Genomic DNA, 41829 nt, shown 5'->3' with positions numbered 1-41829 from the left:
GATGAGGGGAAGGCGGGTCATCACTTGCCTCTCGCATTGGTCGCCGGCCCGCTGGCCGCGCCGGCCGCCGCCCAGACCGCTCCGCCGGCCGCACTGGACCAGATCCAGCGCGCCGACGGCGCCCAGGTGGTGCCGGAGCGCTTCCTGCGCCGCTGGGACCCGGTCACCGTGTTCTTCGACCGCGACACCGGCCCGCGCGCCGGCGGGCCCGAGGACGACCCGGCGAAATACGCGACGCTGTCGCCGGACCAGCCCGGCGCCTGGCAGTGGCTGGGCCCCCGCGTGCTGCAGTTCCGCCCGGCCGAGCCGTGGGAGCCACTGCGCCGCGTCACCGTCACCTCCGCCGGCCACGCCACCGAGCTGATGCCGCTGCTGCCGACGCCGGTCGCCACCAGCCCGGCCGACCAGCCGGACGGCATCGCCGATCTCGACACCATCGGCCTGACCTTCGCCGACCCGGTCGACGTCCAGGCCCTGGCCCGGCTGCTGACCATCGAGCTGCGGCCCCTGCCCGGCTTCGCCCTACCCAACATCGGGGGCCAGGGCAGCCAGCAGCTGACGGCGCAGGACTTCACCATCAAGGCGCTGGAGCGGGCCGACCGCGCCGCCCAGCAGGGCTATGTCGTGGCCCTGCGCCAGCCGATTCCGGATGGGCGGATGGCGATCCTGCGGCTGCGCCTGTCCGACGCCGCCGGGCTGGACGACCCGATCTTCGAGCTGCGGCTGCGCAGCGCCGCGCCGTTCACGGTCACCGACACCGCCTGCGGCGGCAGCTTCCAGCAGGATCTGCAGGACGGCGTGCTGCGCTGCAGCCAGCCGCCGGCCTATGAGGGCGAGGAGGCGCGGCCGACCGGCGAGCGCCGGCTGCGCCTGCGCTTCTCGAACGAGCCGGAGGCGCTGGATCTGGTCCGCGCCCGCGACGTGTTCCGCCTCACCCCGGCGGTCGACGATTTGGCGCTGGAGCCCGACGGCCGCGACCTGACCCTGACCGGCCGGTTCCTGCCCGACACGGTCTACACCCTGCGGGTCGACCCCGGCAGCCTGAAGGATGTGCGCGGCCGCGCCCTGTCCGGCCCCGCCACCAACGCCCGCTTCGTGTTCCCGCCCGACCTGCCGGCCCTGGCCTGGGACGCCGGCCAGGGCATCAGCGAGCGGTTCGGCCCGCAGATGGTGCCGCTGCGCGGCCATGGCTATGACCGCGCCGACATCCGCATCCACCGCATCGACCCGCTGGGCCGCGACTTCTGGCCGTTCCCGGCCGAGGGCCTGACCACCCAGGACGACACCACGCCGCCGCTGGCCGGCAACGAGCCGTCGCCCTGGAAGGATGCGGCGGCGATCGACCGCGACGCGATGGCGGAGCGGATCGCTGCGCTGGGCTCGCCGGCGGTGTCCGAGCTGCTGCCGCTGCCGTCGCTGCGCGGCGGCATCTCGGCCAAGTTCGGCCTCGACCTCAAGCCGCTGCTGGCGAAGATCGCCGGCCCCAGCCAGCCCGGCACCTATCTGGTCGGGCTGCGGCCGGTCGACGGCGCCGACCGGCGCTGGCTGCGGCTGCAGGTCACCGACCTGACCCTGTCGACGGTGGAGGAGCCGCAGCGCATCCGCTTCGCCGTCACCTCGCTGAACAGCGCCAAGCCGGTCGACGGCGCCGAGATCCGGCTGGAGGGCGTGCGCGACGACCAGTTCGTCACCCTCGCCCGCGGCGTCACCGGGGCCGATGGCGGCTTCACCTGGGCGCCGAAGGGCGCCTATGCCGCCGAGCCGGAGATCCGGCGCATCGTCGTGGTCAAGGGCACCGACACGCTGGTGCTGGAGCCGGAGAACGGCCCGGCGCAATACGCGCAGGAGAACTGGACCAAGCCGGACGAATCCTGGCTGGCCTGGGGCTTCGGCGATGTCGCGGCGCGGCGCGAACGGCCGCAGATGCTGTGCCATGTCTTCACCGAGCGGCCGATCTACCGGCCGGAGGAGGCGGTGGAGATCCGCGGCTTCGTCCGCTCCTATCTCGGCGGCGGCCTGTCCTTCGCCAACGGCAAGGGCGAGGTCGTGGTCAACGGCCCGGACGACCAGGAATGGCGGATGCCGGTGACGCTGGACGGCAATGGCGGCTTCTACCAGCGCTTCGACGAGACCACCGAGGCGACCGGCGATTACAGCGTGCGCTTCGTCGACCCCGACGGCGACGAATGCGGCCAGGTGCCGTTCAAGAAGGAGGCCTACAAGCTTCCGACCTTCGAGGTGCTGCTGAACGGCCCGGATTCGGCGCCGCTGGACAGCCAGCTCCAGGTCTCGCTGCTGGCCCGCTACTTCGCCGGCGGCCTCCTGGCCGACCGCCCGATCAAGTGGCGGGTGACGCAGTTCCCGTACAGCTGGACCCCGCCGGGGCGCGAGGGCTTCCAGTTCTCCAGCGATTCCCGCTTCTCGGGCGAGCATGAGTTCCGCTCCACCCCGGTGCTGCAGCAGGACGGCAAGACCGATGCCGGCGGGTCGGCCCAGATCACGCTGGACCCGACGATCGAGCCGACCGCCCAGCCGCGCCGCTACGTGGTCGAGGCCACGGTCACCGGCGATGACGACATGCAGATCCGCAGCACCCAGCATGTGGTGGCGCTGCCGCCCTTCACCCTGGGGCTGAAGGTGCCGCGCTACCTGCCCAAGGCGGATGCGGTGGACCCGGAGATCCTGGCGGTCGACGCCGCCGGCAAGCCGCTGCCGGGCGTCGAGATGACGGTGAAGCTGATCCATCGCAACTGGAACTCGGTGCTGCAGGCCAGCGACTTCAGCCAGGGCTCGGCCAAATACGTCACCCAGGTGATCGACGAGACGCTGGAGGAGCGGAAGATCACCTCCACCGCCGACGTCCAGGCGCTGCACTTCGCCTTGCCGGAGGCCGGGGTCTACATCGTCTCGGTCGAAGCCGCCGACAAGATCGGCCGCAGCCAGTCGGTGAAGGTCGACCTGTTCGCCGCCGGCGACACGCCGGTGACCTGGTCGCGCCCGCCGGGGCAGAACGTCACCGTCACCGCCGACAGGCAAGCCTACGTCCCCGGCGAGACCGCGACGCTGGTGATCGAGAGCCCGTTCCAGACCGCCCGCGCCCTGGCCGTGGTGGAGGAGCCGGAGGGCCAGTTCCGCTATGACTGGGTCGACATCGCCAACGGCTTCGGCCGCTATGCCGTGCCGGCGCGCAAGGCGCAGATGCCGCGGCTGCCGGTGCATTTCCTGATCATGCGCGGGCGCCTGCCCGGCGAGGCCCAGGCCGCCACCGCGCCCTTCGACCAGGGCAAGCCGGTGACGCTGGCGACCACCGCCTGGGTCAAGGTCACGCAGGTCGAGAACCAGGTGGCGGTGACGCTGGACGCGCCGCCCAGCGCCCGCCCGGCGCAGGAGATCGAGGTGACGCTGCATCTGGCCGACCTGAAGGGCAAGCCGCTGGCCGGCGAGGCCACCTTCTGGATGGTCGACCAGGCGGTGCTGTCCCTGGCCCGGGAGCAGCCGCTGGACCCGCTGCCGAAGTTCATCGTCGCCCGCCTGTCGCAGATGGCGGCGCGCGACACCCGCAACATGGCCTTCGGCGTGATCCCGCTGGAGGAGGTGCCGGGCGGCGACGAGGCGACCGATGAATGGGGGGTGGAGAACATCTCCGTCCGCCGCAACTTCAACCCGGTGCCGATCTACCTGCCGCATGTCCAGGTCGGGCCCGACGGCACCGCCAAGGTCAAGGTCAAGCTGCCGGACACGCTGACCGTCTACAAGATGCGCGCCGTGGTCACCAGCGGGCCGGACCGCTTCGGATTCGGCACCGGCGAGGTCAAGGTGCGCCAGCCGATCGTGGCCCAGCCCGCTTTGCCCCGCTTCGTGCGGCCGGGCGACAGCTTCGACGCCGGGCTGGTCGGCCGCGTGGTCGAGGGCCCGGGCGGCTCCGGCCGCGCCGGCATCAGCGTCGACGGGCTGACCGTGCAGGGGTCGAAGGACCGCGCCTTCGCCTGGGACGGCAACCGGCCGGCGAGGATCAGCTTCCCGGTCTCGGTGCCCGACCCGGCGCCGGGCCAGGACACGGCGAAGCTGCGGCTGCTGCTGCAGCGCGACGCCGACAAGGCCGGCGACGCGGTCGAGATCGCGCTGCCGATCCGGCCGGACCGGCCGCCGCTGCGAGAACGCCGGATCGTCGAGCTGGCGCCGGGCGCCACGCAGGAGCTGCTGGCGGCGCCCGGCGACGTCCGCCCCGGCTCCTACACCGCGTCGGTGGCGATGGCGGCCGACCCCGCTTTGGTGCGGCTGGTCGCCGGGCTGAATGCCCTGGCCGACTATCCGTTCGGCTGCACCGAGCAGGTGATGGCGCTGGCCAGCGCCGAGCTCGCCCTCAAGCCCTACGCCCCGGTCCTCGCAGCCGCCGGGCTGCAGGACCGCATCTCGGCCGATGTGCAGAAGACGATCCAGAGCATCATCCGCACCACCGACGAGGACGGGCTGGTCGGGTTCTGGCCGAAGTCGCGCGGCTCGGTGATGCTGACCGCCGCTTCCTACAGCTTCGTGATCCAGGCGGAGCAGGCGGGCGAGACCGTCGACCCGGCGCTGAAGGACCGGCTGGCCCAGGTGCTGAAGCAGGCCCTGCGCTCGGACTATCCGCGCTTCCTCACCGGCGAGGAGGTGCGCGAGCGGGTCGCCGCCCTGTCGGCCCTGGCCGCGGGCGGCGCCGCCGACCCGGCCTATCTGGCGGAGCTGAGCCGCCGGGCCTCGCTGCTGCCGCTGGAATCGCTGGCGCAGATCACCGCGGTGGTCGCGGCGGCGCCGGACGCCGACCCGGCCCGGGTCGCCAGCCTGCTGGACCAGGTCAAGGCCAATGTCCGGCTGCTGTCGCGCAACGGCCAGCCGGTCTATGCCGGGCTGCAGGACCGGCCGGCCGACCCGATGGTGCTGCCGTCGGAGACCCGCACCTTGTCCGAGGTGCTGCTGGCGGTGGTCCGCGCCGCGCCGGAGGACCCGCTGCTGGGCCAGCTGCGCACCGGGCTGATCGGCCTGGGCGACGGCTCCGGCTGGGGCAGCACCAATGCCGATGCGGCTGCGCTGCGGGCCCTGGCGGCCGCGTGGGTCGTGCCGAGCGGGTCGGTGCCCGTTGCCGCGTCGCTGCCCGGCGGTGAGCAGACCGGGACGCTGGACCCGGACGCACCGGTGCTGCGCTGGAGCATCGACCAGGCCGGGCCGGTCGGCGTCACCAACCGGGGCGGCCAGACGGTGGTGGCGCTGGGCGACGCACGCTGGCTGCCGAAGGCGCCGGGATCGGCGGCGACGCCGGTGCAGGACGGCTTCGTCCTGACCCGGCAGCTGTACCGCGTGCCGGCCGACGGCCCGCTGGAGCGGCTGGACCCGGGCGGCGACGGCGCCATCCATGTCGCCGCCGGCGAGGTGGTCGAGGAGGTGGCGGAGCTGATCAACCCCGAGGCCCGCACCCAGGTCGCGATCCGCCTGCCGATCGCGGCCGGGTTCGAGCCCTTGAACCCGAACCTGGCGACGGCGCCGGCGGAGGCCGTGCCCTCGGCCGCGCCGTCGGTGCCGCCGAGCTATGCCAGCTATGGCGACGACGAGGTGCGGGTGTTCTACGACCGGCTGGACAAGGGCACGCTGACCCTGCGCTTCCGCCTGCGGGCGCAGGTGGCGGGCAGCTTCATCCAGCCGCCGGGCGAGGCCGAGATGATGTACCGGGCCGGGGTCTACGGCGCCAGCGCCGGCCAGCGCGTCGTCGTCAGCCCGTAGGCCGGGCAAGGATGGCTCAGTCCCGCGACACCCCCGAACCGCCCCGCCGCCGGTGGCGACGCCGGGCGGGTTGGGGCGCACTCGCGCTCGGCCTCGCCGTGTTCGGCCTGTTCGCGGTGCAGGTGGCGCAGCGGGCGCATCTGGAGGCGCCGGCGCCGACCCCGATCCTGTACGACCGGCAGGGCGCGTTCGTCGCCCAGATCGGCCATGAGGAGCGCGCGGCAGACGGCAGGCGCTTCGTCGATTACGGCTACTGGACGGTCGATCCGCTGCCCGACCGGGTCGTCCGCGCCACGCTGGCGCTGGAGGACCGGCGCTTCTGGGACCATCCGGGCGTCGATCCGCGCGCCGTGGCCCGGGCCTTGTGGCAGAACCTCGAGGGCGGCCGGGTGCGGTCCGGCGCCTCCACCATCGCCATGCAGATCGCCCGGATGCAGCAGCCGGCGGCGCGCAACCTGTGGTCCAAGGCGGTCGAGGCCGGCACCGCGCTGGTGCTGACCCAGCGCTACGACCGCCAGACGCTGCTGGCGCACTACCTGCGGCTGGTGCCCTACGGCAATGGCAGCCACGGCATCGCCCACGCCGCGCGCTGGTATTTCGACAAGCCGGTGGCGGATCTGAGCTGGGCCGAGATCGCCCTGCTCTCCGCCATCCCGCAGGCGCCCAGCCTGATGAATCCGCGCCGGCCCGACGGGCTGGCCCGGGCAAAGCAGCGCGGCCAGCGGGCGCTGGACGAGCTGGCCGGCCAGGGCGTGATCGGGCCGCAGGAGCTGGCGCTGGCCACCACCCAACTGGCCGAGCTGCGCCTGCCGCCGGTGCCGCGCCGGCCCGACGCCGTGCCCGCCATCCTGCGGCTGCGCCAGATGATCGCGCGGAACGGCGCCGAGGCCCTGCCCGCCAATGATCCGCGGCTGCGCACCACGCTGGATCTGGGGATCCAGCAGACGGTGACGGCGGCGGCGCGGCGCCAGCTGCGGGCGCTGGGCCCGATGGGGGCGCAGCAGGTGGCCGTGGTGGTCGCCCGGCGCGACAGCCGCGAGGTGCTGGCCGATGTCGGCTCCGCCCGCTATGGCGGCGCCAATGGCGGGTCGATCGACTTCAGCCGCGCCGTGCGGTCGCCCGGCAGCACGCTGAAGCCCTTCATCTACGCCCTGGCGATGCAACGCACCCTGCTGAGCCCGACCGACGTGATGACCGACATGCCCGAAGGCGCATCCGGCATCTCCAACGCCGACCGCACCTTCCTGGGTCCCGTGCTGCCGCGCCAGGCGCTGGCCAATTCGCGCAACATCCCGGCGACCAACCTGCTGCGCCGGGTCGGGCTGGACAGCGGCTTCCGCTTCTTCCGCGAGCTGGGGCTGCACGATCTGGACGTGCCGGCCGAGAATTTCGGCCTGTCGATGGCGATCGGGTCGCTGCCGACCAGCCTGGACCGGCTGGTGCAGGCCTATGGCGCGCTGGCCGATGACGGGACCTTGCGCGACCTGGTGTGGTACCGCGGCCAGCCGCTGGCGCCGCCGCGCCGGGTGCTGTCGGCCGACATCGCCCGGCTGGTGACGCTGTTCCTGTCCGACCCGATGGCGCGGCTGCCCAGCTTCCCGCGCTACGGCACCACCGAGTTCCCGTTCCCGGTGGCGCTGAAGACCGGGACCTCACAAGGATATCGCGACGCCTGGGTGGTGGCGTGGTCGCAGGACTACATGGTCGGGGTCTGGTTCGGCCGGCCGGATGCCGGGACCATGCGCCAGGTCGCCGGCGCCGGGTCGGCCGCGAAGCTGGCGCATGATGTGCTGATGGCGCTGCACGGCGCCCGGCCCGGCGACCTGCTGGACGCCAGCTTCCCGGTGCCGCGGGCCTACAAGCCGGTCGAGCTGTGCGTGCCGGCCGGCGGCCCGGCCCCCGATTTCTGCCGCCAGCGCGTGGTCGAATGGGTCAGGGCGGATGCCACGCCGCCGGCCGCGATCCCCGCCGTCGTCCGGGCGCCGGGGCCGGTGCCGGGGCAGGATGGGCCGGCGATCGGCACCCCCGAACCGCCGCGCCTGTCGATCACGATGCCGGAGCAGAACGCCCGGATCTGGCGCAACCCGGAGATGCCGCCGGCGCTCGACCGGCTGGCGCTGAAGGCTGCGGCGGCGCCCGGCGTCACCCAGGTGGTCTGGTATGTCGACGGCCTGCCGTTCCGCACCGCGCGGCCGGACGAGACGGTGTACTGGAAGCTGACGCCCGGGGCGCATCGCTTCCAGCTGCGCCTGCCGCTGCAGGACGGCGAGTCGCGGCCGGTGCGGATCGTCGTGGAATAGGCGGCGCGGCGGGTCGCTTCACGTTTCCGTCATGCCGGCCGGTCGACGCCGAACTCGAACAGGCAATGCTCGTGGCCCTGGGCGGCGCATTGCGTCTCCTCGCAGCCCACCGTGGCCGTCGCTCCGGCGTCGCCCAGCAGGTGGCGCAGCGCGCCGGTCATGAAGCCCTCGAACATGTAGCAGACCGGCCGCCCCGCCCCCGTCCCGTATTCCAGGGCGAAGACCGAGGCGGACAGGGCGATGCGGCCCTGCCCGCCGGCGGCGTCGAGATGCTCGACCTCGAACCGCCCCCAGCCGCGCTGCGACAGCCGCTGGAAGTAGCGCCGCACCGTCTGCTCCGGGTCCAGCCCCAGGCTGCGGGCCTGGACCGCGCACCAGTGCACGGCCGAGGCCTCGGTGGCCTGGCGCAGGATCGCGCGGTACGGCTCGATGCCCATCGCCGCCTCCACCGCCCGGTGGTTGTTCACCAGGAAATGGCGCGGCAGGTAGACCATGGGCAGGTCGTCGGTGCGCCAGATCCCGGTCTCGGGATCGACGTCGATCGGCACTTCGGGCGCCGCCATGGTCAGGCGGCGACCGCGCCCTGGGACCGGCTGAGCACGGCCGAGCTGTCCTTGTACAGCGCCCCGTCCTTCATGATCACCAGCAGGTTCTTCTCGTGCACCATCATGTCGAGGTCCTGCAGCGGGTCGCCGTCGACCAGCAGCAGGTCGGCGATGTAGCCGTCCTTGACCTCGCCCAGCTCGCCCTTCAGCCCCATCACCTCGCCGCCGATCCGGGTGCCGCAGACCAGCGCCTCGCTCGGGCTGTAGCCGAGCAGGTCGACGAAATGCTTCAGGTCGCGGCCGTTCTGGCCCTGCGGGGTCTGGGCGAAGCCGTAGTCGCCGCCGATCAGCACCCGCACGCCGCGCTTGCGCAGCTCCTGGTAGACGGCGCGGCTGGTGTCCAGCACCCGCTGCATGCCGATGTTCAGCGCGAATTCGCGGGTGAAGCCGAACGGCTCGCCCTCGTGCAGCGTGGCGTAGATGATGCCGATCGCCGGGCCGACGAAGATCCTGTCCTTCGCCGATTCCAGCATGTCGATCGCTTCCTCGTCGGCGGATTCGCAGTGATAGATCACGTCGACGCCGCAGCGCACCGCGCGCTTGACCGATTCCGCCGCGCGGGCGTGGCAGTTGATCTTCTTGCCGAAGTCGCGCGCCACCGCGACCGCCATGCGGACCTCGTCCTCGCGCATCACCGTGGCGCCGCCGCCGGCCTTCGGCCCGAGATCGTCGCCGGAGATGTTGATCTTGATGTTGTCGACGCCCTCGCGGCAGCACAGCCGTACGGCGCGGGCGATCTCCTCCGGCCCGTCGGCGATCATGCCGAAGCTCTCGTAATACATGTGCTGCTTGCGCTCGTCGCCGAGGCCGCCGGTCACCGTGATCTCCGGGCTGCCGGCGCGGATGCGGGGACCGGGCAGGCGGCCGGCCTCGATCTCGTTGCGGATGACGACATCCAGCCGCAGCTTCGAGGTGGCGGCGCTATAGGCGCTGGTGAAGCCGTGGTCCAGCAGCGTCTTGGCGTTGCGCATGGTCAGCAGCACATGCTCCTCGGGCGGGATGTTGCCGAGGTCGCTGTCGTTCACCGCGCCGCCGAAGGAGATGTGGGCGTGGCCCTCGACCAGCCCCGGCATCAGCGTCCGCCCCTGGCAGTCGATCGACTGGGCGCCGTCGGCGACCAGCTGGCCCGGGGTGCGGGTGACGCTGCGGATGCGGCTGCCCTCGACCAGGACGTCGCCCGGAAACGCGTCGGCGCCGCTGCCGTCCCAGACCATGGCGTTGCGGAAGATGACCCTGTTCATCGCGGCTCCCCTGTCTTCATGCCCAGTCTTGTGCATCGATGCGCGGCCGGCGGGTCCGGCTTTCTTGGGACGATGCCTTCCGTCCATATATCAGTCAACAGATAATATATTTTATTGACCCGTGCCGGATCGGCTTCGATAATCCAGGATGACGACGTCCAATCCGGAGGCGCCCCTCGAGGCGCCCCAAGCACAAGGCATCATGGCCCGAGACCCCACGCTCAATCGGACCCAAGGCGCCTATGAGGCCCTGCGTGCGGACCTGCTGTCCTGCCGCATCCTTCCGGGCAGCCGCCTGAAGATCCAGGAGCTGTGCGGGCGCCTCGCCGTCAGCCTGGGCGCGATCCGCGAGGCGCTGTCGCGCCTGACCTCGGAGGGGCTGGTGGTGGCCGAGCCGCAGCGCGGCTTCCGCGCCGCGCCGATCTCCGCCGCCGACCTGCAGGACCTGACCAATGCGCGGATCGAGCTGGAGACGCTGTGCCTGCGCCGCGCCATCCGCCTCGGCGACGTGCATTGGGAATCGAAGCTGGTGGCCGCCACCCATCGGCTGTCGCGCACGCCGGAGCGCGACCCCGGCGACCCAGAGCGGATCAACGACGACTGGGCGGAGGCGCATGCCGCCTTCCACCGTGCTTTGGTCGAGGGCTGCGACAGCGCCTGGCTGATGCGGCTGCGCGGCCAGCTCTACGACCAGAGCGAGCGCTATCGCCGGATCTCGGTGCCGCTGACCCGCAGCACCCGGAACATCGAGCAGGAGCACCAGCAGATCGTGACGGCGACGCTGGACCGCGACGCCGAGGCGGCCGCGTCGCTGCTCGGCGCCCATCTGCAGGCCACCGCCACCATCCTGCTCTCCGCCGCCGCCAGCGACGAGATGCGGATGGTGGAGGAGGTGGAGGGGTAGCGCCCTTCCCCTAAACCCCCATCCACTGCCTGCCGATCTCGGTGTAGAGGCCGACCGCGGCCTCGATCTTCGAGACCAGGCAGTACTCGTCGGTCTTGTGCGCCATGGTCGGCTCGCCGGGGCCGAGGATCACCACCGGCGCGCCGCCCATGGCCGGCGCCAGCACCGAGGCGTCGGTGAAGAAGGCGGCGCCCTTCGGGTCGATGCGCCGGCCGGCCGCGCGCTCGCACAGGTCGAACACGCCGCTGACCCATTCGTCCTGCGGGCTGCTGGCGACGGCGCCGACATCGACGATGCGCGACAGCTCCGCCCCCTCGCCCAGCACCGCCTCGACCTCGCGGCGGATGGCGTCGTTCGACTGGCCGGGGACGGTGCGGCTGTCGATCTGCACCTCGGCCCGGTCCGGCACCGAATTGACGTTCAGCCCGCCCTGGAAGGTGCCGACATTGATCGACGGCCCGCCGAGATGGACATGGTGCTGGGCGTCGAAGCTGTGGTCGGCCAGGCGCAGCACGCCCCGCGCGGCCTTGTAGATGGCGTTGTCGCCCTGCTCCGGCATCGAGCCATGGGCGGTGACGCCATGGAAGGCGGCCCGCAGCCACAGCGCGCCGCGATGGCCGATCATCGGCAGGTTGGCCGTCGGCTCGCCCACCAGCAGCGCGCCGGCCGCCGGCAAGGCGCCGGCAACGCCGGCCAAGTGGCGGGCGCCGTCGCACCCCGTCTCCTCCCCCGCCGTCAGCACCAGGGCCAGGCCGGCGCGGCGGCCCGGCAGCCGGGCGAGGTCGACCGCCGCCGCCACCATGGCGGCGACGCCGGCCTTCATGTCGCTGGAGCCGCGGCCGTACAGCCGGTCGCCGTCGATCTCGGCGGCGAAGGGATCGCGGGTCCAGGGCGCGGCGCCCAGCGGCACGGTGTCGAGATGGCCGGTGAAGCACAGCGGCGCGCCCTCGCCGTCCAGCGTGGCGACGACATTGGTCCGGCCCTCGCCCATCGGATGCACGGCGACGGCGAAGCCCGCCGCCTCCAGCACCCGCCCCGCCAGCTCGACGCAGGGCTGCTCGTCGCCCGGCGGGTTGATCGACCGCAGCCGGACCAGGTCGCGCGTCAGCGCGACGGCGGAAGGCGGTGTCGTCGCCATGCTCACTCCCGGAGGACCGGCCGAGGCCCTACTGCCGCAACCGCGTCCAGATCCGATCATAGGCCCGCGTCGCCTTCTCCGGACAGGCCGGGGCGAAGGTGATCTTGAGGTCCTTCGGCGGGTTGAACTCGGGCGATTCCCCGAGCTCGGCCGACAGCAGCTTGTTGGCGCCGACCACGGCGTTCTGGTAGCCGGAGAAGGCCGATTGCAGGGCGATGTTCTGCGGATCCATCAGGAAGTTCAGGAACGCCTTGGCGTTCTCGAGGTTCGGCGCGCCCTTGGGCACGGCGACATTGTCCATCCACCCGACCGCGCCCTCCTTCGGATAGACATAGGACACGGTCGATTTCTGGCGCCGCGTCGCCTCGGCCTTGCCAGACCATTGCTGGTGCATCGCCGTCTCGCCCGAGACCTGGCGCTCCACCGTGCCGTCGGAATTGTAGACCTTGACGAAGGGCTTCTGCGCCTCGAGCAGCGCGTCCAGCGCCTTCAAATCGGCCGGGTCGGTGTTGCATTGCGGCTTGCCGAGATAGACCAGCGCCAGCGACATCACCTCGCTGGGCGAACCGAACATGCCGATCTTGCCCTGCAGCTCCGCCGGCGGCTCGAACAGCAATTTGAGGCTGTCATGCGGGCCCTTGTACACCGCGGTGTCGACCGTGTAGGAGGTGGTGCCCCAGACCCAGGGCACGCTGTATTTGGCGTCCGGGTCCCAGGACCGCTTCTGCCATTCGGGGTCGAGATTCTTGAAGTTCGCCATGGCGGCGACGTCGACCGATTCGAACAGCCCCTGCTGCACGAAGATCGGCACGAAGTCGTTGCTGACCACGATCAAATCGTAGCCCGAGGCGCCGGAGGTCAGCTTGGCCAAGGCCGTCTCGTTCGAATCATAGGTGTCGATCGAGACCTTGATGCCGGTCTCCTTCTCGAACTTCGCGATCAGCTCCGGCGCGGTGTAGTCGGTCCAGTTGTAGAGGTGCAGCTCGCCCGCCGCCTGCGCCGCGGCCGGCAGGACCAGCGCCAGAGCGGTCAGCATCGATGCCCAGTTCTTCATCTTTGTTCTCCCTGTTTGATTGAAGTCCCTTGTCATCCCGCGCGCCGGTGCCGGCGGCCGAGCAGCAGCGCGGCGCCGACGAAGACCAGCGAAACGGCGAGCAGGATGGTGGAGATGGCATTGACCTCGGGCGTCACGCCGAGGCGCATCATGCCGTAGACATAGACCGGCAGCGTGGTGGAGCCGGCGCTGGAGACCATCATGCTGATCAGGAAGTCGTCGAGCGAGACGACGAAGGCCATGATCGCGCCGGAGGCGATAGCCGGGGCCAGCAGCGGCAGGGTGATGCGGCGGAACAGCTGCCATTCGCTGGCGTAGAGGTCGCGCGCCGCCTCCTCCAGCGCATGGCCCATCTCGCGCAGCCGGGCCTGCACCGGCAGGATGGCGAAGGGGATGCAGAACACGGTGTGGGCGATCATCAGGTTGACCAGCCCGTTGCGCATGCCGATGGCGGAGAAGAACACCAGCGTGGCGATGGCGACGATGATCTCCGGCACCACCAGCGGCAGGGCGATCATCAGGGTGACGGCGCCGCGGCCGGCGAAGCGCCTGCCGCGCTCCAGCGCCAGCGCGCCGGTGACGGCGATGGCGGTGGCCGCGATGGTGGCGACCACGGCGATCACCAGGCTGTTCAGCGCCGCGTTGCGGATGTCGTCGTTCTCCGCCACCCGGGCGAACCAGCGCAGGCTGAAGCCCTGCCAGACCGTGACCATGCTGCTGCTGTTGAAGGCATAGACCACCAGCACCAGCAGAGGCGCGTAGAGGAAGGCCACCATCAGCGCGACATAGGGTGCCAGCCCCGGCGTCCGGCGCCAGTCGAAGGGCCGGGCCCTGCTGCGCCGGGCGGGCAGCGTGGCGGCGACGGAAGAGACGGTCATGGCCGCAACTCCCGCATCCGGGTCCGGCGCGTCTGCAGCAGCAGCACAGCCAGGATCACGACGGTGATGGCGGTCGACAGCGCGGCGCCGAACGGCCAGTTGCGCGACGAGGTGAACTGCATCTGGATCAGGCTGCCGATCAGCAGGGTCTTGCCGCCGCCCAGCAGGTCGGGGGCGAGGAAGGAGCCCAGCGCCGGGGCGAAGACCAGGGTCGACCCGACCATGGCGCCCGGCCGGGCCAGCGGCCAGACGATGCGGCGGAACACCGCCATGCGGTCGGCATAGAGGTCGTAGGCGGCCTCGACCAGCCGCGGGTCCAGCCGCTCCAGCGTCGAATAGATCGGCAGCACCATGAAGGGCAGGAAGGTGTAGACGAGGCCCAGCAGGATGGCGCCGTCATTGTACAGGAGCGGCAGCGGCTGGCCGATCACGCCGAGGCCGCGCAGCGCCTGGTTGGCGACGCCCTCGTCGCGCAGGATCAGGATCCAGCAATAGGTGCGGATCAGCGTGTTGATCCAGAACGGCAGGGTGACGACGAACAGCAGCACCCGCCGCCGCGCCTCGCTCTGGCAGACCACGTACCAGGCGATCGGCAGGGCCAGCGCCAGGCAGATCGCCGTGGTGGCGACGGCCAGCCACAGCGACCGCAGGATGATGACGATATAGTCGGTCGAGAACACCAGGCTGTCGTCGAAATCGCGCTGGTACAGGAACTGAATGTAGCCCTCGAGGCTGAACGGCGGGGTGACCCCGCCATAGGCGCCCGCGGTCATGAAGGAATAGGCCACGGCGATCGCCATCGGGATCAGCATGAAGATGCCGATGACCAGGGCGGCCGGGGCGATCAGCAGCAGGGTGCGCGACAGCTTCATGCCCCGTCCCCGTCAATGCGCCAGGGCGCGTTCGGCCTCGGCCGGCCAGTCGAGATCGACCGCGTCGCCCGGCGCGAAGCCGCCATCAAGGTTGCGCAGCCGGGCGCGGATGCCGACCGCCCCGGGCAGCTCGATCTCGTACAGGGTGTCGAGGCCGAGGAAGGTCGTGGCGGCGATGCTGCCGCGCGCCCGGCCCGCCGCGTGGCCGTTGGCCCGGCCCAGCGTCACCCGCTCCGGCCGCACGGCGATGGTCAGGCCGGGGTCGCGGCCCAGCGCATCGCCGGGGATCAGGTTGGCCTCGCCGATGAAACCGGCGACGAAGCGGCAATTCGGCTCGTGATAGATCTCCGTCGGCCGGCCGATCTGCAGCAGGTGGCCCTCATGCATCACCGCGATCCGGTCGGACATCGCCAGCGCCTCCTCCTGGTCGTGGGTGACCAGGACGAAGGTGATGCCGGTCTCGCGCTGCAGCCGCTTCAGCTCGCCTTGCATCTCCTTGCGCAGCTTCAGGTCCAGCGCCGACAATGGCTCGTCCAGCAGCAGCACGCGCGGCTGCGGCGCCAAAGCGCGGGCCAGGGCGACGCGCTGCTGCTGGCCGCCCGACAGCTGCGACGGCCGGCGCCCGGCATAGCCGCCCAGCCGCACCATCTCCAGCGCCGCCGCGACCCGGGACGCGATCTCCGCCTCCGGCCGGCCCAGCATGCGCAGGCCGAAGGCGATGTTGTCGCCGATGGTCATGTGCGGGAACAGGGCGTAGCTCTGGAACACCGTGTTCACCGGCCGCTTCTGCGGCGGCAGGGCGGCGACGTCGGCGCCGTCGATCCGGATCGTGCCGGTGCTCGGCGCCTCGAAGCCGCCGATCAGCCGCAGCAGGGTGGTCTTGCCGCAGCCGGACGGGCCCAGCAGGGTGAAGAACTCGGTGCCGCCGATCGACAGGTCCACGGATTTCAGCGCGTGGACGGTGCCGATATCCTTGCCGGCGAAGCTCTTGGAGACGTCGTGCAGGTCGATCATTGTGCCTCCCGGTTCAGGCCAGGCTTTCGGCCCGGATCGGGTTGCGCAGCAGGCCGACGCGCTCTAGCTCGACCTCGCAGACATCGCCCGGCTTCATGAACAGCTGCGGCTTGCGCGCCATGCCGACCCCGGCGGGGGTGCCGCTGACGATGATGTCGCCGGGCTGCAGCGTCATTGCCTGGGTGACGAAGGCGATGATCGCGGGCACGTCGAAGATCATGTCGTCGGTCGACGCGCTCTGCACCACCTGGCCGTTCAGCCGGGTCTGCAGCCGCAGCCCCTTGCCGCCGGGCGGCAGCTCGTCCGCGGTGACGAAGGCCGGGCCGAAGGCGCCGGTGGCGTCGAAGTTCTTGCCCAGGGTCCATTGCGGGCCCTTGGACTGCCAGTCGCGCACCGAGCCCTCGTTGAACACCGAATAGCCGATGACGTGGTCCAGAGCCCGCTCGGCCGGGATGTGGCGGCCGGCCTTGCCGATCACCGCCACCATCTCGCCCTCATAGTCCAGCTGCTCCGACACCGTCGGGCGCAGGATCGGCGCGCCGTGCCCGACCAGGGTGGAGGCGACGCGCAGGAAGATGGTCGGCACCGGCGGCGGCTGGAAGCCGCTTTCGAGCGAATGGTCGACGTAGTTCAGGCCGACGCAGATGATCTTGCCAGGCGCCGGCAGTGGCGGCAGCACCGTCACCGCGCCCAGCTCGACAGGTCGGCCCTGGCGCAGCAGCCGGTCCGCCGCGGCGTGCAGCGCCCCCTGCCCCGCCACGACAAGCGGGGCCAGGGCGCCGGGGAAGCCGGGGTCGTCGGTGCGCAGCCCGCGATATCCGCCATCCGACGCCGCGACCGCCAGCCCGCCCACACCCTGCTCGTCATAGGCCACAAACCGCATTCCAGCCCCCTGTACGCCCGGCAGGCCTTCCGCGGCCGGCTCATGGCGAAACGGTAGGAGAGGAAAGTATAGTTGTCAAAATAATATATTTTTCTGCTGAAAATGAGATGCCGGGTCAGCCCGGCCGGCGGCGCGCGAGCAAGACGGCGCCTTCGACCGGCGGCGCCCGCAGGACATGCAAGGCGAGGCCCGGCAGGCGGTCGCCAAGGCCGGCGCGGAACGCGTCGAGCAGGCGCGGCTGGTTGACGATGACACTGCCGGCCACCACCACCGCCGACCCGGCCGCGCCGCGGCCATGCAACTGCACGACCAGATCGACCAGGTGCCGGGCGCCGTCGGCGATCACCGCTTGGGCCAGGGCCGAGCCGGCCTCGGCGGCGGCGAAGACGGCGCTGGCATGCGGCGCCCAGTTCTCGACCGTCGGGTCGTCATTGACGCGCCGGGCCAGGCGCTCGGCATCGGCGACGCCGAAGGCGGCGAGCAGGCCGCCCAGCAGCCCGTCATCGGGCCGGCCCTGGTCATGGCCGCGCAGCGCCGCCCGCGCCGCCTCGCGCACCAGCCCGGCGGCGCTGCCCTCGTCGCCGATGATCGAGCCCCAGCCGCCGGCGATCAGGAACACCCCGGCGGCGTCGGTGCCGACGCCGACCGCGCCGGTGCCGGCGATGATGCCGATGCCCTCGGCCAGCCCGGCCGCGGGCACGATCAGCGCGGCGTCGTTGACCACCGTGGCCCGCAACCCCTGCCCTGCCAGCGCGGCCTGCAGCGCCGCAGCCGTCGCGGCGCGGTTGACGCCCTGCGCACCGAGCGCCAGCGCTACGATCCGGCCCCCGACGGGGCGGTGTCGGGCCAGGCGGGCGGCGATCCATGCGGCAGCCTCGGCGGCGGGCTCGGCCTCCCAATCCTCGCTCGGCTCGACGATGTCGACGAGGCGGCCGCTGGCCACCGCCTCGATCACCAGATGCGTCTTGGTGCCCCCGATATCCAGCGCGGCGAGAAGGTCGGTCATGGCGGTCACGCCACCTTGGTGTCGGTGTGGTGGAAGACGAAGGCATCGGGGTCGATGCCGCGCAGCAGCGCCGCCTCGACCGCCAGGCTCTGCATCGCCAGCGCCTCCAGGATCGCCCGCTGGGCCGGCGGCAGCGCCGGCACGGGCAGCACGGCGAGCCGCGGCTCCTCCGCCACCGGCAGGGATGTCAGCAGGATCGTGTCGTGGCCGGCGCGGGCCAGGGTCTGCGCCAGCGCCGTCTCGCGGTCGTCACCCATCAGCACATGCGCGGTCTTGCCGGCCGATTCCATCGCGCCGTGCAGGTATTGCCGCGTCGACAGGCCGGTGGCCGGCACCCGCGCCACCTCGCGCAGCAGCAGCGCCCCGACCTCGGCCGAGCCGACGGTGGCGGCGGACGCGGCATAGTCGACGGCGACCGCGCCGGCCAGCGGTGCCGCCAGGGCCGGACCACGATTGCGCAGCGTCTCCTCCAGCCGTCGGAACGCCGCCGGCAGCGCGGCCCAGGACGGGTCGATGGCGCCGCCGTCCCAGATCTCGGCGATCAGCCCCAGCGCCGCGACGGTCGCGGTGTAGCCGATGGTGGAGGCATAGCTGTCCGGCAGGTTGCCGAGCGAGACGGTGGCCGCCGCCAGGTCGGCCAGCGGCGACGGCGCGACATTGACCACGGCGAGGCGCAGCCCGGCATCGATCGAGCGCAGGGCGGCCAGCGTCTCCGCACTCTTGCCGCTCTGGGAGACGCCGATGATGGCATGCGGCGAGGCCGGGAACGGCAGCGGATGCTCACCCGAGTTCAGGCGCCAGGAATGGATGCCGCGGGACCGCAGCGTCCAGACCGCGGCGGCCGAGGCGGCGTGGCTGGCGCCGATGCCGAGGAAGATCGGCCCCGGGCCGGCGAAAGCGCCGCGCGCCTGCCCTTCGCGCAGCTGGCCGCCGACATGAGCGATCGCCTGCTCCAGCCGGCCGGCCTGCGCGGCCCGGGCCTCGGCGACCGGGATGTATCCTTCGACCAATTTGTGACTCCTTGGTATTCCGGCCGCGGCGCGCCGCGGGGGGTGGTCCGGCGCGTGCCGCGGGGCGTCAGCCCTCCGGCTTCGCGCCGCGGGCCGGCGCCGAGCGCGGGCGGGAGAAGCCGGTGCGCAGGCGGTAGCGGTCGCCGGCGTAGCGGATGGTGGAGGACAGGAGCGGCCGCCCGGCCGCGTCGACGATCAGCTGGCGCAGCACCAGGACCGGCTTGCCCGGCTCGATCTCCAGATGCCCGGCCAGGGCGGCGTCGGCCTCCTGCGCCTCGATCGTCGTCTCGGCCCGCGCCAGGTCGATCCCGGCCTCGAGCAGCAGCCGGAACAGTGAGGCGGTGCGGAAATCGACCCCGTCCAGCTCCGGCGCCAGCTGGGCGGCGAAGAAGGAGGTGTCGACCGCCACCGGCACGCCGTCGAGCCGCCGGATGCGGTCGAGATGGAACAGCCGGGCGCCGGGGGCGACGCCGAGATCCTCGGCCTCGTCCAGCGTCGCCGGCGCCGCCGCCGCGCGCAGCACGTCCGAGGATGGGGTCAGGCCCAGCCGCGCCGCGGTCTCGCTGAAGGATTCCAGCGTGTTCGGGAATTCCTTCGGCGCGTCGGCCGAGACGTACCAGCCGCGGCCGTGCGAGGCGGTCAGGACCCCGGCCTCGACCAGGCTCTGCAGCGCCCGGCGCAGCGTGACCCGGCTGATCGACAGCCGGGCCAGCAGGTCGCGCTCGGCCGGGATGCGGCCGCCCGCCGCCAGCTTGCCGGTGGCGATCTGGTGCCGGATCAGGTCGGCCGCCTGGCGCCACAGCGGCTCCGGGGAGTCGGCGTCGAGCATGGCGGCTTCGGTCCTGGTCATCGGGTCAGGTCACCTCTTCCCAGCGGCGCGTCCGCATGGAGCGGTAGCAGGCATCGATGATGCGGTTGACGATCACCCCGTCCTCGAAGGTCTCGGAGGGCGCGGTGCCGGCGGCGAAGCAGTCGACGAAATGGCGCATCTGCTGCGAAAAGCCGTAGGCGCGGGTTTCCTCCGGCACAGGGTACACCCAGCCGGTCTCGGCATCGGCCTTTTCCACGGTGTAGCCGACCGGCTTCTCGACGAAGCCCCAGACCGGCCCGACCGAGGTGTCGGTGACGATCCGGCCGGCCGATCCCACCAGCTCATGCCGCAGCTGCATGCCGCCCTTCTCGATCCAGGAGGATTCGATGGTGGCGAGCTGGCCGCCGGCGAATTTAAGCAGCGCGATCGACGTGTCCTCGCCGGTGGTCTTGTCGCGGTGGACCATGGTGGCGCCCCAGGCCATCACCTCGGTCACCGGATTGTCCTTGCCGAAGAAGTGGCGGGCGGATTCGACGGTGTGGCAGCCCATGTCCAGCAGGGCGCCGCCGCCGGCGGTCTCGGCGTCCCAGAAATGCGGGGCGTGCGGCCCGGAATGGGCCTCGCGGGCGCGCATCGTCAGCAGGTCGCCGATGCCGCCGGCCTTTACCATCTCATAGGCCTTGGCGATGTTCGGCGAGAACACCGCGCTTTCGGCATAGCCATGCCAGACCCCGGCGCGCCGCACGATGTCCAGCATCCGCTGCGCCTCCGCCGCCGTCCGGGCCAGGGGCTTGGTGCAGATCACCGCCTTGCCGTGCCGGGCCGCGATCTCCACCGCCTTGAGATGGACCTCGTTCGGCAGGGCGATGACCACCAGCTGCACCTTCGGATCGGCGCACAGCGCCTCGGCGTCGGCATGGGCGGTGACCTGCCATTTCCGGGCGAAGGCCTGCGCCCGCTCCGGATTGCGCGAGCAGCAGGCGACCAGCGCGGCGTTGCGCACATCCAGCAGCGAGTCCGCATAGGTCTCGGCGATGAAGCCGGAGCCCAGCAATCCGACACCGATCATGCCCGTCCCTCCCTCTTGTCGAAATACGTTATAATACCACTTGGCCGGATTCGCCATCGGATTTCAACAGAAATTATACCATTTGGCACATCTGGTATTATGAGGTATCTTTCTCGAAACATCCGGCCCAAAGGCATCGCCCCGGGCCGCAAACGGGAGGCTGTGGACGATGCATTCGACATCCGTACGGGCGAAGGCCGCCGGGATCGCGCTGGGCGCCCTCCTGGCGGGCGCGGCCGGCTCCGCCCTGGCCGACGACCCGGTCACCCTGACCCTGGGCAGCTGGCGCACCGAGGACATCGCGGTCTGGCAGGACAAGGTGCTACCGGCCTTCGAGGCGGCGCATCCGGGCATCAAGATCGAGTTCGCGGCGATCAACACCAACGAGTACAACGCCGCGATCCAGTCCCAGATCGAGGGCGGCGCCGGGCCGGACCTGATCACCTGCCGCCCCTTCGACGTGAACGCCGAATGGATCCGCCGCGGCTATCTGGCCAAGCTGGACGGGCTGGACGGGCTGGAGAATTTCGACGCCACCGCGAAGGCCGCCTGGACCGGCGCGGACGGCGCCAGCTATTGCCTGCCGGTGGCCGCGGTGCTGGCCGGCTTCTACTACAACATCGACATCTTCGAGCAGCTCGGGCTGAAGGTGCCCACCACCAGCGCCGAGTTCCTGGCGGTGCTGCAGAAGATCAAGGATGACGGCCGCTACACGCCGCTGTCGGTCGGGTCGGCGGAGGCCTGGCAGCTGGCCTATGACGGCCTGTACAGCATCGGTCCCGCCTACTGGAAGGGCGAGGACGGGCGGCTGGGGCTGATCAACGGCAGCAAGAAGCTGACCGACCCGGACTTCGTGGCCGCCATCGCCGCGCTGAAGGCCTGGATGCCGTTCCTGCCGTCGGGCCAGGAAAGCCTGCAATATGCCGACATGACCCAGCTGTTCACCCTGGGCAAGGCGGCGATCCTCCCGGACGGGTCGTGGAACATCAACCAGGTGACCGCGACCGGGCTGAAGGTCGGCGTGTTCGCGCCGCCGGTCGTCAATGCCGGCGACCAGCGCTACATGCAGGAGATGCCGGACATGGCGATCGGCATCAGCGCCGCCAGCAAGCACCAGGACGCGGCCCGCACCTTCCTGACCTGGATCGCCGGCAAGAAGTTCCAGGAGATCTATGTCAACGCCGCGCCCGGCTTCTTCGCCATGAGCAGCCAGCCGGTGCACTACCAGAACGCCCTGGCGCAGGCCTTCGCCGACCTGAAGACCGGCGCCAAGCTGACGCCGCGGCTGGCGCTGGACCGGCTGAGCGCCGGCACCCCGCCGCTGGACGACGAGATCTGGCGGCTGCTGCAGGTGATGTTCACCACCCCGGACACGACGCCGGAGCAGGTGGCCAAGGAGCTGCAGGCCGGCCTCGCCTCCTGGTACAAGCCGCAGATGGGCCAGTGACCCGCGCCGCGTCGGCCCGCCGCAGCCTGGCCCTGTTCGTCGCGCCGGCGCTGGCGATCTACCTCGTCTTCGCGGTGCTGCCGCTGGCGACGTCGATCGTGATGAGCCTGTTCGACACCAGCGGGCGGGCCGGCGCGGTGTTCATCGGCCTGGGCAACTACATCCACCTGTTCACCCAGCCGGTGGTCAGCGCCCGGTTCTGGAACGCGCTGCTGAACAACGCCAAATACTTCGCCATCCATGTCGCGGTCGAGGTGCCGGTCGGCCTGCTGCTGGCCGCGCTCCTCACCTCCGACGCGGTGCGGCGGGCCGAGGGCGTCTACCGCACCCTGCTGTTCATCCCGGCGACGCTGTCGGTGGTGATCGTCGGCTTCATCTGGCGGCTGATCCTGAACCCGCTGTGGGGCCTGGTCGGCTTCCCGCTGCTGGGCAACCAGATGACGGCGCTGCCGACCATCTCGCTGATGTCGGTCTGGCAGTATGTCGGCATCCCGATGGTGTTCCTGTACAGCGCCCTGCTGGCCGTGCCGCGCGACGTGGTCGAGGCGGCGCGGATCGACGGCGCCGGGCCCTGGCGCATCTTCTGGTCGGTGAAGTTCCCGCTGATCGTGCCGCAATTCGGGCTGATCGTGATCCTGACCTTCATCTGGACCTTCAACGGCTTCGACCTGGTCTTCGCCCTGAACGGGTCGGCCCCCGGGCCGAACTACAGCACCGACATCCTGGGCACCTTCTTCTACCGCACCTTCTTCGGCTCCAGCGGCCAGGTGGCGGATCTCGACCTCGGCGCCACCGTGGCGGCGGTGATCTTCACGCTGATGCTGGCCGTCACCGCGGTCTATTTCTGGCTGGTGCAGCGGCGGCTGAAGCCGCATGCGCTCTAGGGGACCTTCGATGAGCGCGATCGTCCGGGACATCGGCGCCGTCCGCCAGGGCCGAAGCACCCGCCGCTGGAGCGCGGAGCAGGTCGTCACCCATGCCGTGCTGATCCTGTTCGTGGCCCTGGCGCTGGGCCCGATCGCGGTGGTCATCATCAACTCGCTGAAGACGACGCCGGCGATCTTCGGCGGGCCCTTCGCCCTGCCGAATGCGGAGACCTTCAGCCTGGACGGCTACCGCCGGGTGGTGACCCGCGGCAACTTCCTGCTGAACTACCGCAACAGCCTGGTCGTCACCGTCGCCTCGGTCGGGCTGACGCTGCTGGTCTCGACCCTCGCCGCCTATGCCCTGGTCGAGTACCGGGTGCGGATCGTGCCGCTGCTGGCCGGGCTGTTCATCGCCGGGGTGATGCTGCCGATCCGGCTGGGCACCATCCCGATCATCCAGCTGATGGTCGCCTGGGGCCTGATGGACACGCTGGCCGCCCTGATCCTGGTCTATACGGCGATGAGCATCCCGATCGCCGTGACCATGCTGATGACCTATTTCCGCACGGTGCCGACCGAGCTGAAGGAGGCGGCCCGGATCGACGGCGCCAGCGAGCTGCGCACCTTCCGCATCGCCCTGCCCCTGGTCCGGCCCGGCCTCGCCGCCGTCGCCACGGTGACCATGCTGCCGATCTGGAACGACCTGTGGTTCCCGCTGATCCTGGCGCCGGGCAGGGCCAACCAGACCGTGACCCTGGGCGTGCAGCAATTCGTCGGCCAGTTCCTGAACGACTACCCGGCGCTGCTGGCCGCCCTGACCATGGGCGCGGTGCCGCTGGTGCTGCTGTTCATCCTGTTCTCGCGCCAGTTCATCCGCGGCGTCAGCCAGGGCTTCAGCAAATAGGGCCGCTCCGGATTCGTGTCGAGGCCGGGATCAGGAGGCGATGGCGGCGTGCGGCAGGCTGTGGACCACATCCATGGTGGCGGCAGCGAGTTCGGAGCGCATCCAGCCGTGTTCGCCGTCGCGATGGCGGCGTTCGTGCCAGATCAGCGACACCTCGTAGGGCGGCAACTCGATCGGCAGCTCCATCACCCTCAGCGGCAGCATCGCCGCCGCCCGCGTCGCAACGCGCAGCGGCACGGTGAGCACGAGATCGGTCTCGGCCACCATCATCGGCGCCGCCATCACGTTGGGCACGATCAGCGGGTCGCGGTCGGGCAGGTTCAACTGCGCCAGCGCGTCGTAGATCTGGCCGAAGCCGTCCTCGGCGCCCGGCGAGATCACGGCGTGGCGGAGCGCCGAGAACCGGTCCGCCGTCCACTCGTGCTGCAACGACGGGTGGTCCTGGCGCACCAGGCAGACGAAGCGGTCGGTGTAGAGCGTGCGCCGGAAGAAGCCCGGCGGCGTGTCGTCGACCTGGCCGACGGCGAGATCGACCTCACCGCTTTCGAGGCGCTTGAGCGACCCGGCCAGGAGGGAGCAGACGACGACGTCGAGATTCGGCGCCCGCGACCGGAGGCGCGGCAGCAGCCGGGGCAGCAGGACCAGCGCCTGGTGCTCGGGCATCGCCACGATGATCTTCGATTTCGCCTCTTCGGGCCTGAAGCTGCGGCTGACCAGGATCTCGCGGATCGGCTCGAGCGCGGATGGCAGCTTCGCCCGCAGCTGCTCGCCGCGCGCCGTCAGCGTCGGGCCGGCGGAGGTGCGCACCAGCAGGTCGTCGCCGAACATGCCGCGCAGCCGCGCCAGCGCCCGGCTCATCGCCGGCTGGCTCAGGCCCACGCGCCGTCCGGCGTGGGTGACGTTGCGCTGCTCCAGCAGCGCCTCCAGCGCCACCAGCAGGTTGAGGTCGACCGAGGCGAGGTTCGTCCGACGGACATCGGATGCCCTTGCGCTGGTGTCCAGCATCGCCTGCGCGGCGGTCACGGTCCCGTCTCCGGCCAGGATTTGCCGGCACGACCATGCCGGCCCGGGTTCATTCCCATGTCAGCGCGCATGCATTCCTCCATGGCTTGGTGTTGCAAGGCCGGCGTGATGTGCGCAAAGCCGGTCGGCGGACGCGGGAACCGCAACCGGCAGTCAGTCCGACATCAGGTCTGTTCGGGAGGGCCGTCGACGGTCCGTCGCACCTTGTCGAATGGCCGTCGTTTCAGGGATTGCAGCTTAGGTGTTTGTTCACAATCATCGTAGATTGCGATTTCGCGCCCGGGGCGCCGGGACTGCCGAAAGATTGGGAGCGATCGCCAGACAGAAAAATATCAGCATGGGCATTACACACCCAAATATCAGCGCCCCTTCATTTGCGGTGAGTGACATGGCTCTCCTCCCTCGGACAAGCGCCTCCGCCCTGCCGCGTCATCCGGGACTGCGCCGCCGGAAGTTGGCGAATTGCAGACCGCCATCGACGGCTTTTCCATCCGTTATCAATATGATTGCAATCGATTCGGCGACGGGTCAAACGATTACGGCGCATAAAGAGGCCGACTTTTGCCGGAAAATTCGAAACCCCAGTTGTATCAAGGCAATTTCCGGTCCATTGATGCTTGGTTCGGATCCCGAGAGGGAAGGAGCTGCATCGATGACAAAAGGCCCCGGCCCCGGCGCCCAGGCAGCACCCGAGCAGGCGAAGCCGGCCCGATCGGTCGGGCGACCGCGCACGATCGAGGCCGCCCATGCCAGCCTGGCGCAGCTGCTGACCCTGATCCGCAGCGGCCGCGCGACCACCCGGCTCGAGCTCGAGCACGAGGCGGAGCTGGGCCGTGCCGTGGTCGCCGACCGGCTCGCCATCCTCGAGGCGTTGGGACTTGTCGAGGAGGGCGACCTCGGCCAGCCCGGCCGCGGCCGGGCGCCGCGCCATCTGCAGTTCCGCAGCAATGCCGGGGCGCTTCTGGTGGCCGCGCTCGACCGCTCCTCCATCGCCGTCGGCGTCGCCGACCTGGCCGGCCGGCTGCTGGTCCAGCATCATGAGGCGGCGGATCTCGGCGCCGGCCCGGCCGTCATCCTCGATCGCCTGACCACCCTGCTGCTGTGGCTGATGGAGGATCACGGCGGCAAACCGGCGATCTGGGGCGTCGGCCTGGCGCTTCCCGGCCCCGTCGGCACGGACGGCAGCGAAGCCGGGACACCGCTGGCGCTGGAGACGCTGGAGGAGTGGGCCAGGCTCGATCTCGTCTCCGAGATGGTCCTGCGCTTCGGCGCCCCGGCCTGGGTCCAGAGCCGCACGCAGATGATGACGATGGGCGAGCTGAGATCGGGCACCGGCGCTCCCGACATGCTGTTCGTCAATCTTGGACACACCATCACCGCCGGCGTCGTCTCCGCCGGCCGGCTGCATCGCGGCGCCCAGGGCGTGGCCGGCATGATCGGCCACGCCCCGACCGGCGAGGATGGCGCGGTCACCTGCCGGTGCGGCAGCCGCGGCTGCCTGGAGGCGATGGCCGGCGGCGACGCCATCGCCCGCAGCGGGCAGGCGGCGGCGCAGGATGGCCGCAGCCGCTATCTCGCCGATGCGCTGGCCCGCAGCGGCGAGGTCACGGCCGCCGATGTCGGACATGGGGCCCAGCTCGGCGACACCTTCTGTGCCGAGCTGATGGTCCGCTGCGGGCGGCTGGTCGGCGAAAGCCTGGCGCCCCTGGTCAATCTGCTGAACCCGTCGCTGGTCGTCCTCGGCGGCGATGTGAATGCCTCCGGCGACATCCTGCTGGCCGCGATCCGGGAGGCGATCTATCGCCAGGCGCACCCCCTGGTCACGCGCGATCTCCGGATCCTGCGGTCGCAGATGGCCGGCTCCTCCAGCCTGGTCGGCGCGGCCCAGGTGGCGGCCGACGAGCTGTTCGCGACCGAGATGCTGCAGGGCTGGGTCACCCTGGGCACGCCGCGCCGCCTGCCCGACCTGCTGGCGCTCGCCAATGCGGCCCGGCCGCCGGCGGTGCCGAGGTGAAACGCCGAAGAGGGGCGGCCTTTTCGACCGGGGACAGGACAATCGAGGAACAGGGGGAAGCATGGCGATCACGGGTCTGGGGCCGCATGGGGAACGGGCGGTACCGGCCGACCAAATCGTGATGTCGGAGGCGGAGGCCGCGGCCGCGCGGGCCGGCCGGTATTCCATTGCCGTGGTCCTGCACACCACGACCAGCGACTGGTCGAGCCAGGAGCTGGCCGGCATGGTCAGCGTGCTCGGTTCCTATTCCGCCGCGGTGATCGAGGTGGTCGACTGCGGCTTCGACATGAATGTCCAGGCCCGGGAGCTGCAGCGGCTGGCGCACGGGCCGGTCGACGCGGTGATCAGCATCCCGATCGGCAATGCCATGGTGGCCGATGCGCACCGATCGGTCTCGCGGGCCGGCAAGGCGCTGGTGCTGCTGGACAATGCGCCGACGGGCATGCTGCCGGGCATCGACTATGCCTGCGTGGTCTCGACCGACAATTTCGGCCTCGGCACCATCGCGGCCGAGCTGCTGTCGCCGCACCTGCCGGAGGAGGCGGTGGCCGGCATCGTCAACTACGGTGTCGACTTCTTCGCCACCTATGAGCGCGAGATCGCATTCCGCAAGTGGATGCAACTGCATCGACCCGATGTCACCCTGGTGCGCGACAGGTTCCAGACGATCGAGGAGGCCGGCGCGGCCTTTGACCGTCTGGCCGCCGACAACGACGACCTGGAGGGGCTGTTCGTCACCTGGGACGAGCCGGCGATCAGGGTCATCTCGGCGGCGCGGGCGCGCGGGCTCGACCTGCCCATCGTCACCGCCGATCTCGGCCTCACCGTCGCCACCGAGCTCTGCGGCGGCGGCCTGATCAAGGGCATCGCCTCGCAGCGCCCATATGAGCAGGGCGTGGCGGCCGGCATCGCGACCCTGCTGGCCCTGGTCGGCCGCCCGCTGCCGCACTGGATCGCACTGCCCGGCCTTGCGGTGACGGAACAGAACGTGATCGAGGCCTATCAGGTGGTCTGGCATGCTCCCGCACCGCCAATCCTCCTGAATGCGCGCAAATGGAGCGCGCCAAGGCTGGCGACATCCTAGCCGACGCATCTGGAGGCCGCGGCCCTGGGGCACGGCGTGGCCCTGGGCAGCACGGTCCTGGCCGACCGCCTGCTGCGGGAGGGTCGGCTGCGCCCGCTGTTCGGCCCGGTGCTGCGGGTCGACGATCCCTACTGCCTGGCCTATCGCCCGTCGTCGCTGCGGGACGACGACATCCGGACCGTGTGCGAGTGGTTCCGATCCCGGGCCGCGGCCTGGCAGCGTTCGAGCCCGCTGCCGTTTCCGGCATGGCCCGATCCGTCCTGATCGCAAAGGAGTCTCAGCAATGCGCAACCCGCACCATGCAAGCCAAGCCCCGGAGCTTGGCCTGCATTTGGGCCGGATTGAGTGCGAGGCTGTCAGTTTGACTGACCGAAAGCGCCACTTCCCGCCCTTTGCAGCCCCACGGCCATAGAGCGGTACGTCGTCCAGAACCGTGTGCCCCGCCATCCAAAAGCGGGCGCCCGGCTATAGCTTCCTGCCTGCTTCCCCGCTTGGGCAAGCACGGCCGGGGAAGCAGAAAGCGCCCTCGTGGGCGCCTGCTAGGTCTCTGATTGTCCTGGGAGAAACTGGAGCGGGCGAAGGGATTCGAACCCTCGACCCCAACCTTGGCAAGGTTGTGCTCTACCCCTGAGCTACGCCCGCTCTGGCGTCGCGGCGCCGCAGCGCCGTCGAGGTGGCGGGTTATATCCGATGCCGCGGGATTTGCAAGCACCTAAATGCGGAAATTCGCCGCCCCCGGTCGGGCCGGGGCCGGAGACCGTCGGGGGTGGGCTTGGAAGCGCCGCCGCGGCCTCGTATAACACCGACCATGACCGCGCCCGACAGCACCGCCCCCGACTCGTCCCCGCCCGCCGCCGCAGCCCGCCCCTGCGCGACCCCCGCCGACCTGTTCGCGCGGCTGCGCTCGCTCGGCGTCGAGGTGACGACGCATGAGCACGAGGCCGTGTTCACGGTCGAGGAATCGCGTCACCTGCGTGGCCTGCTACCCGGCTGGCACTCCAAGAACCTGTTCCTGCGCAACAAGAAGGGCCAGGCCTGGCTCGTCGTGTGCGAGGAGGAGCGCCGCGTCGACCTGAAGGCGCTGGGCGAACTGCTCGGCGCCGGCCGGCTGTCCTTCGGCTCGCCGGACCGGCTGATGGAGGCGCTCGGCGTCACCCCCGGCTCGGTCACGCCCTTCGCCATCATCAACGACGACGCCCGGCAGGTGACCATCGTGCTGGATTCCGACATGATGCGGCACGGCACCCTGCACTTCCACCCGCTGGTCAACAGCATGACCACGGCGATCGAGCCGGCCGGCCTGCTCGGCTTCATTGCCAGCTGCGGCCATGAACCCCATATCGTCGATCTCGACCCCGTCACCCTCCCGGCGGAGCCGACAGGCGACACACCACCGGCGGAGGCCGCGCCTGCCGGCGGCTGACCCCGCCGCTTGCCGCCGCCGGCCTTCGGCACAGATCAATACCAGACCTGGGACAACGCCATGGACGCCCTTCTCAATGCCGCCTCCGGCGGCGCCGCACCGGTGATCAAGGACAGCAACACCGCCGGCTTCCGCGCCGACGTGATCGAGGCCTCGATGGAGGTGCCGATCGTCGTCGACTTCTGGGCCACCTGGTGCGGCCCGTGCAAGACGCTGGGGCCGCTGCTGGAGAAGCAGGTCCAGGCCGCCGGCGGCAAGGTCCGGCTGGTCAAGGTCGACATCGACCAGAACCAGGCCCTGGCGGCGCAGCTGCGCATCCAGTCGGTGCCGACGGTCTACGCCTTCTACCAGGGCCGCCCGGTCGACGGCTTCATGGGCGCGGTGCCGGAGAGCCAGATCAAGAGCTTCGTCGACAAGCTGGTGCAGCTGGCCGGACACGATTCCCATGACCATGTCGACGAGCTGCTGGCCGAGGCCAAGAGCGTGCTCGACAGCGGCAACATCGAGGAGGCGGCCGGCATCTACCAGCATGTCCTGGCGCATGCCCCGGACAGCGCGGCGGCCGCCGCCGGCCTGGCCCGCTGCCTGATCGCGCTGGGCGAGTTCGAGCAGGCCAAGCAGTTCCTGGAGAGCCTGACGCCGGAGATGGCGCGCCACGCCGACATCGCCGCGGCCAAGAGCGCGCTGGAGTTGGCCGAGCAGAGCGCCGTCGCCATCGCCGGCCTGGCCGGGCTGCGCCAGCGGCTGGAGGCCAATGCGAACGACCACGAGGCGCGCTACGAGCTGTCGACTGCGCTCTATGGCGCCGGCGAGCAGGAGGCGGCGATGGACGAGTTGCTGGAGCTGTTCCGCCGCGACCGCGAGTGGAACGAGCAGGCGGCGCGCAAGCAGCTGGTCAAGCTGTTCGAGGCGCTGGGCCCGACCGACCCCCTGACCCTGTCCGGCCGGCGTCGGTTGTCCTCGCTGCTGTTTTCATGACCCGGTTCGGGACATGAGGAGGGGGCCGCGCGCGCCCGCCTTCCAGGACCTCGGCACCGACCTGCCGGTCTTCCCCCTGCCCGGGGTCCTGCTGCTGCCGCGCGGCCTCCTGCCCCTCAACATCTTCGAGCCGCGCTACCTCGCCATGGTCGAGGACGCGCTGGCCGGCGGCCGGATGATCGGCATGATCCAGCCGCGCCCCGGCCAGTGGCGCGCGACCCCGCCGCCGCTCTACGCCGTCGGCTGCGCCGGGCGGATCACCAGCTTCGACGAGACCGATGACGGCCGCTACCTGATCACCCTGACCGGGCTGTGCCGGTTCCGGGTCGAGCAGGAGCTGGAGGAGCGGCGCGGCTACCGCCGGGTGCGGCCGGGCTGGACCGGCTTCGCCGCCGACATGGCCGAGCCGACCCCGGCGGAGATCGACCGCGCCGGGCTGAACCACGCCCTGACCGACTATTTCCGCATCGCCGGCCTGTCCGCCGACTGGGAGGCGATCGGCCAGACCCCGGATGAGCGGCTGGTCACCTCGCTGGCCATGATCTGCCCGTTCGAGCCGCAGGAGAAGCAGGCGCTGCTCGAGGCGAAGGATCTCTGCGAGCGCACCCGAGTCATGCTATCGATCATCCGGATGGCGATCCATGGCGGCCATGCCGGCCGCGTGCGCCACTGACGGCCCCTGTTCCCGGACCCCCGTGCCATGACCGATACCCCCGATTCCGCCAGCGCCGCTGCCCCCGGCAGCCCGACCCCCATCAGCCCCACGGCGGTCGACCCGCGCCTGCTCGAGATGCTGGTCTGCCCGCTGACCAAGTCGCCGCTGCGCTACGACGCCAAGGCGCAGGAACTGATCTCGGACCAGGCGCGGCTGGCCTATCCGATCCGCGACGGCATCCCGATCATGCTGATCGACGAGGCCCGGCCGCTCGACCCCGACGCGCGGCGCTGACGCCATGACCGGGCACCAGGGCAGCCCGCCCCTGACCGGCAGCGCCGCCCGGCCGGTCGAGATCCGGCTGAAGCGGGCCGAGCGCGTGCTGGAGCTGCGCGTCGACGACGGTCTGCACGTCACCCTGTCGACCGAGCTGCTGCGGGTCGAGAGCCCATCGGCCGAGGTGCAGGGCCACGGCCCGTCGCAGAAGACCATCGTCGGCGGCAAGCGCAACGTCGCGATCACCGCGGTCGAGCCGGTCGGCCACTACGCGGTGCGGCTGGTGTTCGACGACGGCCACGACACCGGCCTCTATTCCTGGACCTGGCTGCACGAGCTCGCGACCCGGCAGGACGAGCTGTGGCGCGCCTATCTCGCCGCGCTGGAGGCGCGCGGCCTGTCGCGTGACCGATAAGGCCGACGCCCTGCCCGCCGCGACCGCCGCCGCCCTGGCCGGGCTGCGGCGCTGGCTGGGCAACCAGGCGCTGATGGCCGGGGTGGTTCAGGACGTCGCCTGCGGCTTCGCCGACGGCCTGCTCGCGGCCGGCATCCCGCTGTGGCGGGCCTATCTCTCGGCCACCACCCTGCATCCGGACATGGAGGCGTTCGGGCTGCTCTGGACCCGCGACGGCGGCCGCGAGAGCGAGGAGTATGGTCACGGCTCCTGGGGCAAGATCTCCAGCCCCAGCCCGATCTACGAGGCGGTGCTGGCCGCCCGGGAGGCCGCCACGGATCCCGCCGCCGCCCAGGCCGATAACATCGTGCGGCTGACCCGCTACCGGCTGGAGCGGGGCGAGGGGGTGGAGCGTTTCCCGATCCTCGCCGAGATCCACGCCGCCGGCGCCACCGACTATCTCTGCTTCATCCTTCCCTTCTCCTTCGACGGCACGCTGCACCCGCTGCGCACCGGCGCCTCGGTCACCCTGGCGACCGACCGGCCGGGCGGCTTCACCGCGGCGGAGGTGAAGGCGATCGGCGAGCTGATCCCCGGCTTCGGGGCCGCCATCCGCATCGGCATCGACCTGGCGGCCTTCCGCACCGTGCTGGGCACCTATCTCGGCCGCGACGTCGGCCGGCGGGTGCTGCATGGCGAGATCCGCCGCGGCTCGGTCGAGACCATCTCGGCCGCGATCCTGGTCGGCGATCTGCGTGGCTTCACCGCCCTGGCCGACGCCCTGCCGCAGGACCAGCTGGTCACCATGCTGGACGATTATCTCGACGCGCTGGCGACGCCGGTCGAGGCCCGGGGCGGGCAGGTGCTGAAATTCATGGGCGACGGTCTGCTGGCCACCTTCGCCTTCGCCGAGGACGACCCGGCCGAGACCTGCGGCCGGGCGCTGGCCGCCGCGGCCGAGGCGCTGGAACGGATCGCCGCGATCAATATCCGCCGGGCCGAAGAGGGCGCGCCGGTGCTGACGCTGGACGTGGCGCTGCATGTCGGCGACGTGCTGTACGGCAATGTCGGCTCGGGCCAGCGGCTGGACTTCACGATCATCGGCCCGGCGGTGAACGAGGCCGCCCGGCTGGAGAATCTGTGCGGCGTGCTGGGCGTGCCGATGGTGGTCAGCCGCCGCTTCGTCGAGGCGCTTGCGGCGCCGCAGCTGTTCCGCTGCCTCGGCCTGCAGAGCCTGCGCGGCGTTCGCGTTCCCGTCGAAGTGTTCACCCCGGCTTAGGCGCCGGGCTCCCACAGCCGCGCCAGGTCGAAGCCGTGCACGTCGCGGCACAGGGCGACGAAGGCGGTCGCCTGGTGGTCGACCACCTGCCGCCCCTTCTCCGCCGTCGCATTGGCCGCGTTGCCGACCGCGCCGCCGGGGTTCAGGTCCTGCGCCATCCAGCCGAACTGCGACACGCCGTGGGCCCGCAGATGCGCGAACTCGCGCAGGAACTCCAGCTGGGTCGACCGGAAATCCTCGGCCAGGTCCATCTTCACCAGGTCGGGGCGCAGATGCAGCATCACCGAGGTCTCCATGTCGCCGCCATGGATTCCGTACGCCGCCTCCTCCGCCGAGAACAGCCCGTCCGGGTTGCCGAAGCGCGACCAGGCCGAATGCGCCGCCAGCATGCCGTGCCGGACCCTGAGCTCGCGCGCCACCACGTCGAGGATCGGCACGTTGCCGCCATGCGAGTTGATCAGGATCAGCTTGCGCACCCCGGCCCGCCGCACGCTCTCGCCGATCTCGATCAGGTATTGCGTCAGCGTCTCCCAGGACAGGGTCAGGGTGCCGGGCGAGGCGATGTGCTCGTTCGACTTGCCGACCGCCTGGGTCGGCAGGAAGACCACCGGCAGGTCGGCCGGCAGCAGCTCCAGCACCCGCCGCACCATGCCCTCGGCGATGCAGGTGTCGGTGTAGACCGGCAGATGCGGCCCGTGCTGCTCGATGGCGCAGACCGGCTGCACCGCGATCCAGCCCTCGGCTCCACCATCCCGGAAGTCGAGCGTCGTCATCTCGTGCCAATGGCGCTTCGGCAGCATGGGTAGAATTCCTCTCAAACGGTCGGTCCCGCAGCGATCACCTCGACCTCGACCAGGAACTCCGGCCGCGCGAAGCCGGAGACGATCATCAGGGTCGAGGCCGGGGGCGGGTCGGCGACGACGCGGTCGCGCACCGCCATGTAGCCCTTGAGATGCTCCCGCCCGGTGACGAAGGCGTTGATGCGGATGATGTGCGACAGGTCCATCCCCGCCGCCGCCAGGATCGCCCGGATGTTCTCGAAGCACAGCTCGGCCTGGCCCTCGACCGTGGCCGGCACCGCCTCGTCCGGGCCGATGCCGAGCTGGCCGGAGCAGACCACGAGGCGGCTGCCGGCCGGCACCTCGACGGCATGGCTGTAGCGGGCGAAGGGCGGCCGGATTCCGGCGGGGATGATGGGGCGCGACAAGGGGATTCGTCTCCCGCAAAAGGCCAGGAACCGTAGGACCCCAGCCGGCCGGTGACAAGGTTGCCGGGTGCAAGAAATCTGGACTAGGCTGCCCAGTTGTTGGGCACCGGAGGGAAGGGCGTCGGCCGCGGCGCGCCGCCGTCCGGGCGTTCGACCGGGACCATCTCCCGCGGATCGCCGGCCGGCCGCGGCACTCCCAGCAACCGGCGGCGGATGGCACGGCCGTTGCATCCTGTCGTCTTTGGCGCTGCGGCATAAAAAACGACATAGGGATCGGCTTCATGCAACTTTTCGGACGGGTTCTCGCTCTCGCCCTCGGCCTGACGGCGGGAATGGCAGCCGGCGCGGCCTCCGCGGCCGACAAGGTCAGCTTCGGCACCAACTGGCTGGCCCAGGCCGAGCACGGCGGCTACTACCAGGCCGTGGCGGACGGCACCTACGCCAAGTTCGGCCTCGACGTCACCATCGCCATGGGCGGGCCGCAGGCGGCCAACCGGGCCCGCCTCGTCGCCGGCCAGATCGACTTCTTCATGGGCGGCACGCTGGACGCCTTCGATTCGGTCAAGGAAGGGGTGCCGGTGATCAACATCGCCGCCATCTTCCAGAAGGACCCGCAGGTGCTGATGGCCCATCCCGACCAGGGCATCGAGACCATCGGCGACCTGGCGAAGCTGGACACGCTGTTCCTGTCCGGCGAGGGCTACGACACCTATTACCGCTGGCTGAAATCGGCCTATCCCGGCTTCCGGGACGAGCAGTACAAGCCCTACACCTTCAACCCCGCCCCCTTCATCGCCGACCCGAAATCCGGCCAGCAGGGCTATCTGACCTCGGAGCCGCGGGACATCGAGAAGCAGGCCGGCTGGAAGCCCAAGGTCTTCCTGCTCGCCGACAACGGCTACGAGGCCTACGCCACCACCATCGCGGCGCAGCAGTCGATGATCGACCAGAACCCCGATCTGGTGCAGCGCTTCGTCGATGCCTCGATCATCGGCTGGTACAGCTATCTCTACGGCGACAACGCCGCGGCCAACGCCCTGATCAAGAAGGACAATCCGGAGATGACGGACGAGCAGCTGGCCTATGGGGTGGAGCAGCTCAAGGCCCAGCACATCATCGTCGCCGGCGAGGCCGAGACCCAGGGCATCGGCTGCCAGAGCGCCGATCGCTACAAGCGCTTCTACGACAGCATGGTCAAGGCCGGGGTGCTGGACGCCGGGCTGGATGTGAGCAAGGCCTTCACCAACCGCTTCGTGTGCAAGGGTGTCGGCCTCGACGTCTACAAGAAGCTGGCCGGCGGCTGAGGTGGATGCGGTCGCCTTGACCACGCCCGGGCACGGCGCCGACGCCGGGGTTCTGGTGTCGCTGGACGGCGTTTCGAAGCGCTTCGCCAGTGGCACCCTGGCCCTGTCCGCCATGTCGCTCGACATCCGGGAGGGGGAGTTCGTCAGCCTGCTCGGCCCGTCCGGCTGCGGCAAGTCGACGGCGCTGCGGCTGATCGCCGGGCTCGGCGCCCCCTCGGCCGGCACCATCCGCTGGCCGGGCGGCGGCGGGGGCGCGCCGGAGGGCGAGGTCGGTTTCGTGTTCCAGGAGCCGACGCTGATGCCCTGGGCCACGGTGTTCAAGAATGTCTGGCTGCCGCTGCGGCTGAAGGGCCTGTCGCGGGCGGCGGCGCGCGACCGGGTGATGGAGGCGCTGGCGATGGTCGGGCTCGACCGCTTCGCCGACGCCTATCCGCGCGAGCTGTCCGGCGGCATGAAGATGCGGGTGTCGATCGCCCGCGCTCTGGTCACCCGGCCGAAGCTGCTGCTGCTGGACGAGCCCTTCGCGGCGCTGGACGAGATCACCCGGATCAAGCTGAACGACGACCTGCTGCGGCTGTGGCAGGGCCAGAATTGGACCATCGTCTTCGTCACCCATTCGGTGTTCGAATCCGTCTACCTGTCGTCCCGGATCATGGTGATGGCGGCGCGGCCCGGCCGAGTGATCGAGGAGGTGGCGGTCGACGCCCCCTACCCGCGCGGCAACGAGTACCGGATGTCCACGCCCTACAATGAGCGCTGCCGCACCGTGTCGGACGCGCTGATGCGGGCGATCATGGTGGCGGCGGAGCAGCGATGACCCAGATCGGGATCCAGACCGGCGAGGACGAGGCCGCGATCGCCGAGGCCCGGCGGGCCGAGCCCGGCCACATCCGGGCGCTGGCGGCGCGGATCGCGGTGCCGGTGATCGCCTTCGGCGCCTTCGTCGCGCTGTGGCAGTGGTATGTCGTGGCCTATCAGGTGCCGCGCTACATCCTGCCGGCCCCGACCGAGGTGGCGGCCACCATGGTCGGCGACTGGCCGATCCTGTCCTCGGCCCTGGCGGTGACGCTGACCATCACCTTCTCCGCCTTGGCCGCGGCGCTGGTCGGCGGCGTGGCGCTGGCCATCCTCTTCATCCAGTCGCGCTGGCTGGAGCTGGCCTTCTACCCCTATGCCGTGGTGCTGCAGGTGACCCCGATCGTGGCGATCGCGCCCCTGATCATCATCTACGCGCCGTCGACCGAATCGGTGCTGCTGATCTGCGCCTTCATCGTCGCCTTCTTCCCGATCCTGTCGAACATGACCCAGGGGCTGAAGAGCACCGACCATAACCTGCTGAACCTGTTCGAGCTGTACGGCGCGTCGCGCTGGCAGTCGCTGCTGCATCTGCGCATCCCGGCGTCCCTGCCCTATTTCGCCACCGGCCTGCGCATCGGCGGCGGGCTGGCGCTGATCGGGTCGGTGGTGGCGGAGTTCGCGGCCGGCTCGGCCGGGGCGAAATCAGGTCTGGCCTTCCGCATCCTCGAGGCCGGGCGGCGGCTGAACGTGCCGCGGCTGTTCGCGGCGCTGATCCTGATCACCCTGACCGGCCTCGCCATCTTCGCCCTGACCAGCCTGGTGTCGCATCTGCTGCTGCGGCGCTGGCACGAAAGCGCCATCCGGCGGGAGAATTGAGATGGGTTTCGCCACGCTGCCGGACGCCCGGCGCTATCGCCTGACCAACGCCACCGTGCCGGCCTGCCTGACCGAGGGCGCGGATCTGCGGCCGGACCGCGACGGGCTGGCCCTGGCCGACCTGACCATCGACGGCGGCACCCTGGCCGCGATCCGCCCGGCCGGCAGCCCCGATCCGGACGGCCTGCCGGCGCTGGACCTCGACCGCGGCATGGCCTGGCCGACCTTCGTCGAGGCGCACACCCATCTCGACAAGGGCCATATCTGGCCGCGGTCGCCGAATCCGGATGGCAGCTTCGACGGGGCGCTGTCCACCGTGCGCGCGGACAAGGCGGCCAGCTGGTCGGCGGCGGATGTGCAGGCGCGGATGGAGTTCAGCCTGCGCTGTGCCTTCGCCCACGGCACCCGCCTGATCCGCACCCATATCGACAGCGACCCGCAGCAATACCCCATCTCCTGGCCGGTCTTCGCCGCGATGCGCGCGGAATGGGCCGGGCGAATCGAGCTGCAGGGGTCGGCCCTGGTCGCCATCGACTGGCTGCTGGACGATGCGTATTTCACCGATCTCGGCCGCACCGTGCGCGCCCATGGCGGCATCCTCGGCGCCGTCACCTATCCGGTGGCGGGGCTGGAGGCCGGGATCGACCGGCTGTTCGGCCACGCCATCGAGCACGGCCTCAACCTCGACTTCCACGCCGACGAGACCGGCGACCCGGAAGTGCGGACGCTGGCGCTGATCGCCGAGGCCGCCATCCGCCACCGCTTCCGCGGCCGGGTGCTGGTCGGCCATTGCTGCTCCCTGGCCCGGCAGCCGGAGGACGTCATCGACCGCACGCTGGACCTGGTGGCCGAGGCCGGCCTGGCCGTGGTGTCGCTGCCGATGTGCAACATGTACCTGCAGGACCGGCAGGCCGGGGCCACGCCGCGCTGGCGCGGGGTGACGCTGCTGCACGAGATGAAGGCCCGCGGCATCCCGGTGATGGTGTCCTCCGACAACACCCGCGACCCGTTCTACGCCTATGGCGATCTCGACGCGCTGGAAGTCTACGCCCAGGCGACGCGGATCCTGCATCTCGACCACCCGGTCGGCGACTGGCCGCGGGCGGTCACGGCCACCCCGGCCGAGGTGCTGGGCCGGCCGGAACTCGGCCGCCTGGCCGTGGGCGGCGGCGCCGACCTGGTGCTGCTGCGCGCCCGCAGCTGGACCGAGCTCTTGTCCCGCCCCCAGGCCGACCGGATCGTGGTTCGGAACGGCCGCGCCGTCGACACCACCCTGCCGGATTATCGCGAGCTGGACGCGCTGCTGGCGCCCGTCCAAGGAGAGAACGCATGACCGATCTCGCCGCGCTGAAGCGCGACCTGGAGGGGCTGCGGGTCACCGACGACCCGGTGCTGGTGAAGCAGAAGAGCCAGGATTTCTTCTGGTACTCGCCGGTGCTGAAGCGGCAGCTGGAACATGTCACCGGCGACCTCGTCGTGTCGCCGACCTCGGAGGCCGAGGTGGTGCAGGCGCTGAAGGCGGCCTATGCCCATGGCGTGCCGGTGACGCCGCGCGGCGCCGGCACCGGCAATTACGGCCAGGCCATGCCGCTGTCCGGCGGCATGGTCTTGAACCTGGCCCGGATGAACCGGGTGACGGCGATCCGCCCCGGCGCGGTGGCGGCCGAGGCCGGCGCCGTGCTGGCCCAGATGGACGCGCAGACCCGGGCCAAGGTCGGGCAGGAGATGCGGCTGTTCCCGTCCACCTACCGGATGGCGACGATCGGCGGCTTCCTGGCCGGCGGCTCCGGCGGCGTCGGCTCGATCCGCTGGGGGGGCCTGCGCAACCTCGGCAACGTCATGCGGGTACGGCTGGTGACGATGGAGGCGGAGCCGCGCATCCTCGACCTGACCGGCGAGGACCTGCTGAAGGCGCTGCACGCCTACGGCACCAACGGCATCATCACCGAGGTCGAGATCCCGCTGACCGCGGCGCCGGACTGGGTCGACGTCGTCGTCGGCTTCGACGACTGGATGGACGCGGTCCGCTTCGGCGAGGAGATCGGCCGGGCCGACGGCCTGCTGGTCAAGGAGATCGCGCCGGTCGCCGCGCCGGTGCCGCATGAGTATTTCCTCAAGCACCGCAAGTTCGTCCGCCCCGACCAGTCGGTGGTGCTGCTGATGGTGGCCGACTTCGCCATGGGCGGCTTCGAGGCCTTCATGAAGCGGTCGAAGGGCGAGGTGCTGTTCCGCGCCGACACCGCGACCGACGAGGAGAAGAAGGGCCTGCCGCCGCTGTACGAGCTGACCTGGAACCACACCACGCTGCGGGCGATCAAGATCGACCCGACCATCACCTATCTGCAGGTGCTGTACCCCTTCCCCGACCATCTGCGGCTGGTCGAGGAGATGACGAAGATCTTCGGCGACGAGGTGCCCGGCCATCTCGAGGTGATCCGCTTCGACGGCAACGTCACCTGCTCCGGCCTGCCGATCGTGCGCTTCACCAGCGAGAAGCGGCTGGACGAGATCATCCGCATCCATGAGGACCATGGCTGCCTGATCTTCAACCCGCACCGCTACACGCTGGAGGAGGGCGGGATGAAGCGCACCGACGCGGTGCAGCTGGAATTCAAGCGCGAGACCGACCCGCGCGGCCTGCTGAACCCCGGCAAGATGATCGGCTGGGACGACCCCGGCTACGACCTGAACTCCGGCCGCATCTACCTGTTCCCGGGGCTGCAGGCGACGGGGTGATCGTGCGCGTCCTGGTGCTGTTCGCGCATCCGGTCGAGACCAGCTTCCATGCCGCGCTGCACCGGGCGATGGTCGACGCGCTGCGCCGGGCCGGGCACGAGGTCGACGACTGCGACCTCTATGCCGAGGGCTTCGACCCGATCCTGACGCGGGAGGAGCGGCTGCACTACCACGACCTGTCGGTCAACCGTCGGCCGGTCGAGGCCCATGTCGACCGCCTGCTGCGGGCCGAGGCGCTGGTGATCATGGCGCCGGTGTGGAATTTCGGCTTCCCGGCCATCCTGAAGGGCTGGTTCGACCGGGTGATGCTGCCCGGCGTGTCCTTCGTCATGCGCGACGGCCGGGCCACCCCGAACCTGCAGCACATCCGCTCCCTGACCGCGGTCGTCTCCTATGGCGGCACGCGCTGGGCCTCGCTGCTGATGGGCGACCCGCCGCGCAAGCTGGTGCGGCGCTGGCTGCGCGGCCTGATCCGCCCCTGGGCGCCGGTGCGCTACCTCGCCCTCTACGGCATGAACCGCGCCACCGACGCCGACCGCGACGCCTTCCTGGCCAAGGTGGTCGGGGCGGCGGAGCGGCTTTGACGGTCTCGGGCTCTAGGATAGCGCCCGCAGAGGCAGCTGTGCTTATCCTGGCCGGGGTCGATGCGCCAAAGCCGCGGGGGAGGGTGGGTTGGCAGTTCTCTTCGATGGCGAGCTTTTCGCCGACTATCACCAGTTCTATCTGTCGGATGCCGCCGGTGGTGCGGAACTGCCGACGGACTGGACGGACGAGGCCTTGCGCCGCCGCATCCTGTGTGCGGTGGGAGTACTGGTGGTCTCAACGGCCCGGAACATGACCGTGCCCGTGCGAATAGAACTTCACCACGAGCAGCCGCAGATCGCGGCGGAGATTGCGGATCATATCGTCGTTGGCGATCTGCACACGTCCGGCGAGATCGTCATCGCCGGATGCACCGACTATCTGCCTGATGCCGCGCGCCGATCGGTTCCGAAAGGTGATCTCCGGGCAATGGTCGTGTTCACCGGCCTCGGCACGATCAATGAGGACGGCGTCGACGGCGAGGACCGCTATGTCGTCCATCTCTGGCCCGGCGAGAGCGACGGCATCGCCGTTCTGCGCCAATGGGACGAGGGATGATGATCCGAACGGCCGGTTGCGATTGATTGCGGAGAGGGCCATGGGACCACTTCTGCGAAAACTGCTGTCCATATCAGGCGAGTCGCTGGCGGAAACCATCGGTTCGGCAGAAGCAAGGCTGCACCTTCCCGAAGCCGGATCGGACCTTGCGTTTGCACTTGCCTCGAAGAATGGATTTTTTGCTTTTGAATCAGCGCTTTGTGTATTTCCGGCCACAGCATCTGAGCTGGCATATGACCTTTCAGCGTGGAACGATCCCGGTTTGTGGAAGAAAGATTACGGGCTGTTCCCCCAGAACTGCCTCTGCTTTGCAGAAGACATATTCGGCGAACAATTCTGTTTCATGGATGGGATAATCACAATATTTGACCCGGAAACGGAAGAATTTGAGCGCATCTGTACAACAATCGAGGAATGGGCCGGGCTGATTCTCGAAAAATTCAACTTCATGACAGGCTATCCTCTGGCCCATGACTGGCAGAAGAAGCATGGCCCCCTCCCGGCGAAACATCGGCTCGTACCACTGATGCCGTTCGTGTGTGGCGGCGCGTTCTCGATCGACAATCTTGCGGCCCTGGAGTCGACAAAGGGAATGACGTGGCGCGCGGACCTAGCCCGTCAAATCCGCGATCTTCCGGATGGATCAAAAATCCGCTTCGAAATCATCCCGTGAAGAAGGTGCCGGAGCAGGACAGCAGCCCGGAGGCGCAAGCGCCTCCGACCTCTCCCGCCGGGCGGGAGAGGCAAAGCAATCCGGATCTATCGGGATAGGGGGAAGCCTCGCGGCTCCCCCCTCCCACACCACCGGACATACGGGTCCGTATCCGGCGGTTCGGGGGATTAAGCGGTGAGCGGGTCGGCGACGGAGGCGAGGCCGAGGGCCTGA

The 41829-nt window shown here is 70.5% G+C and carries 38 protein-coding genes and 1 tRNA gene; 23 read left to right on the top strand and 16 right to left on the bottom strand.

The window, feature by feature from the left end; all coding sequences use genetic code 11:
* The first annotated feature begins 24 nt into the window (after positions 1 to 24).
* Entirely contained in the window at positions 25 to 5754 is a 5730-nt protein-coding gene (locus ACTOWL_RS29840; RefSeq protein WP_441324923.1) for an alpha-2-macroglobulin, read from the top strand.
* Between the two features lie 11 nt (positions 5755 to 5765).
* Positions 5766 to 8054, top strand: a complete 2289-nt coding sequence (locus ACTOWL_RS29835) for a transglycosylase domain-containing protein (protein ID WP_441324922.1) — start codon at positions 5766 to 5768, stop codon at positions 8052 to 8054.
* Positions 8055 to 8083: 29 nt separating this feature from the next.
* Here the strand turns inward: ACTOWL_RS29835 and ACTOWL_RS29830 are convergent, their stop codons facing one another.
* The gene (locus tag ACTOWL_RS29830) at positions 8084 to 8617 is read right to left on the bottom strand and encodes a DUF5943 domain-containing protein (protein ID WP_441324921.1); all 534 of its coding nucleotides are present in this window, start codon (positions 8615 to 8617) and stop codon (positions 8084 to 8086) included.
* 2 nt (positions 8618 to 8619) lie between these two features.
* Entirely contained in the window at positions 8620 to 9900 is a 1281-nt protein-coding gene (locus ACTOWL_RS29825) for an amidohydrolase family protein (protein WP_441324920.1), read from the bottom strand.
* Positions 9901 to 10102: 202 nt separating this feature from the next.
* Between ACTOWL_RS29825 and ACTOWL_RS29820 the strand changes: the two genes are divergently transcribed.
* On the top strand, positions 10103 to 10804 hold the full coding sequence (locus ACTOWL_RS29820; RefSeq protein WP_441324919.1) for a GntR family transcriptional regulator: 702 nt from the start codon (positions 10103 to 10105) through the stop codon (positions 10802 to 10804).
* Between the two features lie 10 nt (positions 10805 to 10814).
* Here ACTOWL_RS29820 and ACTOWL_RS29815 read toward each other — a convergent pair whose 3' ends face one another.
* The 10 genes from ACTOWL_RS29815 to ACTOWL_RS29770 form a co-directional block, all read right to left on the bottom strand.
* The gene (locus ACTOWL_RS29815) at positions 10815 to 11942 is read right to left on the bottom strand and encodes a M20 family metallopeptidase (RefSeq protein ID WP_441324918.1); all 1128 of its coding nucleotides are present in this window, start codon (positions 11940 to 11942) and stop codon (positions 10815 to 10817) included.
* 28 nt (positions 11943 to 11970) lie between these two features.
* Positions 11971 to 12996, bottom strand: coding sequence for an extracellular solute-binding protein (locus tag ACTOWL_RS29810; protein WP_441324917.1), 1026 nt, complete (start codon positions 12994 to 12996; stop codon positions 11971 to 11973).
* A gap of 32 nt (positions 12997 to 13028) precedes the next feature.
* Complete coding sequence (locus ACTOWL_RS29805; RefSeq protein ID WP_441324916.1) at positions 13029 to 13874, bottom strand: ABC transporter permease; 846 nt, start codon at positions 13872 to 13874, stop codon at positions 13029 to 13031.
* Positions 13871 to 14746: an ABC transporter permease gene (locus ACTOWL_RS29800; RefSeq protein ID WP_441324915.1), complete on the bottom strand. Its 876-nt coding sequence runs from the start codon at positions 14744 to 14746 to the stop codon at positions 13871 to 13873. Before ACTOWL_RS29800 ends, ACTOWL_RS29805 begins: the two co-directional genes overlap by 4 nt.
* Positions 14747 to 14758: 12 nt before the next feature.
* On the bottom strand, positions 14759 to 15760 hold the full coding sequence (locus ACTOWL_RS29795) for an ABC transporter ATP-binding protein (RefSeq protein WP_441324914.1): 1002 nt from the start codon (positions 15758 to 15760) through the stop codon (positions 14759 to 14761).
* Between the two features lie 13 nt (positions 15761 to 15773).
* Positions 15774 to 16643 (bottom strand): fumarylacetoacetate hydrolase family protein, encoded by an 870-nt coding sequence (locus tag ACTOWL_RS29790; protein WP_441324913.1) that lies wholly within the window; start codon positions 16641 to 16643, stop codon positions 15774 to 15776.
* A 115-nt stretch (positions 16644 to 16758) separates the two neighbouring features.
* Entirely contained in the window at positions 16759 to 17649 is an 891-nt protein-coding gene (locus ACTOWL_RS29785; RefSeq protein ID WP_441324912.1) for a BadF/BadG/BcrA/BcrD ATPase family protein, read from the bottom strand.
* Positions 17650 to 17654: 5 nt separating this feature from the next.
* Positions 17655 to 18659 (bottom strand): SIS domain-containing protein, encoded by a 1005-nt coding sequence (locus ACTOWL_RS29780; protein ID WP_441324911.1) that lies wholly within the window; start codon positions 18657 to 18659, stop codon positions 17655 to 17657.
* Positions 18660 to 18726: 67 nt separating this feature from the next.
* A complete protein-coding gene (locus ACTOWL_RS29775) occupies positions 18727 to 19509 on the bottom strand; it encodes a GntR family transcriptional regulator (RefSeq protein ID WP_441324910.1) in 783 nt (260 codons plus the stop codon).
* 4 nt (positions 19510 to 19513) lie between these two features.
* The gene (locus ACTOWL_RS29770) at positions 19514 to 20539 is read right to left on the bottom strand and encodes a Gfo/Idh/MocA family protein (RefSeq protein ID WP_441324909.1); all 1026 of its coding nucleotides are present in this window, start codon (positions 20537 to 20539) and stop codon (positions 19514 to 19516) included.
* 169 nt (positions 20540 to 20708) lie between these two features.
* On the opposite strand from ACTOWL_RS29770, the gene ACTOWL_RS29765 reads away from it, so the two are divergent.
* Genes ACTOWL_RS29765 through ACTOWL_RS29755 form a run of 3 tightly spaced genes read left to right on the top strand, consistent with a single transcriptional unit; the run spans position 20709 to position 23756 of the window.
* Complete coding sequence (locus tag ACTOWL_RS29765) at positions 20709 to 21986, top strand: ABC transporter substrate-binding protein (protein WP_441324908.1); 1278 nt, start codon at positions 20709 to 20711, stop codon at positions 21984 to 21986.
* Positions 21983 to 22870: a carbohydrate ABC transporter permease gene (locus ACTOWL_RS29760; RefSeq protein ID WP_441324907.1), complete on the top strand. Its 888-nt coding sequence runs from the start codon at positions 21983 to 21985 to the stop codon at positions 22868 to 22870. The genes ACTOWL_RS29765 and ACTOWL_RS29760 overlap by 4 nt, the downstream gene beginning before the upstream one ends.
* A 10-nt stretch (positions 22871 to 22880) precedes the next feature.
* Positions 22881 to 23756 (top strand): carbohydrate ABC transporter permease, encoded by an 876-nt coding sequence (locus ACTOWL_RS29755; RefSeq protein ID WP_441324906.1) that lies wholly within the window; start codon positions 22881 to 22883, stop codon positions 23754 to 23756.
* Between the two features lie 30 nt (positions 23757 to 23786).
* Here the strand turns inward: ACTOWL_RS29755 and ACTOWL_RS29750 are convergent, their stop codons facing one another.
* Positions 23787 to 24779, bottom strand: a complete 993-nt coding sequence (locus tag ACTOWL_RS29750; RefSeq protein ID WP_441324905.1) for a LysR family transcriptional regulator — start codon at positions 24777 to 24779, stop codon at positions 23787 to 23789.
* A 652-nt stretch (positions 24780 to 25431) separates the two neighbouring features.
* On the opposite strand from ACTOWL_RS29750, the gene ACTOWL_RS29745 reads away from it, so the two are divergent.
* The 3 genes from ACTOWL_RS29745 to ACTOWL_RS29735 all read left to right on the top strand — a co-directional run bounded on the left by ACTOWL_RS29745 (position 25432) and on the right by ACTOWL_RS29735 (position 28141).
* Positions 25432 to 26793 carry an ROK family protein gene (locus tag ACTOWL_RS29745; protein ID WP_441324904.1) on the top strand — a complete coding sequence of 454 codons (1362 nt, stop codon included), beginning with the start codon at positions 25432 to 25434 and terminating at the stop codon, positions 26791 to 26793.
* A 61-nt stretch (positions 26794 to 26854) separates the two neighbouring features.
* Positions 26855 to 27877 (top strand): substrate-binding domain-containing protein, encoded by a 1023-nt coding sequence (locus ACTOWL_RS29740; RefSeq protein ID WP_441324903.1) that lies wholly within the window; start codon positions 26855 to 26857, stop codon positions 27875 to 27877.
* Between the two features lie 9 nt (positions 27878 to 27886).
* Positions 27887 to 28141 carry a LysR substrate-binding domain-containing protein gene (locus ACTOWL_RS29735; protein ID WP_441324924.1) on the top strand — a complete coding sequence of 85 codons (255 nt, stop codon included), beginning with the start codon at positions 27887 to 27889 and terminating at the stop codon, positions 28139 to 28141.
* Between the two features lie 303 nt (positions 28142 to 28444).
* On the opposite strand, the gene ACTOWL_RS29730 is transcribed toward ACTOWL_RS29735, so the two are convergent.
* Positions 28445 to 28519: transfer RNA gene (locus ACTOWL_RS29730), tRNA-Gly, on the bottom strand.
* Positions 28520 to 28685: 166 nt separating this feature from the next.
* On the opposite strand from ACTOWL_RS29730, the gene ACTOWL_RS29725 reads away from it, so the two are divergent.
* Genes ACTOWL_RS29725 through ACTOWL_RS29700 form a run of 6 tightly spaced genes read left to right on the top strand, consistent with a single transcriptional unit; the run spans position 28686 to position 32882 of the window.
* Entirely contained in the window at positions 28686 to 29300 is a 615-nt protein-coding gene (locus ACTOWL_RS29725; protein WP_441324902.1) for a prolyl-tRNA synthetase associated domain-containing protein, read from the top strand.
* 60 nt (positions 29301 to 29360) lie between these two features.
* Entirely contained in the window at positions 29361 to 30278 is a 918-nt protein-coding gene (gene trxA / locus ACTOWL_RS29720) for a thioredoxin (RefSeq protein WP_441324901.1), read from the top strand.
* A gap of 13 nt (positions 30279 to 30291) precedes the next feature.
* Entirely contained in the window at positions 30292 to 30951 is a 660-nt protein-coding gene (locus ACTOWL_RS29715) for an LON peptidase substrate-binding domain-containing protein (protein ID WP_441324900.1), read from the top strand.
* Positions 30952 to 30978: 27 nt separating this feature from the next.
* Positions 30979 to 31227, top strand: coding sequence for a Trm112 family protein (locus ACTOWL_RS29710; protein WP_441324899.1), 249 nt, complete (start codon positions 30979 to 30981; stop codon positions 31225 to 31227).
* Between the two features lie 4 nt (positions 31228 to 31231).
* Positions 31232 to 31624: a gamma-butyrobetaine hydroxylase-like domain-containing protein gene (locus ACTOWL_RS29705; protein WP_441324898.1), complete on the top strand. Its 393-nt coding sequence runs from the start codon at positions 31232 to 31234 to the stop codon at positions 31622 to 31624.
* Positions 31614 to 32882, top strand: coding sequence for an adenylate/guanylate cyclase domain-containing protein (locus tag ACTOWL_RS29700; RefSeq protein ID WP_441324897.1), 1269 nt, complete (start codon positions 31614 to 31616; stop codon positions 32880 to 32882). The genes ACTOWL_RS29705 and ACTOWL_RS29700 overlap by 11 nt, the downstream gene beginning before the upstream one ends.
* Here ACTOWL_RS29700 and ACTOWL_RS29695 read toward each other — a convergent pair.
* Together ACTOWL_RS29695 and ACTOWL_RS29690 are read right to left on the bottom strand one after the other, a co-directional pair.
* A complete protein-coding gene (locus ACTOWL_RS29695) occupies positions 32879 to 33682 on the bottom strand; it encodes a creatininase family protein (RefSeq protein WP_441324896.1) in 804 nt (267 codons plus the stop codon). The two genes, ACTOWL_RS29700 and ACTOWL_RS29695, sit on opposite strands and share 4 nt — an antisense overlap.
* A gap of 14 nt (positions 33683 to 33696) precedes the next feature.
* A complete protein-coding gene (locus tag ACTOWL_RS29690) occupies positions 33697 to 34089 on the bottom strand; it encodes a RidA family protein (RefSeq protein ID WP_441324895.1) in 393 nt (130 codons plus the stop codon).
* 281 nt (positions 34090 to 34370) lie between these two features.
* On the opposite strand from ACTOWL_RS29690, the gene ACTOWL_RS29685 reads away from it, so the two are divergent.
* From ACTOWL_RS29685 to ACTOWL_RS29650, 8 genes are all read left to right on the top strand, one after another.
* Positions 34371 to 35393, top strand: a complete 1023-nt coding sequence (locus ACTOWL_RS29685; protein ID WP_441324894.1) for an ABC transporter substrate-binding protein — start codon at positions 34371 to 34373, stop codon at positions 35391 to 35393.
* 16 nt (positions 35394 to 35409) lie between these two features.
* A complete protein-coding gene (locus ACTOWL_RS29680) occupies positions 35410 to 36210 on the top strand; it encodes an ABC transporter ATP-binding protein (RefSeq protein WP_441324893.1) in 801 nt (266 codons plus the stop codon).
* Positions 36207 to 37067, top strand: coding sequence for an ABC transporter permease (locus ACTOWL_RS29675; RefSeq protein WP_441324892.1), 861 nt, complete (start codon positions 36207 to 36209; stop codon positions 37065 to 37067). Before ACTOWL_RS29680 ends, ACTOWL_RS29675 begins: the two co-directional genes overlap by 4 nt.
* Position 37068: 1 nt before the next feature.
* Positions 37069 to 38400 carry a cytosine deaminase gene (locus ACTOWL_RS29670; protein ID WP_441324891.1) on the top strand — a complete coding sequence of 444 codons (1332 nt, stop codon included), beginning with the start codon at positions 37069 to 37071 and terminating at the stop codon, positions 38398 to 38400.
* Positions 38397 to 39803 (top strand): FAD-binding oxidoreductase, encoded by a 1407-nt coding sequence (locus ACTOWL_RS29665; protein WP_441324890.1) that lies wholly within the window; start codon positions 38397 to 38399, stop codon positions 39801 to 39803. The genes ACTOWL_RS29670 and ACTOWL_RS29665 overlap by 4 nt, the downstream gene beginning before the upstream one ends.
* Entirely contained in the window at positions 39800 to 40387 is a 588-nt protein-coding gene (locus tag ACTOWL_RS29660) for an NAD(P)H-dependent oxidoreductase (RefSeq protein ID WP_441324889.1), read from the top strand. The genes ACTOWL_RS29665 and ACTOWL_RS29660 overlap by 4 nt, the downstream gene beginning before the upstream one ends.
* 88 nt (positions 40388 to 40475) lie before the next feature.
* Positions 40476 to 40943, top strand: a complete 468-nt coding sequence (locus ACTOWL_RS29655; protein ID WP_441324888.1) for a hypothetical protein — start codon at positions 40476 to 40478, stop codon at positions 40941 to 40943.
* 40 nt (positions 40944 to 40983) lie between these two features.
* Complete coding sequence (locus ACTOWL_RS29650) at positions 40984 to 41616, top strand: hypothetical protein (RefSeq protein ID WP_441324887.1); 633 nt, start codon at positions 40984 to 40986, stop codon at positions 41614 to 41616.
* Positions 41617 to 41829: the final 213 nt, after the last annotated feature.

The sequence above is a fragment of the Inquilinus sp. CA228 genome (genome assembly GCF_052078665.1).
Lineage (GTDB): Bacteria > Pseudomonadota > Alphaproteobacteria > DSM-16000 > Inquilinaceae > Inquilinus.
Note: the sequence above shows the minus strand (reverse complement) of the source record. Positions and strands in the feature narration are given on the sequence as shown.

Excerpts from the sequence above, each read along its gene's own strand:
- ACTOWL_RS29745 (WP_441324904.1), top strand. The coding sequence starts at position 25,432 with ATGACAAAAGGCCCCGGCCCCGGCGCCCAGGCAGCACCCGAGCAGGCG.
- ACTOWL_RS29785 (WP_441324912.1), bottom strand. The coding sequence starts at position 17,649 with ATGACCGACCTTCTCGCCGCGCTGGATATCGGGGGCACCAAGACGCAT.
- ACTOWL_RS29765 (WP_441324908.1), top strand. The coding sequence starts at position 20,709 with ATGCATTCGACATCCGTACGGGCGAAGGCCGCCGGGATCGCGCTGGGC.
- ACTOWL_RS29650 (WP_441324887.1), top strand. The coding sequence starts at position 40,984 with ATGGGACCACTTCTGCGAAAACTGCTGTCCATATCAGGCGAGTCGCTG.
- ACTOWL_RS29805 (WP_441324916.1), bottom strand. The coding sequence starts at position 13,874 with ATGACCGTCTCTTCCGTCGCCGCCACGCTGCCCGCCCGGCGCAGCAGG.
- ACTOWL_RS29715 (WP_441324900.1), top strand. The coding sequence starts at position 30,292 with ATGAGGAGGGGGCCGCGCGCGCCCGCCTTCCAGGACCTCGGCACCGAC.
- ACTOWL_RS29740 (WP_441324903.1), top strand. The coding sequence starts at position 26,855 with ATGGCGATCACGGGTCTGGGGCCGCATGGGGAACGGGCGGTACCGGCC.
- ACTOWL_RS29710 (WP_441324899.1), top strand. The coding sequence starts at position 30,979 with ATGACCGATACCCCCGATTCCGCCAGCGCCGCTGCCCCCGGCAGCCCG.
- ACTOWL_RS29800 (WP_441324915.1), bottom strand. The coding sequence starts at position 14,746 with ATGAAGCTGTCGCGCACCCTGCTGCTGATCGCCCCGGCCGCCCTGGTC.
- ACTOWL_RS29670 (WP_441324891.1), top strand. The coding sequence starts at position 37,069 with ATGGGTTTCGCCACGCTGCCGGACGCCCGGCGCTATCGCCTGACCAAC.
- ACTOWL_RS29790 (WP_441324913.1), bottom strand. The coding sequence starts at position 16,643 with ATGCGGTTTGTGGCCTATGACGAGCAGGGTGTGGGCGGGCTGGCGGTC.
- ACTOWL_RS29795 (WP_441324914.1), bottom strand. The coding sequence starts at position 15,760 with ATGATCGACCTGCACGACGTCTCCAAGAGCTTCGCCGGCAAGGATATC.
- ACTOWL_RS29755 (WP_441324906.1), top strand. The coding sequence starts at position 22,881 with ATGAGCGCGATCGTCCGGGACATCGGCGCCGTCCGCCAGGGCCGAAGC.
- ACTOWL_RS29725 (WP_441324902.1), top strand. The coding sequence starts at position 28,686 with ATGACCGCGCCCGACAGCACCGCCCCCGACTCGTCCCCGCCCGCCGCC.
- ACTOWL_RS29815 (WP_441324918.1), bottom strand. The coding sequence starts at position 11,942 with ATGGCGACGACACCGCCTTCCGCCGTCGCGCTGACGCGCGACCTGGTC.
- ACTOWL_RS29770 (WP_441324909.1), bottom strand. The coding sequence starts at position 20,539 with ATGATCGGTGTCGGATTGCTGGGCTCCGGCTTCATCGCCGAGACCTAT.
- ACTOWL_RS29685 (WP_441324894.1), top strand. The coding sequence starts at position 34,371 with ATGCAACTTTTCGGACGGGTTCTCGCTCTCGCCCTCGGCCTGACGGCG.
- ACTOWL_RS29835 (WP_441324922.1), top strand. The coding sequence starts at position 5,766 with ATGGCTCAGTCCCGCGACACCCCCGAACCGCCCCGCCGCCGGTGGCGA.
- ACTOWL_RS29830 (WP_441324921.1), bottom strand. The coding sequence starts at position 8,617 with ATGGCGGCGCCCGAAGTGCCGATCGACGTCGATCCCGAGACCGGGATC.
- ACTOWL_RS29825 (WP_441324920.1), bottom strand. The coding sequence starts at position 9,900 with ATGAACAGGGTCATCTTCCGCAACGCCATGGTCTGGGACGGCAGCGGC.
- ACTOWL_RS29705 (WP_441324898.1), top strand. The coding sequence starts at position 31,232 with ATGACCGGGCACCAGGGCAGCCCGCCCCTGACCGGCAGCGCCGCCCGG.
- ACTOWL_RS29775 (WP_441324910.1), bottom strand. The coding sequence starts at position 19,509 with ATGACCAGGACCGAAGCCGCCATGCTCGACGCCGACTCCCCGGAGCCG.
- ACTOWL_RS29675 (WP_441324892.1), top strand. The coding sequence starts at position 36,207 with ATGACCCAGATCGGGATCCAGACCGGCGAGGACGAGGCCGCGATCGCC.
- ACTOWL_RS29665 (WP_441324890.1), top strand. The coding sequence starts at position 38,397 with ATGACCGATCTCGCCGCGCTGAAGCGCGACCTGGAGGGGCTGCGGGTC.
- ACTOWL_RS29820 (WP_441324919.1), top strand. The coding sequence starts at position 10,103 with ATGGCCCGAGACCCCACGCTCAATCGGACCCAAGGCGCCTATGAGGCC.
- ACTOWL_RS29810 (WP_441324917.1), bottom strand. The coding sequence starts at position 12,996 with ATGAAGAACTGGGCATCGATGCTGACCGCTCTGGCGCTGGTCCTGCCG.
- ACTOWL_RS29695 (WP_441324896.1), bottom strand. The coding sequence starts at position 33,682 with ATGCTGCCGAAGCGCCATTGGCACGAGATGACGACGCTCGACTTCCGG.
- trxA (WP_441324901.1), top strand. The coding sequence starts at position 29,361 with ATGGACGCCCTTCTCAATGCCGCCTCCGGCGGCGCCGCACCGGTGATC.